Below are 42981 nucleotides of genomic sequence, written 5' to 3'. Positions count from 1 at the left end.
TTACTAACTCGACAAGGTGTCCGGATGTTGCCGAAATGCTGTCCGGATAATTCCGTTATGCTGTCCGGATGTTGCCGTTACGCTGTCCGGATGCTACCGGAATGGGTGTCCGGATGCGGCCGAAATAAAGTCACCACCCTCAGACGGGATAAAAAGATGGTTTTCCAGCACAATTGCGCCCTCACCGACGGAGAAGTCTATAGTCTGAGGTAATTGCCAATCAAGGGCGATTGGTGTGGTAGAGGACAATGCCAGCTTCTTATAAGCATCCTTTCGCTCCTCTTTTAACTTGCGGAAAGCAGTCTGGTGTGCGTCATACAAGTTATTAAACAACTTTTCAGCGAATGATTCGAGTCGTTCCATTGCCTCATTATCGTTCGCCAGAATGATTATTTCAGTCTTCACATCTTCGGCTTCGCGGGTAGCATGGCGAATCCAGTATTCCCTATGCAAACCCTCACCAAGTGTTTTACCTGCTCGCTCGAAGAGATTGTTTAGATCAAAATCCGAAAGTTCTACTATTTCAGCGGCATCATCAGGTGTGCTTGCTGCGCTGCTACCATAATCAATCGTCAACGTTCGAAGTGCCAATCCTGTCACAGCCTTGGCAATAGAATCAAACTTTCCAGAATTTTTCAATTCGCTGATTTCCTTTTCGAACTCATCAAGCACTTTTTTCAGTATGCTTCTACGTGCTTCAGGTGCAATCATATCCTGAGTGAGAGCACGGGCAAGCGCAATCAACCTGCGGAGCGCAGGCTGTTTCCGCGCAGAATCTATTCGATAAGTTATTAAATCTATATCGCTGAACACATCGGCAAATGCTGGGTCACGCTTGAGGGTGATAAGTTCTTTATGCGAGCCTGTCTCTGTGGGTACAATTGCCTCGCTGTCACGCAGTGCCTGTTCCACCATTTTGACAGTTTCTGCATCAAAAAATGGAAGGAAGAGGCCTACGCTGTTCAGTTCGGCGTCAGATTCCACGCGACGGGCAAGCGGAGTACGAATCATTCTTCCAAGCAATTGAGCTATATAGGTAAAGTCGCTTGCATGACGGAACGACATCATTGTTTCAGCTCGTGGACAGTCCCATCCTGTGGAGAGGTTCATCTTGAAGAACACAACTATCGCATTTTCGTCATCCTCAATGCGGGATGCATCCACGCTATGAATATCCAAGTCGCGTACCTTGATGTTTTCATGCTTGTCGAACGTATGCACAACCTCGCCAGGACGTAGTTTACGACCAAGTAAATCCTCAAGTACAGCAATACAGGAATCCAAATCAGTTTGTGTAATCAACCGGTCGTTACCATCTTCCACTTGAACTACTAGAATAGGACGGACTGGATTTTTAATTTCCTCGCGGTCGCAGTAAGCCTCCCAACGCTCGCATTTCTTCTTCCAATTAGCCGCTGCTTCTTTGAACATCGTCATATCGGCATTTATCGCTATTTCAGGGAAGTGAATAATAATTCTATCCTTCAGTAAGCCGGACTCCCGCACATCTTCCGGGGGAACGGCTACTTTTTGTATTGTAGAAGTAGTATCCGACACAAGTTTCTGGAACCGCTGTGGTGTAGCTGTCACACCAATGATAAGCGGCATAACAGATAGCCCATCCTCCTTACTACCCATGATGAACTTTTGCATGATGGACTGTGCCTTCTTCTCCGCTTGTGGAGTGGCTGTGCCTCTATGTGCTTCATCTATAACAACATAAAATGATTTCGGCTGAAGCTTCGCGGTATTTGTAAGTGTCTCCCAAATTGTATATTGGCGAAGGTCGGACTTCTGCGTTAGTAATTTGTCCGAACCAAGTTTCTGAGTGTTGAGAAAGTAGATGCCACCGGGAGCGAAATACTCCGCATCGAAATTTGAGTCGATAACGTGGATATCCCTTGTACGAAACTTATCAGACTTGCTCTCAATTTTTAAGCGAGTCTGCTCGTTAAGCTCAGGCATATCTGAAAGCCAAACGAAAACAGAATCCGGTTCCGCCACACCGTAAGCATGACCGAAGATGATGTCCTCGAACAGGGCGGTCATAATAATTGTCTTACCAGCGCCAGTGGGAGCAGTGAAAGATATAACCTGCGGGTCTTTCTCACTCCAAAGTGTATGTGCTTTCTTTATCTTCTCGTGCAAATCGGCAAGAGCCGTATCTTGGAACGGAAATAGTGTTGCTCTCATAGATTATTCCTCCTACTCCCAATTACGAAATTATCGATATAATCACGGTACAATTGGTAGGTGTGCTCTATCCCAATGCCATCTGACATTTCTCTGAACGCTTCCTCTGAATTAGTTACAAAGTATACCGTGTTAATGTTTTTATCTTCATTCAAAGCCTCAGCGAATTTGCCATAACAATCCTCATCCAGAAGAACCGCAAATGAGTTCTGTGGCAGAACCAGCATATCTGGCAATTCTAAGCCGTTTAGTTCTGGGCGCTCTCCAACCGCACCCGCTTTAAGCCACAAAAGCGGCAGTATCTCACAGAACTGCTGTCCAAGTGACACGCTATTCTTATCCAAAAACCCAAGTTTAAAATATTCTACGTTGGCGGCAAAACCCTCGCTCATCGGTGCATTGTTAGTGAGGTAATTGCCTTGAATAGGATTTCCGTTGATATCAACGCCTTTAATGCTGCAAATTGTTCGCGGCCATGTTACATAGCGAGCAATGCCGTACTTTTCCCATTCTACATCTCCAGGGTGTAAATGCTGTTTTGTGAGAGCCTTGGCTTCGTCCTCCGAAACTTCATTGTTGGTAACCAAAATGCAACGTCGACTACCACCATCTATCGAATTCAAAAGATTAACAGCATGTAATGTTGTACCAGAACCCGCAAAAAAGTCTAATATAAGAGCGTTTTTATTCTTGCTTACAACACTCAAGGCATCTTGCACTGCATACAACGACTTTGGATAGGGGAATTTTCTATCCACTAATATTTTTGCCAACAGTTTTGACCCGTGCCATCCGGCGTTGTGAGATGTTTTGTTCCATACTGTTTTTGGCGCTCTTAACGATCCTCCATATTTTTCAACAAGTTTCGCGGCTCCGGATTCATCGATGCTCTCGATAACTACTTCTCCTATTTCAATTCGTTTTTCTGTTCCTTCGTTTACTGTTAAAACAGACCAGCCGTTTTCCTTCCTAGAAGTCTTTCCAAGACGTAGAAGCCCTTTACTTACTCTGCGCCGAGCAACTTCAACTCCTGTACGCCAACGAGCCTCACGCCCATCAGCAGTCATTGGCCATATTGCTAACTGCCCTTCGGGAACAGTAATGCTTTCTTTTGGCACACCCAAAGGTATCGGCTCTCCGATGGATTCGATTTTTCCTTTGCTTGAATCGATAAATATCGGGTAAAACAGATTTTTAGAATTCTCTCGCAAATTTCCTTTTCCTGTTCTAACAAACTGAAACCACAGTTGACCCTTTGTGGCAGATTGCCCTTCATTAAGCATATCGTCTTCAGATTTAACGACCTCTGCATCGCCTAAAAATACGAAAAAGAGATACTCATCAGCACGTGAAAACAGCCCGTCACGTGTTGAGCCTTGGCTGCTAATAACGCTTGTAACCATTTGAATTCTTGCTTCAGGGAATAGCTCTTCTAACAGGCATCCAAGATGTAGGTATTCTTTTTCGTCGATGGTGCAAATCAACACAGAACTATCAGGGTTTAGAACCCTTTTCGCTATTATGAGCCGCTTTTTCATCATCGACAACCACTTGCTGTGTCGCCAAGCATCCGATGAATCCACATAATCGTTGTTGTACTTCCAATCCCTTGCTCCAGTATTATAGGGCGGGTCTATATATATGCAATCTACTTTACCCTCATATAAGTATTCCAAAAGCTGCAGGGCATGGTAGTTATCAGCTTCAATAATCGTATGCCACAAGTTATCGTCCTGCGCGTTCGCTATCTTGTCAATGGGTTCAAGCGTGGGGAAAATCGGCTCCCCAAACTGAGCCACGGAAACAATCTCGCTAAGAGGTATTAATTCAACCTCAAGCGTGATCTTATCTTCACACACGGCGACTTCGCCGTCAATTTTCTTTACAGTATAAATTTCGCTCATCTTGCCCGTTTTGCGGGCAACAGTTGATCCACGTCTAACGGGTACGCCGTAGAGCGGTGTGCATTCGGGGACATGTTCCTCGAACACCAGACCAAACTTTTTATTTTTACTTATGCGGTTCACTTCCTCAGTTAACCGCTCGCGCAACGTCGGATCTGTGATTTGACGCAACAGGTCATTTATAGCCGCCATATCATATCATCTCCTTTATTCTTTATCGGGTTTTTGCTCTACTTTAATTTCAACGGCGGTTTCCATCGCAGGTGTCTGCCGACTCCAAGAAGTGCCAAACAGTTCATTACCTACGGATAAGTGCAGCACAGCAGCTTCATCAAGCATTCTTTGAGTATTAGGTGTATAGGAGTCGGCTTTGTCAAATGCGATGAATACTTGCTTGCCTTTCTCACCGCTTTTTTGATACAGCCGGAGTATTTGCTCAAAATCGGAATCCTCAATACGCTTGACAATGCTCGAATCATGAATCAGAGCAGGAAGCGGGGTAAGGGCAAGCATACTTAGGTCGTAAATCACAAGGCCCTTAAAAGCTGTTCCCTCGCTCTTGTCGTCTTTCGTTTCGAACTCGAACGTTTTATCTGGCTTCAGTGTCAGTTCGGGAGCAGATCTGCCTCCACCGGTTATGATATCGTTGAGCCGCTTCATTTCTGCATTAACGTCATCCTGTGCGCCAGCAAGGGCATCATCTTGCCGCTTGCGAAGGCTCGTCAGTAAATGCTCAATTTCCTTGCGTTTTTCTAACTGAGTCATCTCATTTCGCAAGGCTTCGTTATCTTCGGTAAGCTTTTCTATTTCACGCGATACACGAGCGTACTGTGTGAGAATAGATTGTGAGAGTGACTTAGCAACTCCCGAATCAGCAATCTGCTTCTCGTAGGATGCAATATCAGCGTCGATGTATTCTATCTGCGGGGTTAACCGCGCTATTTCCTCTTCAATATCTGCGCGAAGGAAGCCGTTAATTTTTGCATGGAATTTCTCTACATCCGCAAAAGCGTCAATATTAGCCTCAGGAAAAAAGCGGAGTAAAGCCGAGAAGTCCTTCCTCAGCACTCCGTCGCTGTCGGGCATATTGTTTCGCACAGCGTGAAGCTGCGATGTCAGGTGGCTCTTCTGCCGATTTAATTTGCCTAATTGTCTTTTTATTTCTATAAGTCGTTCTACCTGCTGAGGGTCAATACCCAAAGCACGCAGGTCGGCTTCTTCATTTTGTCTGCACAGTTTTTCCCGTCGCTTTTCCAGCCCATCGATTTTTTCATTATTCGTGGCAATGTCCATCGATATGTCCGATATCGAACGCTGAGCTTGCTTACTCGGCTTTATGTCATAGCTTTCCTCAGCGGTTTTAAGATTCTGAATATCTTCGAATCTACCTAAAAGTTTCATAAGATATTCGACTGCTGTAACCATTGATTCACGCTCGCCTTGCAAGGGCTTATGTTCATTGTGGTTTCCGTGACCGTAAATACGAAAGAAACGATCAACAATCTCACCGAAACTGATACCTTGCAATAGTATTTTATATTCATGGCGCAGTAGCTCACGGTATTTGGGAACAGACAGTTCCTCAATGACATGGAACTTGCTGTCACAACGGTTCACCACTGACGGGCGGTTTGTACTTCGAGAAAAGAAGTACTTCGTGCCGTCAAACTCGAACTCGAAGTTAATCGTATGATGATCGATGTGCGCTATAACGTCCTTAGCGGATTTGGCATAGTTGTCACCACCGAAAGCAAAGTCCAATATCAGCAGGAATGTAGACTTACCAATAGCATTGCTTCCGCCAGAACTGCCGAGAACGACATTAAGTCCGGTACTAAATTCCCCTGGCTGCGTTTTGAATTTGTCACACGTTATCCGCTTTAACATAGTGAAGAACCTCCGTACCTTCTGGTATCTCTATTTGCCCGAGTTTATAAAGGCAGTCAAGGGCATCAAGGAAGATGCTTATCTCTGATACCTTCGTTCTTGTTGCTTCGAGCAACTCATGCGGGGTCATATCCCGCTCCTCTAATTTCTCTAAGATAGGCGTAAAGAGTGCAATGACGCTATCAGAGAATGAGTTAACTTTGCTTGGCATTTTCATTGAACAAATCACACCTTTTCACTAAATATCCAACGATAATCTCACAGGCGTCTTTATACTTCTGACCCATTTGTGAGTACAACTTATCAACCAGCAGATTCGCTATATATTCCTGCGGGTCGGTTATGTCCGCGTTTTTCATGACTCCGCCTTCAACCATCATGGAGGCAGACCGCATTAAACCACCAAACATATTCGTATCAAATCCAATTTCTTGTTCGAGTCGAGCGCATATAACCTTAACTGTCTTATACAAGCGAGCCATGCTTGCGTTAATCTTGTCCTTCAGGTACGGCTCATGTATCTTTCGCTCAATTTCGACCAAATCGGTAACACTGGTTCCTTCTAATCCCTTGGCGTTCTTCGTTTTATGAACTTCACGTAGAACGGCTTCAATTTCCTCGGGGAACTTAATCCCGGATATTCTGTCAAGAAATGCCTGAATGTTTGCACAGCGACGCTTATCTTCAAGCAACTCATCTATTTCGATCTCCGACATCACTGAAACAAGTGGTGCGCATTCATCTGTACACAGGACTACCGCATTTTCGTAGCACTCTGATTCATTCGGAGATTGCTTCAAATAAACAATTTCGCAGTTCCCAACAGGAACCTTCCCACGCTTCGGGATGCCCAATTTTTTGCCGCACTTCAGACAATTCCCGTTAGCCTCGGACAACAGAGTCACGAGCAGGGAGTCATCCTGTTTTGAAGGCAAAGCTAACTGGTTTATTCTGTCAACTACAAACCCCGCCACGTTTTCTGCAAACTCTTCACCATATTTGCCACTTTCCTTAACAGCAGAAACCAAAGATCCTCGTTTTGCCTCGTCATCCTCAAGCAGTGTTATCTCACCTATGCGGGGAGTAAACGACAGTATGTACTCATCGGTAATAGATTTAATGGTAGCCTTTCCGGTCCTATTTGTTGTGTTGGTAACGGTGTACAAAAACACTCCCGCTAAGAACGTATGAAAGCAAAAGTCACCTTTTGGCACTAACTCACTCTTTGTTATTCCGCTGACCAATTCAACCTTTGTGTCACCATCAATACCCTGCATCTTATTGCCAACCTTAACCGGCGGATCGTTGGCGATAATGTCTTTCAGGGCAAGGATAATCTGCTTAGACATATTCCTGTCCAGCATAGGGAGAATGTTATTTCTAAAGTAGGATGCCACTTCTTCTAGCCCGGCGGTACGAGCCGGGTCACTAACATCTTTCGATAGGTTCTGTTCGCACCTTAATAATTTTGAAGATACGTCCTCTCTGACTCTATCTGCATTTTCCTGTCCATCATATGTGAATTCAAAATTGGGGGCAACAGAATGAAGCAGTGCTTCGCACAACTCCTTGTTGTCAACATTAACCGCCTTGCACGAAACAAGTACAGCCATGTATGAGCCAAAACATAACCTCACCTAAAACCCCTCCTGTTCAAGTCAAACCAATTTTTTATTCGGCTTCTTTATCGATGTAGTCGACAATATCTCCGATGTTGCAATTGAGTGCTTTACATATCCTCGCCAAAACATCCATGCTAACCGGAAGCTCCTTGCCTAATTTAGCCATCGTGGAAGTAGTCAAGCCCGTCGCTTCCATCAAATCCTTCTTCATCATTTTTTTATCAATCAGTAGCTTCCATAGTTTGTTATAACTGAATGCCATATTATCGCCTCCATGAACCTGTTCAGAAATAGTTCACTCTAAGTATTATAGCACGTCCAAATGCAAACGACAATCTTAAGTTTACTTTTGCTGATATTAGCTTTGCATTCTCTTACTTATTACCAATCGGAGGAAAGCATCAAAAATTAGCTACCCACACTCTATTAGGTAGCTACTCCCGCTCCTCTAAGCATGTCCAAGAAATTAGTATGATGTTATTGCACGAAGCGATAACATCATTTTGCTTTATGCGAACTATCACCCCATAGGACATCCCCTGATCAAGGATGATTCCAGACCTATCGGGTGAACAACTAAATAACTGCCACCAGCCACTGGAATAGCTGGTCGCCAATTCTGAAGCGGGAGTAATCCCATTCGGACGGTCGACTATTGCCTTTTTGGGCTGGTGCACGTCATGTGAGCTCTCGCTTCGGTTTCAAGCCGAAGGAGGGCTTACATTATGACAAAGAAAGACAAAAAAACTTATCTCATCCCCATGGAGGTAACAAGAGAGACAATCGAAGCGTACGGTATCAAGAAGGAAGATGTGGTACCAGCAAAAATCGGGAATAAAATAGTATCAGCTATCATGATTCCTACAGATGACGAAGAACTTTATCTTACGTACATGCGTCCCATTTGGGCAGAAATGAAACGTGAAGAACGCAGCCGCCGTTGCATAGTTAGCGATGGCAAGGGAAAACTCAAGCGCTGCGAAATGGACTGTAAGGCCTGCAAGAAGATGAAGGACGGAGCTCCGCTTTCGCTTGAATCTTTCTTCGAGGAAACAGAGCTTGAATTCGAGGACCCAGCTGCTATACAGTGTGAAACAATCCTAACGGCTATGCTCTTTGAAGACCTTCTTGACAGTCTTCGCAACAAGGCTCCTGAGTTGGCACCAATATTTGAAATGCTTTATGACGGAAAATCACAACGTACAATCGCAAACCTTATTAATAAGCCTCAGTCATCGGTTAACGATATGATCAAGCGTATGAGAACAATTCTACAACAACATATCAGCCGAGATGATTTAGGAAGATAACATAGTAGAAGGCAGTAGTTTTGTAATAGGACTACTGCCTTTTACTTCATTCATTTAACAACAGTTCCCTAGTTTCAACCCTATCCAAAAACAGTAGTTCCCTTGTCTCGCGGGATAAAAAGCAGTTCTATAGCCTCAACCCAACAATGCTCTCAAACCCGGGCTGCTTTTGAACGATAAAAAAAACAAGGTTTCCAGCAATCGATTATCCCAACCGAAAGTCTGAAAACCTTTGATTTCAAGCCCTTTAGAGCCTATTTATTTATCTTTACGTGACATCAGACATACTGTCTCCACGTGCGGCGTCCACGGAAACATTTCCACCGGTTGCACCTCTTCAATACGGTATCCTTTACCTGCCAGGCAACCCAAATCCCGGGCTAACGTCCCGGGATCACACGATACATATACAACCCGCGGGGTTTCCATCTCCTCCACCGCTTCCAGGGCGGCAATACCACAGCCCCGGCGGGGCGGGTCCAGCACCACGACACCAGGATGAAGCCCTTGAGAGGCCATTGCAGGTAGAAGTTTTTCCACTTCACCGCGTCTAAACTCCACGTTTTTAATTCCGTTTAATACTGCGTTTTCCCTGGCATCTTCCACTGCTTCGGGCACCACTTCCAGACCGTACACCATTCCGGCATGCCCGGCCAAGAAAAGAGCAATTGTTCCGGCGCCGCTGTATGCGTCCACAACTATCTCCCCACCGTTCAATCCGGCGTATTCGAGTGCTTTATGATATAGCACCGGTGTCTGGCGGGGATTCACCTGATAGAATGAAGCGGGTGAAATGCGAAATGCCAGGTTTTCAATATAATCAGTGATATATTTCTGACCGGTTAGAAGCCTATTTTCAAGTCCTAACTCTATTCCCTCCGGACCTTGATGAATGTTTCTAATCAAAGATGACAAAGCCGGCAGTTGTTCTGACAAATCGGCGGCAATATCTTTTTCTTCGGGCCACTCCCCCGGTCCCGTGACAAAAACAGCCATGCACTCACCGGTAGCGCTGGCTTTTCGTAAAATAACCTGTCTGAGCAAACCCCGGCGCTGGCGGTGATTATATACTTGTACCCGGTGTTTATTTAAAATTGTTTCAATAACTGCAGCCGCCTTATTTATATCTTTATCCACCAGCAGGCACTCTGGACCACTCCTGGCTACCCCTTCTTCGCCTGAATTATAAACCAAGCGATGAGTGCCTTTTTCATAAAAACCCAGCGACACTTTACCCTGCCTTTCTTCCACATGATAGCTGGCTTTATTTCGGTAATGCCAGGGGTATTTCATACCGATGGTTTCTTTGACCTCAACCTCCGGCAGATGGCCAATACGGGTCAGGCTGTCTTTCACCATCCTGGTTTTCCGACTTAGCTGCTCTTCATAATCCATCTGTTGGAGTCTGCATCCCCCGCAGATGGTAAAAGCGGGACAAACCGGATCACGTCTCCACAGTGACCCGGTACAGATCAATTTTAATCTGCCGCGGGCAAAATTCTTTTTCACTTCCGATATTTCCGCTAAAACCTTGTCACCTGGAACGGTTAGCGGCACAAATACAGGTATGCCTAAATAGCGCCCGACACCGTCGCCGTCGTGAGTCAGGCCGGTAATCCCAACTTCAACGTTTTCCCCTTTTTTTAAAAAAAGTTTAGCGGTCAAATTTACCTCCGATAATAAACCCGGTTTTTTGAAAACAGTATTCCCTTTTTGTTCATAATGGCAACCTTTCCAGCGCATATTACAATTTAAGCGCTACGGTTGTCAATGGTTTATGGCCGCCATTTACTAACGTAAACATAGAAGGTGATTTTATTATGTCTGTTTGTCCCGCGTGCAATAGTCTTGCCGCAATAAATAAGAATTGTCCCCTGTGCGGTTGCCCGATGTATGACGCCGGTGCTATTCAGGATTTTTACGATAACTACAGCGCTTTTCTTGAGCAGGAAATCTATGAGGACGGTTACAGATCATATAGCCATGATTTTTGTGTACACCTGTTCGCATGTCCGAACTGCCATTTCGATATTAATATAAAATTCCGGCGTTTGAACAAGAGTTTGCTTTTCTAGTTCATCTTAATTTATTTACATAATATAGATCAAAAAAAGGAATGAATGTTCCAAAGGCGAATAATTACAATTATGAAAAGTTCATTATCGTTCAAATAACAGGAACAGGAGGTAATCATTTTGAGCGTTAAAATTGCCATAATCGGCGGTACCGGGGTTTATAATCCGGACATTATGACTGATATCCGTGATGAAACTGTTGCCACTCCGTATGGAGATGTCCAGCTTAAAATAGGCAGCTACCGGAACAGACCGGTAGCTTTTATGAACCGCCACGGAGAAGGGCACTCTGTTCCGCCGCATCTTGTTAATTACCGTGCCAATATAGCGGCGTTGAAGAAACTTGGGGTTAAATATGTGCTGGCTACCGCGGCGGTAGGCTCACTAAATCCGTCCATGCAGCCAGGCCACTTTATCTTCGTGGATCAGTTTTTAGACTTCACCAAATCCCGGCAAACGACCTTTTTTGATGGTGGCAGCGCCGGTGTGGCCCATATTGACATGACCAATCCGTATTGCCCTGAATTAAGAGATATCCTGTCCAGGGCGGCCCGCGGGCAGGGGTTGATTTCCCACCCTTACGGTACTTATATATGTACAGAAGGTCCTCGTTTTGAAACAACCGCTGAGATTAAAATGTACCGCTTGTTCGGTGGCGATCTGGTCGGTATGACCGGATTTCCTGAGGTTTCGCTGGCCAGGGAAGCGGAAATGTGTTACGCAACCATCGCCATGGTAACCAACTATGCCGCCGGCATATCACCTACCAACCTTACTCATCAGGAAGTTTTGGACATGATGGTGATGAACAGCGAAAATATCAGAAAGCTTTTGATGCAGGCTGTAGTCTGGATTGATCCGGAGCGCGCCTGTGTCTGTCATCATGCGATAGATCCGTTGCGTTAAGACCAATGTCCTGTCAGAGTTAATTTACACCAAGGAGATTGCTTTATTGGAAACTATGCGCTGGCTTGAAGAAGGTTGTTTGGAACTGCTGGACCAAACCAAACTGCCATTAAAAGTAACTTATTTAAAGTGCCGGGATTACCTTGACGTAGCCGCTGCCATCAAGAGACTGGCAGTGCGTGGAGCGCCGGCCATAGGCACGGCGGCCGCTTACGGGTTAACCCTGGGGGCAATGAATCTGAAAACGCGACAAAAAGAAGAATTCTTATCTGGAGTTAAGGCAATCGCCAGTGAGTTGTCGGCCACCCGGCCTACGGCGGTTAATTTACGTTGGGCTTTGGACAGAATGATTAAGAAACTGCATATAGATGATAATGAAGATGTAAACTCATTGCGGACGGTGCTGCTGGAAGAAGCCAACCTGATTTATCAAGAGGATATTGAGACTAACCGCAAGATCGGCAAACATGGCCAGGCTTTAATACCAAATGGATCGCGCGTTCTTACTCACTGCAACGCCGGCGCGCTGGCCACCGCCGGTTACGGGACCGCGCTTGGCGTAATCAGGGCGGCCCGGGAAGCTGGCAAAAACATCAGTGTTATTGCTGACGAGACCAGGCCCCTTCTGCAGGGCGCCAGGCTGACAGCCTGGGAAATGCTTCGCGAGCATATTCCTGTGACTCTGATTACGGACAACATGGCCGGTTACCTTATGGCCACCCAAAAAGTAGATTTGATTATCGTGGGAGCCGACCGCATCACGGCCAATGGTGACGTGGCCAACAAGATCGGCACTTACAGTCTGGCGGTTCTGGCTAAAGCCCATAACCTACCCTTCTATGTAGCCGCGCCATTGTCCACCATAGACATGAGCCTGGCATCCGGTGCGGAAATCCCAATCGAGGAACGCGATCACACCGAGATAACCCACCTGGATGGAAAATCCGTGGCACCGCCGGGTGTAAAGGCCTGGAACCCTGCCTTCGACGTAACCCCTAATCACCTGGTGACAGCCATCATTACTGAAAGAGGCGTTATATACCCGGCTTACCTGGATAATCTTGACAAAATAATAAATCATTGAGAATTGGAGGAAAATGAACAACATGCCTGATTATATTGTGAGAAATATTAACCTCGCTCCAAGCGGCAGGCTGAAAATAGACTGGGTACGGGCGCACATGCCTGTGTTAAACGCCATCAGGGAAGAATTTGAGCGGGATAAACCGTTTGACGGTTTGCGGGTGGCGTTATCTATCCACCTGGAGGCGAAAACAGCGTACCTGGCTGAAGTAGTCCAGGCCGGCGGAGCGAAAGTTGCCATCACCGGTTCGAACCCTCTGTCCACACAAGATGACGTGGCAGCCGCCCTGGCTGCGGCAGGCTTGAATGTTTACGCCTGGTACGACGCCACCGGCCAGGAGTACAAGGAGCATTTGCTGCATGTGCTGGATACCCGGCCTCAGATAGTAATCGACGACGGCGGCGATTTAGTGAACCTGCTGCATACCGAGCGCAAAGATCAGGCTGCCGAGGTCATCGGCGGCTGCGAAGAAACCACAACAGGCGTCAGAAGGCTGGAGGCGCTCGACCGGGAAGGGAAGTTGCTGTTCCCTATGTTGGCGGTAAACAATGCCTTCTGCAAGTTCCTTTTTGACAACCGCTACGGCACCGGCGAATCAGCCTGGTCGGGGATAATGCGCACAACCAATCTGGTGGTGGCGGGAAAGGTTGTCGTGGTGCTGGGCTATGGCTGGTGCGGCAAGGGTATCGCCATGCGCGCAAAAGGTTTGGGAGCGCGGGTGATTGTATGTGAAGTGGACCCGGTCAGGGCAATCGAGGCCTGCATGGATGGTTATCAAGTAATGAACAGTGAACAGGCTGCCTCACAAGGTGATGTTTTCGTCACAGTCACAGGCTGCCGGGATGTCCTGCGCCAGTCTCATTTCAATAAAATGAAAGATGGCGCCATTCTGGCCAACGCCGGTCATTTCGATGTTGAAATAAACAAGCCTGAATTAACCGGATTGGCGGTGGAACGCCGGCTGGCCCGCCAAAACGTCGAGCAGTATACCCTAAAGGACGGACGCAAAATATATCTGCTGGCCGAGGGGCGCTTGGTAAACCTGGCGGCAGGTGACGGCCACCCGGCTGAGATTATGGATATGTCTTTTGCTATTCAAGCGCTGTCAGCCAGGTATATCAAAGAAAGCGCCGGTAAAATGAGCAAAAAGCTGTATCGTGTGCCGGAAGAGATAGACCAGCGAGTAGCTTATCTTAAGTTAAAATCTTTGGGAATTGAAATTGATCACCTGACCGGTGAGCAATCCAAGTATATGAACGACTGGCAAGAGTAAAGAATTACAGGGGGATTCTGATGGCTGACATATTGATTCAAGGAGTTAGTGTTCTCACCATGGAGGGCTCTGAAGATATCATAGAGAATGGTGATATCCTTATCAAAGGCGACCGTATTGCCGCACTGGGGCCGTACGGTTCGGTTTCCACGGAAGAGCAGGCAAAACGAGTTATTGACGGTTCCGGCAAGATTGCCATGCCCGGTTTTGTTAACTGCCACACCCATGCTGCCATGACTATGCTGCGCAGCTATGCCGACGACATGCCCCTGATGGAGTGGCTTTCTGAAAAAATTTGGCCTGTGGAAGATAAGCTGGAACCCGAGGATATTTACTGGGGCACCATGCTCTGCTGCCTGGAAATGATTAAATCGGGCACCACCACTTTCGCGGACATGTATTTTATTATGGATCAAGTGGCTCTTGCCGTGGAAAAAAGCGGCCTGCGCGCCTGCCTCTCCCGTGGTTTGATTGGCAACGGGCCTAATGCCGGATTGGCTTTGGAAGAAAACATTAACTTCTTTAAAGAATGGAACGACGGAGCCGGCGGCAGGATAAAAGTGATGTTTGGTCCGCACGCTCCGTACACCTGCCCGCCTGAATACCTTAAGCAGGTGATTGAACTGGCTGGTAAATACGGAGCCGGTTTGCATATTCATGTGGCCGAAACAAAAAGTGAGGTAGAACAAATTAATGCAAGCTACGGCAGAACCCCTGTCGGGCACCTTGACAGTGTGGGACTTTTCGAACTGCCGGTGCTGGCCGCCCATTGTGTCCACCTTGACAATGCGGACATCGAGATTCTGGCGCGAAATAATGTCGGAGTGGCCCACTGTCCCGAAAGCAATATGAAACTAGCCAGCGGCGCCGCGCCGGTAGCCGGCCTGCTTGAGGCTGGCGTCTGTGTCGGCCTGGGCACTGACGGAGCAGCCAGCAACAACAATTTAGACATGCTGGAAGAAATGCGCAGCGCTGCCATGCTGCAAAAAGTAAATACCGGTGATCCAACAGTGATGCCGGCCTTTACCGCGCTGAGGACAGCCACCGCCAACGGCGCGCGTGTCCTTGGGCTGGCCGGTGAAATCGGCATGTTGAAAACCGGTATGAAAGCGGATTTGATCTTAATAAATAAACACCGCCCGCACTTCTGCCCGCAACACAACTTAATTGCCAACCTAGTTTACGCGGGCCACTCCACCGATGTCGACACAGTGATAGTCGACGGCAAGATTCTCATGGAAAACAGGCGGGTATTGACAATAGATGAAGAAGAAGTTATGCGCGAAGCACAAATAAGGGCAGACCGGCTGGTCGGATAATTACGGAATCACTTTGGTTAAAGGATATTCAATGATATCCTGCGCACCGGCCCGCTTTAACGCGGGAATAAGATCCCGTACTTGCATTTCCTCCAGAATAACTTCCACGGCAACCCAGTCACTGCGAACCAGTTGTGATATAGTGGGCTGTTTCATCGCCGGCAAGACATCAAGAATAGTTTCAAGCATAGCGCCGGGCACATTCATTTTCAGCCCGACTTTGGACCGGGCACGAAGCGCCCCCTGAAGAAGGACGGCTAAGCTCTGCAATTTTTCCCTTTTCCATGGATCTTCCCATGAACTGCGGTTTGCGTGCAGTTTGGTGGTTGATTCAAGAATGGTGGCAATAATTCGTAAATTATTGGCTTTCAGCGAACTCCCCGTCTCGGTTATGTCAGCTATGGCATCAACCAGATGGGGCACTTTTACTTCTGTCGCGCCGTAAGAATACTCGATTAAAGCTTCGACGCCGTTTTCTTTTAAATACTTTTGGGTCACCCGGACTAGTTCTGTGGCAACACGTTTGCCATTAAGATCAGATACGCTTTTAATGTCGCTGTTGTCAGCCACAGCAATGACCAGGCGGATCGGATTTGGTGTATTCTTAGCATACACCATATCGGCAACCTCCACCACATCCGCCTCGTTTTCCATGATCCAGTCCAGCCCGCTTATCCCCGCATCAAGCACTCCTTCGTAAACATAGCGGGGGATCTCCTGCGCCCGCATCAGCACTATTTCCAATTCGGGATCATTTACCGCCGGAAAATAGGAACGGCTGCGGACGGATATATTAAAACCAGCCTGTTTAAAAAGTTGAAAGGTAGCCTCCTGGAGACTGCCTTTTGGTAAACCGAGACGCAGTTTCAAGTTATTATCCTCCTCCGGTATTTGCTTAAAACTGAACCTATATTGTAAAAGTATATCTTCCGTCTACCGGAGTGTCAATACAGACAGTCTGCTCATGGAAGCTGCGGAATCAACAATACCTGTCCGGGAAAGATTAGATCAGGGTTGGTAATGCGATTCGTCTCGACCAATATGCTTACTGTCGTATGGTAAATAGCTGCAATTGCTTCCAGCGTTTCACCGGTTTTGGCCTCATGCAGCAAGAAACCCTCAGGCACCAAACGCCACACTTGCAGGCCGCCGTCCGCGGTTCCCAGCCCGACAAGGCACTCTTCGCTTATAGCAAGATCGTTTACAGGATTGCCTATAAGCACCGTCCAGTCAGGGCTGCTGTTTTCAACCGGAGCCCTGTATCCGAAAAGATAACCTTCCGGAGTACCCGCCAGTAACGTCTCCGCCTCTTCACCCGTCAACTTGCCTGCCGTAAGCGCAGTTATATTGCTGCCCAAGTTATCGGAGTTCAGCACCGTTCTTAACTCCTCGTTAACTTCTATAATCCTGAATATACCGTCTTCGCCACCCCAAACCAGTTCATCCCCCGGAGCAGGCCTTAAATGACCGGCAGTCATCGAACTCACCCTGGCCGGCAGGTTTACTTGCGCGGGTCCTTCCGCAAACCCCGCTTCAGTATAATACAAAGTCAAAAGCCCGGAAGTACCGTCGTTTTTATAAGCGGCTACAATCGCCGGTGTCTCTGCCTCACCCCTCGACAGGACGGCTACTTTTTGAGCCGGTCCCGGCAATACCCTGATGGCCAGCAGCCCTAATTGCTGCGAAGCGGCAGCTTGCCCTAGGGTTTGGTAAAAATACAGCGCTTGCTTGCCTTCAGACGCGGCAATGACAGTCTCACCGGTATCACTGCTCAGAACCGCCGTTGTCAAATCAACAAAACGGGCGCCTGGCTCGGCTTCATACTCCCATATTTTAACAATAGAAATCTGCTCATCAACTGTCCCTTCACCGTAAACAATCACTCTGTCTTCCGTTCCCAAAATAATTTTGTCTATGCCTTGGTACCGTAGTCCCACTGCCAGACTTAAAATTGTTGTACCTACATCTATCACAGCATCAAGATTATAGCTCTGATTCAAAGGAGAGAACAGATATATTTTACTACCGGCAACGGCCACAAGATTAATCCCATTACCGGTTATTCTACCCCACCCGACATGGACGGGACCATCAAGTCCTTTTCTGTAAAATATTACTTCTGCCTGAACTAAAGGCATGCAAAATCATCCTTAATAAAAAATTGTTATAATACCGCTAACCTGCTTTAAAAATCAAGCTGTCTTCCTTACTCTCCACCATCTCATCAATCTTTTTTAAAACAACCGATCCGTTAACGATCTCGATCGATACTTCACAGCCAGCTTTTAAGCCAAGCAGCTTCATTGTTGAACGAGGTATTGTTATCTGGCCGTTCGGAGTCATACCCGTTATTATTGTCATCTTCCATCTCCATCTCCTTGTTGCAAATAATTCATGCCTGCCATATTATTATAGGGTAGCTAAAAATTAATAACTAGGGGGTATTATTGCAGGAATTTGTCAATATCTGACGAATTATCTGCTAATATTCGACAACAGAAAAACATATTTCAATAAATCACCTAAATATTGAATCATTACAATATGGTGTACGACAACGATAATAAAACCCAACAATATAAGGGGTGTGATATAATGACGATTTCTAAAAAGATTAATACACTACTTACAAACGCATCTTTTATCAGGAAGATGTTTGAAGAAGGAGAAAGGTTGCGGAAACAGTTCGGGGATGAGAATGTTTATGATTTTTCTCTAGGAAACCCGGATGTTGAGCCGCCAAAAGCATTTAAGGAAGCATTAAAAAAGATCGCGCTGGAGCCAATAACGGGCATGCACCGCTACATGAGCAATGCGGGCTACCCTGAAACACGCCGGGCTGTTGCTGAAGCGCTGGCGGAACAATGCGGTCTTTCTTTTAAAGAGAATCATATTGTTATGACCTGTGGAGCCGGCGGAGCGTTAAACGTCGTGCTCAAAACCATTCTCGATCCTGGCGACGAGGTTATTATTCTATCGCCCTTCTTTGTGGAGTATAAGTTTTATATAGACAATCACGGTGGAGTTTTCAAGGAAGTTAAGACTACCGATGAATTCGAGCTTGATTTGAACGCCATAAACACAGCGATATCGGCAAATACCAAAGCAATTATCATTAATACTCCCAACAACCCCACTGGCGTGGTTTACGGTGCCGGTTCACTCGCGGATTTGGGAAAATTGCTCGAAACCAAGGAAAAAGAAATTGGACACGCGGTTTTTGTCATATCAGACGAACCTTATGCAAAAATCACTTACGACGGCACCACCGTCCCCAGCGTTTTCAAGTATATCAAGAACAGCGTCGTAGTCACATCCCATAGCAAAGACCTCGCCCTGCCAGGAGAACGGATCGGGTATGCTGCTATCTCTCCCAAAATTGATCAGGCGGACCTGTTAATGGAGGGGCTGGTTTTTTGCAACCGCACTCTCGGATTCGTCAACGCCCCGGCGTTAATGCAGCACCTCGTGGCCGGACTACAGCATGAAAGTGTCAACATCGCCGAATATCAGGAAAAAAGAGATCTCCTGTATGACAATTTAACTGCCATGGGTTTTAAAATGATTAAGCCGCAGGGGGCTTTTTACCTTTTCCCGCAATCCCCGGTAAAAGATGACGTGGAGTTTGTCAGAATCGCTCAAAAACATAATATCCTCGTAGTGCCGGGCAGCGGTTTTGGCACACCAGGGTACTTCCGCATCGCATACTGTGTCAGCAAACAAATCATCTTGAGATCGCTACCAGCGTTCCAGGCTTTGGCCAAGGAACTGGGAATACATCCCTAGCATAATCTTGCTTCGAAATATTTTGATATAAAAAGCAACCTCCTAGGCGGTAAACCAACGGAGGTTGCTTTCGTGTCAAGACTTCTTCCCATCTTTTTCAAGCAGCGATAAGGCACGCTCGGCCAGTTTATACTTTTTAATTTTGCCTGAGCTTGTAAAGGGCAGCTCTGATGAGGATGTGAAAAAAATATGGTGCGGGATTTTAAAGCGAGCCAGTTTACCCTTACAGTATCCGACAATTTCCCGCCTGGTGGATTCTTCACCCGGTTTTAATTCAATAAATGCCACGCCCACTTCACCCATATTCCGGTCAGGGACCCCCAACACATAAACTTGATTGACTTTAGGGTGAGTGCTGATGACTTCTTCAACCTCTTTGGGCGAAACGTTTTCACCGGATATTTTATAGATTTCCTTACTGCGCCCGGTTATTTGGAAAAGACCGTCCGGGTGGATTATTCCCAAATCACCTGTTCGCAGCCAGCCATCCTTGTCGATCAATTCAACGTTTTCCTGCGGCCGCTTGTAATAACCCCTGGTCACCATGTTGCCGCGGCAAACCCACTCCCCCTCTTCGCCTGGCGGCAGTTCCTTACCGGTAAAGGGGTCAACCACTTTATATTGAATATTGCGGTTGCCGAACTCCGGCAAACCGCTACAGTTGGCCATCACGAGCCGCCCCACGCGGGTAGCCATAACCTCCACCGGGTCGCCTGGCGAGGTTATTGTACTGGCCCCGGAAACCTCGGTCATACCGTATCCGGCGCACATTTCCTGCAAATTCAGTTCATCGACAGCCCGCTGCCAGAGAGGCACCGGCGCCGGCGTGGCGCCGCACATCGTGGCATGCAGAGAGCTAAGATCATGTTTTTTTAAATCCGGGTGATTGAGCACAGCGAGGAGAATCGACGGGACACAAAGAAAATCATTGGCACGGCTTTTCTCCATTAATTCCAACGCCTCACGGGGGGTGAACTGCGCATGCGTAACTATCGCTCCGCCAACAAAAGTGACGACAAGTAGACCTAACTCATATGCAAATATATGATAAAGAGGCAGCGGAAAGTAAATCCGGCGGCCGTCTTCAACAGCGCGGGTAAGACACGCCGCGTATGAGCTCCGCAAAAGCATGTCGTGGCTCATCATGGCGCCTTTGGGCAGGCTGGTGGTTCCTGAGGTGTACATAATATCGCAAATATCATCGGGATATTCAGTGGCTTGCCGCACACGCTGCAATTCATCGGGCGATATGCCCTCGCCAAGCCTGTACAAATCGTTAAAACTCATCAGATCGTCATATATACTGTCGTTTGCTGAAAAACATATAACATTGCGCAATCGAGGCAAAGCGGCACAAGAAACGTTAATACCGTCAGGTTGGACGGTCAACTCACTGCATATCCTGCCAATAATATCTACATAGTTGTTTTTACCAAGAGAATCATTAAATATTAACGCCACAACGTCCGAATCTTCCAATAAAAAGGCCAGTTCACGTTCGAGCAGCATTGTGTTAAGCGGCACACAAACAGCCCCGATTTTCGTCAGGGCAAGTTTGCTAATAATAAACTCAGGGTAATTGCCCATTAATAGGGCGACATGTTCACGCGGCCTGATTCCCAGCGCCAGCAATCCCCTTGCCAGCAAATCGGACCGCTCCTGCATCTCCGCATATGTATATTCCTTCTCTAAGGTGAACACCAGGGTCCGGTTTTGATATTTCTTTACCGCCTCATCAAAATGTCCGGCTATAGTGCGGCGCGGCCAGACAGGGTAAGCGTCGAGCAGCGCCTGCACACGGTCCTGAACAGACTTCACTAAACTCCCTCCCTGCACAATAACCCCATACTTTGGTCCCATGCTGATAATTCTATATACCACCCCCCTCACCTAAAGTACGGTATAGTTCGTCCCACAATTCAGGATACTTCTTTGCTAAATTAAACGGCTTGCCCCGTTCATCCACAAAAGCGTGGTTTGTGCTTCCTTCAGCCGCGACGGTGTTGTCTTCTTTCAAAATGCGGTAAGTAAAAGTAATCCTGGTCCGGGTTAATGAAGCTACGCTAGTTTCAAGGAATACTTTTTCCACAGGCCGCAACGATAATCTATAACGGCAGAACGCGTCAATAACCACCAATTCGATGCCATGGTTATGAAAGGTGGCCATATAGGGCAATCCCGCTTTTTCTAAAAAAGCTATACGACCGTCCGTAAACCAATCAAAATACTTCGCGTAATAAGTTATCCCGGCAGCATCGCAGTCACCCCAGCGAACGGTAAACTCCACCCGCACAGTCGCATTGTCTTTGTAATCCTTACCAGAATTCATTGCCACTCTTCCCCCAAACTATATTTATTATTACTATTAAGGTATTCAGAATTCAGCAGTTAGAATCCAGAATATTTCCAGACAATAAACCATTCTCTAATTCTCTCATACTGACTCCTAACTCCTGAGATCAATATATAACGGTAAAGAACCATATTATCATTAACACTTCCACCGCCAGTTTTAAAATGGTTCCTCCCAGAAATCCAATTAAAGTGCCGATCCCGACCTGGAAAGCTTTATTCAGGTCACTTTTACGATATAGTTCCCCTGCTACCGCACCAATAAATGGACCGAAGATTAGTCCAAACGGGCCCAGCAGCAATATACCTAAAATACCGCCGATGACACTTCCCCAAACCGCTGCTTTCGATCCTCCATATCTTTTTACACCCCATACACCGGCTAAGTAATCGATTAAAAAAACTAGTGCCACAACCAACCCTTGACCAGCGAAGAAGAGCCACGACATGTTGTTAAACTTAACAAAAATACCGTATATCAACATCCCCAACCAAATTAATGGCGCTCCGGGTAAAACAGGCATTATGGTACCGATGATCCCGGCAGTAAAAAAAACAACTGCTATCACTATTCCAACCAAAGACATAGTTAAATTATCCTCCCTATAACGCTTACCCTGTTACTATTCATGCTTTCAGAATTCAGTAGTTATAATTTAGGATACTCGGGACAATAAACCGTTCTCTCATTCTGGCTACTGAATACTGACTACTGAATACTAACCCCAAAGTAGTTGCCCACCTTAATATTATACAACAAAATAAGCCACTTTAAGTGGCGTATTTTGTTACAACCCCAATTAGTTCTCTGTTAGCCCGGTTACACAACCGCGTGAATAATCTTAAATAACATCATTCGTTACACTTAAGTTCTTTAATGTACGCCTGCGAATGATTCCTTCCACACGTCCCGCCGTTTTTCTCGCATAGTTTTCCGCGGAAATACAGGTCCTATTGCGCAAATGTTTATTAGCCCTGGATAGAGCTAATAACGCCAGTGTAGCTGCTCCGATTCCGGCTATGGTGCGATAAGAAAGCATTATTTAACCCCCCAAAATTTAATTGACAATTTCTATCATTAATATCTTTACCTGGCTGCTTTAAAATATTCAAATAATATATGAATACATATTGTAACCGGATCATTATATATGATTTAACGTTTATTAGTCTCGTAAGGGAATTTTCTTGACAGTTTACAACAAAATAAATAGAATTAAAAAGAATTCAGTCAAAAAACACTGAAAGCGAGATATTTATGGAAAACAATTTTATCCAACAAATGTTAGTAGATTTTTACAGAGAATTAGATCTGATTTCACTACCGGAAAACGCCGTTACTTTTACTTCAGCCTCCTCTGAATCCTTGAATAATTTACATAAGAATACCAGCCCTCTAATCAATATTTACCCTCCACGAGTAAATACTATTGTTTTTTTTAACATCTTGCGCCAGGTCGCTGGTTTAATCAAAAAAACACATCCTAACACAGTATCGGAGATCGTTCAAATAGAGTCCGCGCTGCCGGTTGATCCTGCCGATCAAGAATCATTTGTAGCAAAAGCGTTTATCCCGGGGATTAACCTGCTGGCAAATCTTCAACAAGACCTTCCAGCCGATACATTCGGTTTATTACTCAATCATACTGTTAAATTATTTATGCGGCAGTACGTGGAAAAGGTGTTGCCCTTATGTGACCTTGAACATTGGTATAAAGGAAACTGCCCGGTATGCGGAGGTCGCCCTAATTTTGCTTTGCTTGAAAAAGAAAGTGGCGGGCGATATTTGTATTGTGGATTTTGTGAAATAAAATGGCGTTTTCAGCGTCTGGGTTGCCCATTCTGTAACAGCAACGAATCTCAATTCATTACTGTTGAAGGAATGGACAAATACAGGCTATATATATGTGAAGAATGCCGTGGTTATATCAAAACCATTGACGAGAAAAAAGCAGGGGAAGAACCGGTTAATTTATTTTGGGAAGATATTAATACAATTGGTCTTGATTTGCTGGCTGTCAGTGAAGGCTACTTCAACAAACAACTCGATCAACCACCGGCAAACCTTTGAGAGACTATGAAAAATAATATTATCCAGCAGGATTTTCAGCTATTTATGTCGTATACACAATATAGACATGGAAAGGAGGTCATTAATAATGCCGCACATTGGAGCACCGGAGTTAATTTTAGTTTTAGCCGTGACTCTTATTATTTTTGGACCCGGTAAACTACCGGAACTGGGCAAGGCTGTGGGCAAAACCATCAAAGAATTTAGACGTTCATCAAATGAGATCATGGATGAGGCGGGATCAGCCAAAGCAATGGCGGAACAAGAAGGACAACAGGCTGTTAAAGCGGTGAAAAGTTAAGAACAGTAACATAAGCGGGGGAAAATAAAGTGGCTAAAAAAACCGACGAAATGCCTATGTTGGAACACTTGGAAGAATTACGTCGGGTTTTAATTATTTCTATTATTAGCACAACTGTACTAGCTGTGGTCGCTTATTTTTTTTGTGACCGGTTTCTGTCGGTATTGCTGGAACCATTGACTAACGTGGGACAGAAAGTTTATTTTACCGGGGTAACTGAAGCTATTTTTGTCAAGATAAAAATGTCTTTTTTTATTGGTTTTCTGGCCTCTTTGCCAGTTATTTTATGGCAGGTCTGGAGTTTTATCATCCCCGCTCTCAAAAAAAATGAGAGGGTATATTTTACCCTCTTTGTTTTAATTTCATTTATTAGTTTTGTCGCTGGTGTAGCTTTTGGGTTTTGGGGCGTATACCGCTTAGGCGTCACTTTTTTGCTGCAATTCGCCGGACCTGAAATGGCTCCGATGCTGACCATCGACAAGTATATTTCTTTTACTATTGGCTTTTTATTACCATTTGGTGTTATTTTTGAGTTTCCTTTAATAAGCTATTTCTTAGCCAAGATGGAGCTAATTAAATACAGATTCTTAGCCAAAAACCGCCGTTACGCAATACTGGCCATCGTGATTCTGGCAGCTGTAATAACTCCAACACCAGATATAATAACTTGCTTGATCGTGAGCGGCCCAATGTACTTGCTTTTTGAATTGAGCGCAATAATTGTGCGCTTAGTTGAGCGGGGTATTGCCCGGAAAAAGCAGCGGCAACAACTTGCTGAGATCATATAAACAAAGCTGTGGTAACTTAAAAATACATAAATTCCTAAATGTATGTTTGTTGCCCCTTGAAAGAGAGGTGGGAGTTGCAACCAATTTTTCTATGGTTAGCCGGTTTGTTTAGTTAGTCTGCTAGTTGTTTTTTAAGAAGGAGAGGTTATTTTTTCAATTTTACGTAAGGGGGGGATTAGGTATTCCAATGGATAAACTTAGTCGCCGTGATTTCTTAAAAATTTTTGGACTAGGTACAGCTGGAACAGCCCTGTTTGAAGGGATAAACGCCGTTCCGGCAATGGCTAGCACTGCTGAAGGCAACCGACCCACTTTTGATCCGGGGCCGCTAAAAATAAGAAAGGCAAAGGAAACGGCTTCTGTTTGCGCTTTTTGCGGCTGTGGTTGCGGTCTTATTGTTTATTCAGAAGGTGACAAGGTAATAAACATTGAAGGTGACCCGGACAACCCAAACAACGAAGGTTCCATGTGTTGTAAAGGTATTGCTCTTGGTGACGCCAATACCATTGTGGACAACAATCGCCGGCGCAAATTAAATGACCGGCGGATCACGGATGTGCTTTACCGCGCTCCGGGAAGTAAGGAATGGGTAAAGAAAGACTGGGATTGGGCTCTCACGGAAATAGCCAAGAGGGTCAAGAAAACCCGTGATGAAAGCTTTGAAGTCAAAGACGAAAACGGGGTCACGGTAAACCGTACCCAGGCAATTGCCCACCTGGGCAGCGCGTCTTGTGACAATGAAGAAAACTACATCATGCATAAGTTCTTGCGCTCGCTGGGGGTCGTCAACCTAGACCACCATGCCCGTCTCTGACACTCCTCCACCGTGGCCGGTCTGGCCAATACGTTCGGCAGGGGAGTAATGACCAACAGTTTCACTGACTACAGAAACACAGATGTGTTTTTAATCATCGGGGCCAACCCCGCTGAAAACCACCCACAGGTCATGCGCTTTATGGGTATGGCTGTGGAAAAAAGAGGCGCCAAAGTCATTGTTGTTGACCCCAGGTTCACGAAAACAGCAACCAAGGCAAACATTCACGCCCCAATACGGCCTGGGACTGATATAGCTTTTCTTTACGGCATGATGAACTATGCTATTGAAAACAACCTTTACTTCCAAGATTATGTAGTGAACTACACTAACGCCTCATTTTTAGTTAACCCCGAGTATAGTTTTGCCGATGGAGTTTTTTCCGGCTTAACGGAAAAAGACGGGAAATTCAGCTACGATACAAGCAAATGGCAATATCAAATGGACGGGGATAACATCAGGAAAGATCCCACTTTACAGGATCCGAACTGCGTCTTCCAAATCCTCAAAAAACATGTTTCTCGCTATGACATAAAAACAGTTTGCAATATTACCGGTACTCCCGAAGATACTTACAAACAGGTTTGTGAGCTTTACTGTTCAACAGGTAAACCTGACAAAGCCGGCAATTTAATTTACGCCATGGGCATAACCCAACATACTTACGGCGGACAAAATGTGCGGGCAACCGCCATGCTACAACTGTTGCTGGGCAACATCGGCATCGCCGGCGGCGGAGTCAACGCGCAGCGGGGCGAATCAAATGTTCAGGGATCTACCGACATGGGCATGCTCTACGGTAACTATCCCGGTTATCTAAACGCTGCTAGCGCGACAACTCACCCGACTCTTAAAGATTACCTGGAAAAGGAAACACCCAAAACAAGTTTCTGGACCAACAGGCCGAAATTCTTTATCAGCATGTTAAAGGCATGGTACGGGGATAAGGCCACTAAAGAAAATGATTTCTGCTACGATTACCTGCCCAAGCATACCGGAAAAGACCACTCGCACATGGCTATTTTCCAGGCAATGTCGGAAGGGAAAATCAAAGGGTTCTTTGCCTGGGGACAAAACCCGGCAGTTGGCGGGCCACTGGCTTCAGCATCCCGCAAGGCTATGGAAAAACTGGACTGGATGGTTGCTGTCGACTTATTTGAAACTGAAACGGCCTCCTTCTGGAAGCGTCCCGGCGCAAACCCCGCCGATATCAATACAGAAGTATTTCTGCTGCCAACAGCTTTTTCTTACGAAAAAGAAGGAACGGTGGCCAACAGTTCGCGCTGGATCCAATGGCGATGGAAAGCTGTGGAACCGCCCGGACAAGCTAAGAGCGACCTATGGATAGCGAATGCTATCAGAAGCGCTGTTTATAAAGAATACCAGTCCGGCGGCAAGTTCCCCGACCCCATCACAAACATGGTCTGGGACTACGATATGCATGGACATGACGAACCGGATATTATGAAGATAGCGAAAGAAATGAACGGTTATGTTGTGGCAAACGGCAACGTCCTTGATTCTTTCGCCAACCTTAAGGATGACGGTTCAACAGCCTGCGGTGTCTGGGTCTTCACAGGCTACATGTATGTTGACCCGGTGTTGAAAGTACCTGCCTGTCAAAGACGCAGCCGGGAAGATAAAACCGGTCTCGGCCTATTCTCCAAATGGTCTTTTGCCTGGCCGGTTAACCGTCGTATTGTGTACAACCGCTGTTCAGCCGACCCGGCAGGAAAGCCCTGGGATCCGAAAAGAATGCTGGTGTCCTGGGACGGCGCCAGCTGGGTCAATAACGACGTGCCTGATTTCGGCATAAAGGACGCCGCTACGGGTGCTGTTATACCACCCGATAAATCGGCGGTCAACTCCTTTATCATGAACACTGAGGGATCGGGGCGGTTGTTCGCTCCTACCGGCATGAAGGACGGGCCTATGCCTGAACACTATGAACCGGTAGAAAGTCCGGTAACAAATATTATGAGTAAGCAACAAAACAACCCGGTCGCCACAAGGTATAAAGGAGACTTTTCCAAGCTGGCGCAAACTGCCAGCCAGGAATTCCCGTATATAGGCACTACCCACCGTATGGTCGAACATTATCAGAGCGGTGCGGTAACCAGGAACTGCCCGATGCTTGCCGAGCTGATGCCGGAAATGTTTGCCACAGTTTCAAAGAATCTGGCAAGCAAGATAGGGGTTAAACCCGGTGATATAGTATCGGTCAGTACGGCCCGCGGTGAAATCAAGTGCAAGGTAAATGTTATGCCTATTCTAAAACCGCTGAAAGTTAACGGTAAAGAAGTGGAAGTTATTGGGTTGCCATGGCACTGGGGTTATCAAGGACTAGCTCCCGGCAGCACGGCGAACGATTTAACCCCCTGTGTCGGTGACGCCAACACAATGATTCCAGAGTATAAAGCTTTTCTCTGCAATATAACAAAGAGCGCTGTTTAATAATACAAATACACTAAGCCTTAATTCTTAGTAGAAACTGGAGGTGTGAGGATGTCAAAGGGTGTATTGGTGGACGTTTCCAGATGCATCGGTTGCCGGAGTTGTATGGTTGCCTGCAAAACGTGGAACGACTTACCGGCCACTAAAACCGAATTTACGAATAACTGGGACGCCCCTGGCAAAACGGACGCATACAACTGGACTGTAGTGAACTACCATTTAATCGAACAGGGCGATCAAGTTAAATGGCGTTTTGTAAAAAGACAATGCATGCACTGTGATGAACCCGCGTGTGAGTCGGCGTGCTTCACCCACTCATTCGTCAAAACCAAAGAAGGCGCGGTAATCTATAAGCCAACCGAATTAAATCAGGATTATTGTGTAGGTTGCCGTTACTGTATGGTTGCCTGCCCGTTTGGAGTACCTTCTTTTCAATGGGATAAATCTCTTCCTTATGTGCAAAAGTGCCGGTTTTGTTATGACCGCATGAAAGAGGAAGGATTAAAACCTGCCTGCGTGACCGCTTGCCCGACTGGCACCTTGAAATATGGTGAAAGAGAAGAGTTGCTTAAAGAGGCATGGCAGAGAATTAACAGTAATCCCAACTATATCAAACGGGTATACGGTGAAAAAGAGTATGGCGGAACATCCTGGCTTTATATTTCTGATGTGCCTTTTGATGAAATCGGCTTAAAAACCACGGCATACGGAAAACCTGTCTCCGAGAAGTCTATTCCATCTTATACCTGGAATGTGCTTAAATGGACGCCATATATCTTTGTCGGTTGGGGCGCCATCCTGACGGCTTTGAATTTCTATACAAAGAGACGCGACGAAGTGCATCATCATGAGGATATGTATGAAGCAGTCAATACTATTGAAGAAAAAAAAGATGAGTAAATCTTTTTAAATGGAGGTGATATTAAAATGCAAAAGAGCTGGAGTTTTAAGCTTACTCCATTCAGGTATTTATTGATTGGTTTAGTCGGTATTGCGATTGTAGTAGCCCTGGCACGTTTAGTATTCGGGCTAGGCGCGGTAACCAACTTAAGTGACGAATGGCCTTGGGGTCTGTGGATCGGATTTGACCTGCTGTGCGGTATCGCCCTGGCGGGCGGCGGCTTCAGCACGGCATTAATTGTTCACGTATTGCACAAAGAAAAGTATCTGCCAATTGCCCGCGCCGCGCTGTTAACCTCGTTGATTGGTTATGTAATTGCCTTGGTGAGTCTATTGATGGATATCGGGAGATGGACAAACTGCTGGCGTCCCTTCTTTTACTGGGGTTTCCACTCGGTGCTGTTTGAAGTGTTTTGGTGCATTTCGCTTTACACCACAGTGCAAGTATTAGAGTTTGGGGATATATTCTTTGAAAGAGTAAAAATCGGCCCTTTGAAGAACATTTTAAGCAAGGCCATGGTTCCTTTAACAATCCTGGGTATTGTATTACCCACTTTGCACCAGTCGTCACTGGGTTCGCTTTATATTGTAACAGTAGACCGGCTTAATCCGTTATGGTGGTCTATGATTATACCGTTCTTCTTTGTCTGGTCTGCCTTCTTCCTGGGACCGGCGATGGTGACTATAGAAGGAACGCTGGCGGCAAGAGCCTATAACAGAAAACCGGAAACGGAGGTATTTTCAAGCCTCACTAAAGTTACCATGTGTATGTTGATTGTCTACTTTATTGTTAAAATGATTGACTTAAACTACCGCGGCGTATATTCCATGGCTTTTAACGGATCTTTCGAAAGCAACATGTTTTTAGTGGAAATGATTGTATTTGTTCTGGTTCCCATCTTTATGTACGCGATACCCGCTATCCGCAACACGCAATGGGGTGTTTTCACCGCATCAGTTTTAGTAGTTGTAGGTGTTGTGTTCAACCGCATGAACGTGGTCTTTACAGGGATGGCTCAAAGCGCGGGCGGCCATTACTTCCCCAGCATCTGGGAATGGCTGATTACTTTAGGCATGTGGAGCGCTTTAGCTTTAGCCTACTTGTTTGTGGTAGAAAACTTCCCGATTTTGGTTAAAGAAGATCATGAGCAAGAAGGTTTATCTTCCGGGAAAAGTGTTTCAACAGGCAGAAGCGTGGAAGCGTAACACAGAATAAGCTAAAAAAACAAGTGGAGCTTTGACCCCACGATGCCCCAAAATTGTAACTCAAATAGTAATCCCGTACCACTTTGATAGTGATGCGGGATTTCTTTTTGAATCTTCATTGGGATTTGAGTGTTTTACCGTTAACCTTTTAACAAGGCCTCTTTTTCCTGAGTAACTTTTGCAACTTGAACATCCTCTTCTTTTACTTCTTCTTTTGCCACTTCTTTTGCCACTTCTGTTACATTTTCTAATTCACTAAAGCTGGTCAGCGAAGCTCTTCGAAATTCATTTATCGTTTTACCCAACGACTTGCCGATTTCAGGTAATTTGCGCGGGCCAAAAACTACCAGTGCGATAACTAAGATTAATAAAATCTCAGACATACCCAAGTTAGGAAACATAACCAACCCCCCTGATGATATTACTTGTGTAACGTGCAGTCTACTTACACCTAATAAATTTCGAGGCTAACAGCAAAAATTCCTGCACGAAAAAGATAAAATTCGGCTCACGGAGGGGTCCATAAACTAATGATACATTTTTAATTATTATTAGCCATATGGTTGAGAGGAACCGCGAAAGCAGGTTTTGACATGGCAAAATAACGTACTATCCCCGCATAAACAGCCCAGGCCACTTTACCTTGATAATCCTGGTCAAGCATTAATTTTTCTTCTTTTGGGTTGGTAATAAAACCAATTTCCACAATTGTACTGGGCATCTTGGTCATCCGGTTGGCAAAGTAATCAACCGGCTTAGCTTCCCTTCCCGGGTTGGCTAGAAACCGGTTTAGTTCATATTGGATAGCCACACCAAGTTTTTTACTTTCTTCCGAACCAGGCTGATAAAAAGTCTGTGCGCCGTCTTCCCGTGGATCCGGGAAACTATTCACATGAATACTGATAAAAACATCCGCGCCCCGGTTATTTGCCAAATCCACCCTGCGGCTTAAATCCTGGATTTTTGCGGTATACAAATCACTAACGCTTGGGTCGCTTAATTCCCTGTCGCTGTCTCTGGTAAGCACAGCTTCCGCGCCGGCTTCACGCAGTATAGCCGCCAGTTTTTTTGATACGCTTAGGACAATATCTTTCTCATGAATTCCGGTAGTACCCGTTGCCCCCGGATCTTCTCCGCCATGCCCGGGGTCAATAACAATAAGCTTATTGGCAACTACCCAAGACAAAGCTGCTATGTTACTTTCTTCATGACGCGAAGCAGCATATTTATAGCCATATAAGAATGTTATAACTAATAACAATATTATAATGACTAACCTTTTTTTTAAGCGGAAACTCCGCACAAATACAGGCAAAATCAGACCCCACCCTTCTTTTTTAGAAAGTATGCCGGACCTGATTCAAATATGTTTACAAACTGAAGGGACAGGCTCCAGCCTGCCCCCAATACGGGTTTCATAATTGTATTGACAATTTGCTGTCTACTTATAAATCTTCAATAACCACGCCCTGATAAAAGATGGCAGCTTAACAAAATATACTCGCAATATGAATCACACTCCTTCTAAAATTAACTGTTAATATACTATTTCAAAACCTGGCTGAATGTGCTAATTTTTTTTAAGCGCCATCCCTAAACCAGTCAGACAATTTTCTTGTGATCATATCAGTGCCGCCGCGGATATGGTTTTTTAATGGAAGCGATCTAAGAAATTGTCTGCCATAACTTTTTTCAAGAATCCTCGCATCTAGGACAACAACACAACCACGGTCGCTGCCGCTGCGAATCAGCCTGCCGAATCCTTGTTTAAAACGAATTACAGCTTGGGGAATACTAAAAGTTTTAAAGCCGTCCCGTTCCCTTCTTGCCAAATCCTCCAGACGGGCTTCTATAACCGGAACTTTAGGCGACCAGAAAGGCAATTTTACCATAACCACACATGTTAAAGCTTCTCCTGGTATGTCCACCCCTTCCCAGAAGCTCGAAGCGCCAAAAAGCACCGCTCTTTCCGAGGATCTAAATTCTTCTAAAATCCTCGTCCTGCTGCCGTCTATTCCGTGACCCAACAAATAAATATCCATTATTTCCAACTTAGGTTTCAGCCTATTGTATGTTTCACGAAGGATCATGTGCGAAGTAAAGAGTACAAGAGTTTTTCCATGAGTTACACTAACTAGTTTGGCAATAACATTTCCAAGTTCCTCTAGATATAGATCAGATGCCACTTCTCCCGGAACAGGCAGGTCACGGTTAATACAAAGAAGCGCTTGGCGTTCATAAATAAACGGCGAATCAAAATGAGCCTCAGCCAGCCGCCCTGCTGGAAGGTAATTCAATCCTACCCGCTCAATAAAATGATCGAAGGTTCCGTTCACTGAAAGAGTCGCTGAAGTAAAAACCACTGTTTTTTTATTCTTATAAAAAAGCTCGTATAACATTTCACCGACATTTATCGGAGCTGCCGACAGGCTGCAGTGTTTTAACAGACCCCCGGCCCAAAACTCAATATCCGCCCAATATACAAACTTTTCATCAGCGCTTTCTAAAATAAAAAATAAATCATCAGTCAATGCTAAACCCAATTGGCTAATCTGCAATAGGTCGCGAGCCTGTTCAGTCCACACTTCTGCGGATATTGACCACAGCTCCATGATTTCCGATAACTTCTGAACGGTTTCCGATAGTGCGCGTAATAGGTTTATTAGCTCCCCACCTATAGATATTGCCGTCCTATATCCATTATCATTAACAGGCAACCGTAAAGTTGAGCGGTAGAATTTATTATTGATGTTACTACCGTTCAATTTGTTCGCGGCAAGTTCACCAAGTGTCTGGAAGAAGAGACGTGCGTTCTCAACCGTTTCCAACCTGATTTGTAACGCTGTTCTTAGCGCTTGTTCCCAATGCTCACGATCACCCGGTGGGATGATTTCCGCTAGCTTATTCAATGCTTTTCCTGTCATGCTAAGCCAGCGGTTCAACATACTTTGGGTAACTTGCCTGCCAAGGTGGTTGGTGGCCGAATCTTCCAGGTGATGGGCCTCATCTATGATTAGCGGTCCGTAAGCCGGTAGCACACGGTTTTCATTTCTGATATCTAAAAACAGCAAGGAATGGTTTGTGATAATCAAGTCTGCTTCTTCAACCGCTTTTCTCGCTTTATTGATAAAACAGTCCATCCGGTAGCGGCATCTCGTTCCAAGACAGCTTTCCGCATCTCCACAGATTGTAAGCCAGTAATCCCCCTCACCGGGAGTGGTGTTCAGTTCAGTCCTGTCCCCGGATTTTGTTGATGCCAACCAGGTCAGAACCCTGGCGAAAAACGCCGCTTCATCCGGCTGATGCAAACTGTTTAAAGCATTAAACCAGCGGCGCAGGCAAATATAATTCTGACGTCCTTTAGCCAAAGACGCGCGAAACCGCTGATTTATCACTCCGGCCAGTACCGGAATGTCCTTTAGCCAGAGTTGCTCCTGGAGATTGATGGTATTAGTGGCCACCAGCACCCTTTCCCTGTTCTTCAGGCTCCATAACACCGCCGGAATCAAGTAAGCTATCGACTTGCCTACCCCGGTTCCCGCCTCAAGCATCAGATATTTCTCTTCGTTAAAAGCCCTGGCAACCTCTCCGACCATTGCTTCCTGCTGAGGGCGGTATTCATAACCGGAAATAGCTTTTAACAGCGGTCCTTCTTTTCCGACAAGCGAGGCAAGGTAAACCGGGTCGAGCAAATGTCTTTCCTGCTCATTTTGCTTGTCCCGATGGTTCGTTTCTTCACTAACCTTGTCATCTTTGCGCCAATAAGGGCTGGCTGATATTTTCTTGTCTGGGAACACTTTCAGCAGTTCCTTAACCATTTCACCAGCAAAACCTTGCCAATTTGAACGTGCCTCAGCCAGGAGTTTAGTCAATTGAGTCAGAACATTTATATCAATCTCCCGAAACTTTTGGATCAATACGGTTAATAGGTGCGCTGTGGCAATAGCGTCATCCAACGCCCTATGGCCGTTCTCAAATTCGATATCCAAAAACCGGCATAGGGCACCTAACCGAAAGCTATTTGAGTCCGGCACAACAAGACGGGCTAGTTCCAGAGTATCATAAGATGGGTTGCGTAACGGCTCGCCTCGCGCGGCGGCCAGAAATCCAAGGTCGAAATCAATATTATGCCCTGCTATTGCGCTGTCTTGAATGAAGTCCAGCGCTTCCGGCAGCACTTCGGACAATACGGGCGCACCGGCTAAATCCTGGTCGTTAAGACCGGTCAACCTTTTTATTTTTATGTTGAGTGGTTGGTTGGGGTTGACTAAGGCATGAAACTTTCCTGATATTTGCCCATCTTCCAACCGCACTAAACCAATTTCTATTATTTTATCCGCAAAAGGACTCAGTCCCGTAGTTTCCAAATCACATATGACAAAACTGTTGACCATTACTAGTCTCCTATCAAATTTAAAAAAGCAGGCTTTTAAACCCAAAGCCTGTAACTGTTTGAGTATTCAGGAGTCAGGAGTCAGTATTCAGAATAAATAATATAGCCGTATCAAAGAATCTTCTTAAAAAATGACAACAACAAGCACGAACATGTGCGTCTTCTACCATACCAGTACATATTCAGATACTCTCGCCGGTCTCTCATTCTGACTCCTGAATTCTGACTCCTGACTCCTAAGCAATTACGATTTATCTTTCTATTTTGTTTGTCCATTTCCCTCAAGGTATTTTTCAGCCGCCACTGCGGCGACCGCACCATCTGATACTGCGGTCACTACCTGGCGCAACATCTTTTTGCGCACATCACCTGCCGCATATATACCCGGATATGAAGTACGCATATTTTCATCAGTGACAATATATCCATTTTCATCCAGGTTAACCAACCCTTTGACTATGCCGGATACAGGTATGTTCCCCACATAGATAAATGCGCCGTCGACAGGAAGGAGTTTCTTCGCGTTATCACGGACATCTCTGGTCAACACGGACTTAACTGAATCGGTCCCATGAATTTCATCAACTACGTTATGCCAAACAAACTCAATCTTTGAGTTTTCAAAAGCTTTCTTTTGAACAACTTTCGTAGCTCTTAATTCACCGCGTCGGTGGACAATAAAAACTTTTTCCGCAAACTTGGTCAAGTAAACAGCTTCCTCAACAGCGGCATCTCCGCCACCAACCACGGCAACTCTTTTGCCTCGGAAAAATGGGCCGTCACAAGTAGCGCAATATGAAACGCCCCTTCCGGTAAGTTCAACTTCCCCCTTCACGTTTAAACGCTGAGGCTGAACACCTGTGGCTATAATCACGGCGCCGGCTGTTATATCCCCTTGCCCGGTTACTACAATCAACTTATTGCCGGCTGGTTTCAAGCCTTCCACTTCAGCCGATCTAATCTCCAGGCCGAAACGGCGTGCCTGGCTCTCCATCCTGGCCATCAACTCAAAGCCACCGATACTATCAGCAAAACCCGGATAGTTTTCAATAGATTCCGTGTTCATTACCAGACCACCCGGCATTGCCCTTTCCAACATGACGGCTTCCAGAGCTGCTCTGGAAGCATAAATACCTGCTGACAGGCCGGCAGGTCCGCCGCCAATAATAATCAAGTCTTTCGATTCCAAAAAAACGCCTCCCAGTAAGTTTTCAACCTTTTCAATAATCTTATCCTATCGGCAAGAATCCAGTCAACAAATTTGCATGTATCGTCTGGAAATTTCAAGTATATTTTACTGAAGCACAGGAATTTCCATATAAACAACGAAACTAAATATAACATATTTTAATGGAGGTCTTTGCATGCATAAGGTACTGGGAATTAATTGTTCCTGCCGGCGTTACGGAAACTCAGACGTTCTGTTGCAGGAAGCGTTATTAAGCGCCCGGGAGAGCGGCACGGAAGTTGAATACCTGCGCTTATCCGATTATAATATCAAACAGTGCCGCGGTTGCTTGTCCTGCGTATTTACCGGCAGATGTGTGATAAAAGATGATGATATGCCGTTCCTATGGGACAAAATGAAAACCTCCGACGGGCTTTTGGTATCGGCGCCGACTTATGTTTTTAGTCCGGCAGGCATTGTGAAAATGGTCATTGACAGAGCTTTCATCTGTGCGAAAGACTTAGATGATGTTTTTGGACGCAACAGGGTCGCGGCAATAATTAGTGTGGCCGGCAACAGCGAGTGGAACCCGCTAGGCGTGGAAAACCTAAATGTCTTACCCCTGGCATACGGATACCGTATTGTTGATTATTTGGAGGCATATGCAACCGGCCCTGGAGAAGTTCTCCTTGATGAAAAAAACATAAACGGGGCAAAGCGCTTGGGCGTAACTGTCGCTGCTGAACTGCAGGGAAAGAGCAATAGAAAAAATCCGGAGCCCGGACAATGCCCGGTTTGTTACAGCAAATCATTTCATTTTTCCGGTTCAGGCGAAGTGATGTGCTGCACTTGCGGTATAAATGGGAGAGTTTCACTCAGTGAAGGCAAATGGACATTAACAACAACCCCGGACGACATACAAAACCACTTTTTCTCGTATAAACACCGCCGTGAACACCTGGACAACTGGATAATTCCATCAAAAGACAAATTCCTCGCAAACAGGGAAGCTATCAAGGAACGATTGCGCAAGTACAAGGAAGTCGTATGGTAGTAACGACTAAAATTATTAGTGCCTTTAGTTTATATAGACAAGAGCAATATTAAAATGGTATAATTAGGAAAATAGTGATTAAATGAGGAGGCATCCTAAATGGATGACAACGGTAATCAAGTTATAATAGATGAAGGTGGTTCCGGCACGATTAAAATTTCTGAGGATGTTGTAAAAATAATTGCCGGCTTGGCCGCCACGGAAGTAGAAGGTGTATCCGGAATGAGTGGGGGCCTTGCCGGAGGTATTGCTGAAAAGCTGGGCCATAAGAATATGTCTAAAGGTGTGAAAGCTGAAGTAGGCGAAAAGGAAGCTACAATTGATATACATGTAATTGTTGAATATGGATGCCGTATTCAAGAAGTCGCCTACCAAATACAAACAAAAGTTAGAAACGCTGTTGAAAGTATGACAGGCTTAAAAGTTTTAAGTGTTAACGTTAACGTGCAAGGAGTATCTTTTGGACCTGACAATAAAGAGGAAGATGGTAAAATCAAGTAAATTATACCGTTTTTATGCATATAATATTTTATCTGTTTCAATCATAATAGCGCACTCTAAACGTTTCTTTTGCATCGCACAAAACATTTCCTCCGGTTTTATAATGTCTCCGTATGCATAGTAAGAATTTGCATGGCAACCACCTGAGCAGTATAGTTTTGCCCAGCAACCGCGGCATTCTTCTTTAGTTAATATGTTAATCTTTCTAAATCTTTCACGTAGTACATTGTTTTTTATGCCTGTGTCAAGGTTGCCTATCATGAATTCATGCTTCCCAACAAACTGGTGGCAGGGATAAAGGTCTCCCTCTGGTGTAACGGCGAGGTATTCAGTGCCTGCACCGCAAGCTGCAATTCTCTTATACAAACAGGGACCCTTTGATTGTATCATTCCAGAATTCCGGTTCGCACTGGCGGGTTACGGTGCAGGTAACTGTTTCCAACGGTCTTCCTTCAAGACGTCGTTTTATCCTAAGGGCACTCGCCAGGATCCTGGTTTCTTTGTCACCTCCGGTTAGGTATACAGTGACACAACCAGCACAGCCAACCAGTAATACCTTGTCATATTTTTCAACATACCTGGCAATTTCAACAACTGGTTTTTGTTCAGCAACTATCATATTAACCTTCTTTAAATTCTCAAATAACATTATTGTTATCTTTTATAACAAGTTTATCTGTGCAGTAATAATTAGCTATTATAGACGCGATGCTATTGAGTCAAATTTTCAGGGATAAAATTGGCAAAAAGGTTGCGCTCATACTCCTCAATCTTACCATGATCGCAGAGTTTTGAAAAATTGGGGTCTACCGGCAAGCCGCCAATATACGGTATCTGAAATTTCCGGGCAATTTCTTCACCCTGACTAGGTCCAAACAATTGAAATATCTCGCCACAATGAGGACAAACGGCGCCACTCATATTTTCAACCAGGCCAAGGATGGGAATATTCATATATTGGGCCATTTTTATTGCCTTGCTCACAATCATGACGGCAAGATCTTGCGGCGAAGATACAACGATCAGCCCGTTGAGAGGCAGGGATTGCATTACAGTCAAAGGAACGTCGCCAGTGCCGGGCGGCAAGTCAACAAACCTGATCATTTACATCTAAGGCTTCCATAATCGGCTTGCCCTTAACCAGTTCGCTGAAAACGCTGGAAGTAGCAATAGCTGCCGGGCAGCCATGTACTTCATATTTTATGTCTTTTAATTGATCACCGTCGACTTTAATGTATATCTTTACGTAATCGCTGCATGAGGGATTACCCGCCATCCCAATTCCATCAGCATTCTCAATTTTTCCAACATTGCTCGGATTCATAAAATGGCTCATTAATATCTCATTATCATAGACGCTGATTTCCATAATTTTGTACTCCTCCTTGGATTATGGTCATAAGTTCATACGCATTATAGACCTCACCTACATAAATAATCAATATCAATATATAATATTCCTAAGTTTATTTATTGAAATTATTTATGTGTTAATAACCTATATTTAGTTCAATTATATTTTGAATTACATCTATTTACCTAAAGCTAAATTAATTTCTTAAATCATAAAAATACCTTTCAATTATTTTAATAAATATGTCATATTAATTTTATAAATCCTACTTGCAACCACATAATAAACTTATAAATCATATCTATAAGTGACGGTTATTAAAATGTCTACCGGGGATAAAGAGAAGCCAGTGTTAAATATTGGCATACTGTCACAGATATTACTTAAAGTTCACCCTGAAACACTGCGTATATGGGAAAAAATAATATTATCGTGAGACAGTTTATAAGTCTAAGCCTTGCTGGATGGAAGATGAATCATATTGCATAGGGATTCAGGATCAGGTTGACCTTTGAATAATAAGGCCAGGATACATTATACATGCTATCCTGGCTTTTATTTGCATGATTAATATTATTATTCGATTAACTTATTGGAAACAAATTAACTATAAATAAATTTTATCAATGAAATAAAAGGATTATGCGCCGTGTAATTGAATAAATACTTAAATCTTAAACAAGAAAGGGGTGACTTTATGTGGTAATAGTAGTTATTAATTAAAGTAATTTTAATTTACTATGAAAGAAAGGAGTTTTATTGGTTGAATAATAAAGTTTCTATAATTATTACCGGTGCAATCGTCGGGGCGCTAGCTATATTGCTGGTTAAGTTGGGAAATCCTCAAAATATGGGTATATGTATAGCATGTTTCTTGCGCGATATCACTGGCGCTCTTGGATTACAACAGGTTAACACAGTTCAATACATTCGGCCTGAAATTTTAGGCTTGGTTATAGGCGCCTTCGCAACGTCCGTTATTTCAAAAGATTTTCGTGTTTGGGGCGGCTCAAGCACGTTTACCAGGTTTATCTTAGGTTTCTTTGTCATGTTTGGTATGCTCGTTTTTTTAGGATGTCCATTGAGAATGATTCTAAGAATGTCGGCTGGTGACTTAAACGCCCTGGTGGGTTTACTTGGTCTGGTTGCTGGGGTGTCTTTGGGTACAGTTTTTCTAAGAAAAGGTTTTACACTTGGCCAGGCAGTTATTCAGAATAAGTCAAATGGTTATATGTTTCCCGCAGTTATTTTAATTTTGCTTATTCTATTGCTGGCAGCGCCTGCGTTTATCTATTTTAGTCAACAAGGGCCGGGCTCAATGCACGCACCCTTGGCTATATCACTCGGCGCTGGGATCATTATCGGTGTGCTTGCCCAGCGCACCAGGCTATGTTTAATTGGCGGAATCAGGGATTTGATATTGTTCAAGGAACTTTATATGCTCTATGGTTTTATAGCAATCTTTGTTGTAGCCCTAGTCGGCAACATCTTAATGGGAAATTTTCATTTAGGTCTTGCAGGTCAGCCAATAGCTCATAATGATGGCTTATGGAACTTTCTTGGTATGGCTTTGGGTGGTTTTGGCTGTGTCCTATTGGGAGGCTGTCCGCTTCGTCAGCTAATCGCAGCATCGGAGGGTAACACTGACTCTGCCGTAACGATCACCGGGTTGCTATTAGGTGCCGCATTCGCTCACAACTTTGGCTTAGCCGCCGGTACCAAAGGAGTTCCTGTACCTGGACAGGTTGCAGTTGTAATAGGTCTTATTGTGGTTGGAGCAATTGCTTTCTTTAATGTTTATTTTAATATTAAAACACAAAAATCATCCCGACGGGAGGTGCCTTTTAATGACGGAAATAAAGGATGCGAGGGGTCTAGCTTGTCCTGAGCCCGTATTAATGGTAAAAAATGAAATTGATAAGCTGGGCGGCAGAGGAACAATCAAGGTATTAGTGAATACAGTTGCCGCTAAAGAAAATATCTCAAGATTGGCAAAAAATCAACAATGGTCTATAACTATTATAGAAGAAGGGGAAGATTGGTTGATAACACTAAGCAAATAGGAAATGTTCATTAACCTCCGGGCGTGTAACAGGTTGTTGCTATGTATTCCTCCGGGAAAACCCAAATTTATGGATAGCTTAACTAAAAGTGAGCGCAGTAAATAAGTCATCGGTAAGGCCTTACTGAAAGCATGGATTAAAGTCGGTTGCATTAAGCAAAGCTCCTAATATGCAACCACCTTTTTATAATTCACTTGTTATTTTTGTTTTTTCTTCAACTTCTAATTCAATATTTTTATTAGCCTATTAGATACTCCTACAGAGTGCCATCGATTTTAAGTTTAATCGTTAAGCATATCAAAAATTACTGTTCCACTTTTCCCGGAAAACAATTTCATTGATTTTTTTCCTTGGGCGGGGGCTCGACTCCTGATCAGGGTAGCCAAGGGGGGTCATGGCGACTACCCGCCAGCCAACCGGTATTGCCAAAGCAGACTTTACAATGTTTTCATCAAACACACCAATCCAGCATGTTCCCAACCCCTCGGCAGAAGCGGCGAGAACCAAGTGCTCCATGGCAATGCCAGAGTCCACTAAATAGTAATAACGATCTCCCATTACACCCGATGACTGCGGATCAGCGCAGAGAACTATTGCCACTGGAGCTGTGGCAATAGCTTTTTTCCCCGGGTTGGCGTCTGGTATCGCTGTCAATATTCCGTTTTTACTTTCTTCACTGCATACTACGATAAAACGCCAGCACTGAAGATTCTTCCACGAAGGAGCCAAGCGGGCCGCCTCCAAAACACGCTTCACCAAACCTTCACCGACCGCATCGGGCTTATATAACTGCGAATACTCCTTCTCGCTTTTATCAATTCGTAAATATCCATTTGGAACCTCCCATAAAAATAAGCATCATTATAAAATAAATTCAGGATATCACTTTAGTTAGGCAATATCCTGAATATGATATTATCTTACATTTATTATCAATAATTGTCCACTATCATTTCTGCCTTTTTCAGCCAATTATTAAGAACAAACTCACCTTCAAGCGATTCTTTGGATGGCAAGATGCTTGCTCATCGCTTCCTGGAATAAATGAATATACTCAACCCCAGATCTTGCCCAGGAAAAATCCAGTTCCATCGCGTTTATTACCAGCCTTTGCCAATCATCTGAGTGTTCCCGGTATAGTTTAAGCGCCCTGTTTAGTGCATCCAAAAGCATCATACCCGAATACTCGGTAAAGCCAAAACCATTGCCCGAACCGTTAGCAGGGTTATAATCACTCACCGTGTCGGCTAGACCGCCTGTAAAACGTACAATGGGAATCGTTCCATACCTGAGGCTGATCAACTGTCCAAGACCACACGGTTCAAATCGCGAAGGCATCAGGAACATATCCGCCCCGGCATAAATACGCTGAGCCAATATAGCGTTGAACCCGATAGATAAACCCATCTTTTCCGGGTAGCGGGATTTAATTGTTTCAAACAATTTTTCATAATAAGGTTCGCCGCTGCCCAATACTACAAACTGGATATCATCAATCATTACCTTGTCGATTATTTCTGCTATTAAATCTAATCCCTTTTGATCCACCAGGCGGGAAATCAGCCCGATAACCGGAACATCCCTGACAGGAAGGCCCAGTTCCCTTTGCATGGCAAACTTGTTTTCTTTTTTATTCGCTATACTGTACTGGTCGTAATTGCGGTGAATCCGCGGATCTGTCCGCGGGTTAAATTCATGGTAATTAATGCCGTTAACAATACCATAAAGGTCCGCGGAACGTTTCCGCAGCAGGCCATCCATACGCTCGCCAAACTCAGGACGCTGAATCTCCGCCGCGTAAGTCCGGCTGACGGTATTAATCACATCTGAGTACACAATTCCCGCTTTCATAAAACTGACCGTACCGTAAAACTCCAGCCGTTCCGGGTGAAAATACTCCTCGCCCAATCCCAGGATTTGCAGCGCATCTTTTGAGAAATTGCCCTGGTACTGCAGATTATGGATTGTAAATACTGTAGCTATACGGTTGTAAAACGTGTTACGCAGATAATGTGTTTTTAAAAACAAGGGGATTGGCCCGCTCTGCCAGTCATTGCAGTGAATAACATCAGGCTGCCATTCCAGTTTCGGCAGCATCTCCAGCAAAGCCCTGCAGAAAAAGGCGAACCGCTCCGCTTCATCATCAAACATATACATGCGATCACGGTAGAAGTAATGATAATTATCCACCATATATACTGGT

41 protein-coding genes (1 of these 41 running past the window's edge) are annotated in these 42981 nt (G+C 45.0%); 17 read left to right on the top strand and 24 right to left on the bottom strand.

Going from position 1 to position 42981, the window contains the following annotated elements; all coding sequences use genetic code 11:
* Positions 1-93 precede the first annotated feature (93 nt).
* Genes L7E55_RS03125 through L7E55_RS03100 form a run of 6 tightly spaced genes read right to left on the bottom strand, consistent with a single transcriptional unit; the run spans position 94 to position 7868 of the window.
* Positions 94-2193, bottom strand: coding sequence for a DEAD/DEAH box helicase (locus tag L7E55_RS03125; protein WP_277442579.1), 2100 nt, complete (start codon positions 2191-2193; stop codon positions 94-96).
* Positions 2190-4289: a site-specific DNA-methyltransferase gene (locus L7E55_RS03120; protein ID WP_277442578.1), complete on the bottom strand. Its 2100-nt coding sequence runs from the start codon at positions 4287-4289 to the stop codon at positions 2190-2192. Before L7E55_RS03120 ends, L7E55_RS03125 begins: the two co-directional genes overlap by 4 nt.
* A 15-nt stretch (positions 4290-4304) precedes the next feature.
* Positions 4305-5984: a DUF2326 domain-containing protein gene (locus tag L7E55_RS03115; RefSeq protein WP_277442577.1), complete on the bottom strand. Its 1680-nt coding sequence runs from the start codon at positions 5982-5984 to the stop codon at positions 4305-4307.
* Positions 5962-6201 carry an ABC-three component system middle component 7 gene (locus L7E55_RS03110; RefSeq protein WP_277442576.1) on the bottom strand — a complete coding sequence of 80 codons (240 nt, stop codon included), beginning with the start codon at positions 6199-6201 and terminating at the stop codon, positions 5962-5964. The genes L7E55_RS03115 and L7E55_RS03110 overlap by 23 nt, the downstream gene beginning before the upstream one ends.
* A complete protein-coding gene (locus L7E55_RS03105; RefSeq protein ID WP_277442575.1) occupies positions 6179-7621 on the bottom strand; it encodes an ABC-three component system protein in 1443 nt (480 codons plus the stop codon). Before L7E55_RS03105 ends, L7E55_RS03110 begins: the two co-directional genes overlap by 23 nt.
* A gap of 34 nt (positions 7622-7655) precedes the next feature.
* The gene (locus L7E55_RS03100; RefSeq protein WP_277442574.1) at positions 7656-7868 is read right to left on the bottom strand and encodes a helix-turn-helix domain-containing protein; all 213 of its coding nucleotides are present in this window, start codon (positions 7866-7868) and stop codon (positions 7656-7658) included.
* A 463-nt stretch (positions 7869-8331) separates the two neighbouring features.
* On the opposite strand from L7E55_RS03100, the gene L7E55_RS03095 reads away from it, so the two are divergent.
* Complete coding sequence (locus L7E55_RS03095; protein WP_257531235.1) at positions 8332-8916, top strand: sigma-70 family RNA polymerase sigma factor; 585 nt, start codon at positions 8332-8334, stop codon at positions 8914-8916.
* 258 nt (positions 8917-9174) lie between these two features.
* On the opposite strand, the gene rlmD is transcribed toward L7E55_RS03095, so the two are convergent.
* Positions 9175-10581 carry a 23S rRNA (uracil(1939)-C(5))-methyltransferase RlmD gene (gene rlmD / locus L7E55_RS03090; protein ID WP_277442573.1) on the bottom strand — a complete coding sequence of 469 codons (1407 nt, stop codon included), beginning with the start codon at positions 10579-10581 and terminating at the stop codon, positions 9175-9177.
* A gap of 155 nt (positions 10582-10736) precedes the next feature.
* On the opposite strand from rlmD, the gene L7E55_RS03085 reads away from it, so the two are divergent.
* The 5 genes from L7E55_RS03085 to L7E55_RS03065 all read left to right on the top strand — a co-directional run bounded on the left by L7E55_RS03085 (position 10737) and on the right by L7E55_RS03065 (position 15573).
* Positions 10737-10991 carry a hypothetical protein gene (locus L7E55_RS03085; protein ID WP_277442572.1) on the top strand — a complete coding sequence of 85 codons (255 nt, stop codon included), beginning with the start codon at positions 10737-10739 and terminating at the stop codon, positions 10989-10991.
* A gap of 120 nt (positions 10992-11111) precedes the next feature.
* The gene (gene mtnP, locus L7E55_RS03080; protein ID WP_277442571.1) at positions 11112-11897 is read left to right on the top strand and encodes an S-methyl-5'-thioadenosine phosphorylase; all 786 of its coding nucleotides are present in this window, start codon (positions 11112-11114) and stop codon (positions 11895-11897) included.
* A 46-nt stretch (positions 11898-11943) separates the two neighbouring features.
* Positions 11944-12981, top strand: a complete 1038-nt coding sequence (gene mtnA, locus L7E55_RS03075; protein ID WP_420851997.1) for an S-methyl-5-thioribose-1-phosphate isomerase — start codon at positions 11944-11946, stop codon at positions 12979-12981.
* A gap of 22 nt (positions 12982-13003) precedes the next feature.
* A complete protein-coding gene (locus L7E55_RS03070; protein ID WP_277442570.1) occupies positions 13004-14254 on the top strand; it encodes an adenosylhomocysteinase in 1251 nt (416 codons plus the stop codon).
* A 20-nt stretch (positions 14255-14274) separates the two neighbouring features.
* On the top strand, positions 14275-15573 hold the full coding sequence (locus L7E55_RS03065; protein WP_277442569.1) for an amidohydrolase: 1299 nt from the start codon (positions 14275-14277) through the stop codon (positions 15571-15573).
* On the opposite strand, the gene hisG is transcribed toward L7E55_RS03065, so the two are convergent.
* The 3 genes from hisG to L7E55_RS03050 all read right to left on the bottom strand — a co-directional run bounded on the left by hisG (position 15574) and on the right by L7E55_RS03050 (position 17934).
* A complete protein-coding gene (gene hisG, locus L7E55_RS03060; RefSeq protein ID WP_277442566.1) occupies positions 15574-16443 on the bottom strand; it encodes an ATP phosphoribosyltransferase in 870 nt (289 codons plus the stop codon). It abuts the gene before it with no gap.
* A 92-nt stretch (positions 16444-16535) separates the two neighbouring features.
* Complete coding sequence (locus L7E55_RS03055) at positions 16536-17711, bottom strand: LysM peptidoglycan-binding domain-containing protein (RefSeq protein ID WP_277442565.1); 1176 nt, start codon at positions 17709-17711, stop codon at positions 16536-16538.
* Between the two features lie 37 nt (positions 17712-17748).
* Complete coding sequence (locus tag L7E55_RS03050; RefSeq protein ID WP_277442563.1) at positions 17749-17934, bottom strand: AbrB/MazE/SpoVT family DNA-binding domain-containing protein; 186 nt, start codon at positions 17932-17934, stop codon at positions 17749-17751.
* A gap of 234 nt (positions 17935-18168) precedes the next feature.
* On the opposite strand from L7E55_RS03050, the gene L7E55_RS03045 reads away from it, so the two are divergent.
* On the top strand, positions 18169-19359 hold the full coding sequence (locus L7E55_RS03045; RefSeq protein ID WP_277442561.1) for a pyridoxal phosphate-dependent aminotransferase: 1191 nt from the start codon (positions 18169-18171) through the stop codon (positions 19357-19359).
* Between the two features lie 75 nt (positions 19360-19434).
* On the opposite strand, the gene L7E55_RS03040 is transcribed toward L7E55_RS03045, so the two are convergent.
* From L7E55_RS03040 to L7E55_RS03025, 4 genes are all read right to left on the bottom strand, one after another.
* A complete protein-coding gene (locus tag L7E55_RS03040; protein ID WP_277442558.1) occupies positions 19435-21177 on the bottom strand; it encodes an AMP-binding protein in 1743 nt (580 codons plus the stop codon).
* A gap of 52 nt (positions 21178-21229) precedes the next feature.
* Positions 21230-21688: an acyl-CoA thioesterase gene (locus tag L7E55_RS03035; protein ID WP_277442556.1), complete on the bottom strand. Its 459-nt coding sequence runs from the start codon at positions 21686-21688 to the stop codon at positions 21230-21232.
* Between the two features lie 130 nt (positions 21689-21818).
* Entirely contained in the window at positions 21819-22298 is a 480-nt protein-coding gene (locus L7E55_RS03030) for a DUF456 domain-containing protein (RefSeq protein WP_277442555.1), read from the bottom strand.
* A gap of 255 nt (positions 22299-22553) precedes the next feature.
* A complete protein-coding gene (locus tag L7E55_RS03025; RefSeq protein WP_277442553.1) occupies positions 22554-22751 on the bottom strand; it encodes a hypothetical protein in 198 nt (65 codons plus the stop codon).
* 218 nt (positions 22752-22969) lie between these two features.
* On the opposite strand from L7E55_RS03025, the gene L7E55_RS03020 reads away from it, so the two are divergent.
* The 6 genes from L7E55_RS03020 (at position 22970) to nrfD (ending at position 30245) form a co-directional block, all read left to right on the top strand.
* Positions 22970-23782, top strand: coding sequence for a formate dehydrogenase accessory protein FdhE (locus tag L7E55_RS03020; RefSeq protein ID WP_277442552.1), 813 nt, complete (start codon positions 22970-22972; stop codon positions 23780-23782).
* A gap of 88 nt (positions 23783-23870) precedes the next feature.
* Positions 23871-24083, top strand: a complete 213-nt coding sequence (locus L7E55_RS03015; RefSeq protein WP_420851996.1) for a twin-arginine translocase TatA/TatE family subunit — start codon at positions 23871-23873, stop codon at positions 24081-24083.
* A gap of 29 nt (positions 24084-24112) precedes the next feature.
* Positions 24113-24871 (top strand): twin-arginine translocase subunit TatC, encoded by a 759-nt coding sequence (gene tatC / locus L7E55_RS03010; RefSeq protein ID WP_277442550.1) that lies wholly within the window; start codon positions 24113-24115, stop codon positions 24869-24871.
* 187 nt (positions 24872-25058) lie between these two features.
* Positions 25059-28139 (top strand): formate dehydrogenase-N subunit alpha, encoded by a 3081-nt coding sequence (gene fdnG, locus L7E55_RS03005; RefSeq protein ID WP_277442549.1) that lies wholly within the window; start codon positions 25059-25061, stop codon positions 28137-28139.
* Positions 28140-28190: 51 nt separating this feature from the next.
* Positions 28191-29039 (top strand): 4Fe-4S dicluster domain-containing protein, encoded by an 849-nt coding sequence (locus L7E55_RS03000; protein ID WP_277442547.1) that lies wholly within the window; start codon positions 28191-28193, stop codon positions 29037-29039.
* Positions 29040-29066: 27 nt separating this feature from the next.
* Positions 29067-30245 carry an NrfD/PsrC family molybdoenzyme membrane anchor subunit gene (nrfD, locus tag L7E55_RS02995; RefSeq protein ID WP_277442545.1) on the top strand — a complete coding sequence of 393 codons (1179 nt, stop codon included), beginning with the start codon at positions 29067-29069 and terminating at the stop codon, positions 30243-30245.
* A gap of 140 nt (positions 30246-30385) precedes the next feature.
* On the opposite strand, the gene L7E55_RS02990 is transcribed toward nrfD, so the two are convergent.
* The 4 genes from L7E55_RS02990 to trxB form a co-directional block, all read right to left on the bottom strand.
* Complete coding sequence (locus L7E55_RS02990; RefSeq protein ID WP_277442544.1) at positions 30386-30646, bottom strand: twin-arginine translocase TatA/TatE family subunit; 261 nt, start codon at positions 30644-30646, stop codon at positions 30386-30388.
* Positions 30647-30786: 140 nt separating this feature from the next.
* The gene (locus L7E55_RS02985) at positions 30787-31560 is read right to left on the bottom strand and encodes an N-acetylmuramoyl-L-alanine amidase (protein WP_277442542.1); all 774 of its coding nucleotides are present in this window, start codon (positions 31558-31560) and stop codon (positions 30787-30789) included.
* 265 nt (positions 31561-31825) lie between these two features.
* Positions 31826-34639: a helicase C-terminal domain-containing protein gene (locus L7E55_RS02980; protein ID WP_277442540.1), complete on the bottom strand. Its 2814-nt coding sequence runs from the start codon at positions 34637-34639 to the stop codon at positions 31826-31828.
* Between the two features lie 258 nt (positions 34640-34897).
* On the bottom strand, positions 34898-35827 hold the full coding sequence (trxB, locus tag L7E55_RS02975; protein WP_277442539.1) for a thioredoxin-disulfide reductase: 930 nt from the start codon (positions 35825-35827) through the stop codon (positions 34898-34900).
* A 175-nt stretch (positions 35828-36002) separates the two neighbouring features.
* On the opposite strand from trxB, the gene L7E55_RS02970 reads away from it, so the two are divergent.
* Together L7E55_RS02970 and L7E55_RS02965 are read left to right on the top strand one after the other, a co-directional pair.
* Complete coding sequence (locus tag L7E55_RS02970) at positions 36003-36860, top strand: flavodoxin family protein (RefSeq protein ID WP_277442538.1); 858 nt, start codon at positions 36003-36005, stop codon at positions 36858-36860.
* A gap of 99 nt (positions 36861-36959) precedes the next feature.
* On the top strand, positions 36960-37361 hold the full coding sequence (locus tag L7E55_RS02965) for an Asp23/Gls24 family envelope stress response protein (RefSeq protein WP_277442537.1): 402 nt from the start codon (positions 36960-36962) through the stop codon (positions 37359-37361).
* 12 nt (positions 37362-37373) lie between these two features.
* Here L7E55_RS02965 and L7E55_RS02960 read toward each other — a convergent pair whose 3' ends face one another.
* The 4 genes from L7E55_RS02960 to L7E55_RS02945 all read right to left on the bottom strand — a co-directional run bounded on the left by L7E55_RS02960 (position 37374) and on the right by L7E55_RS02945 (position 38730).
* Positions 37374-37727: an SPASM domain-containing protein gene (locus L7E55_RS02960; protein ID WP_277442536.1), complete on the bottom strand. Its 354-nt coding sequence runs from the start codon at positions 37725-37727 to the stop codon at positions 37374-37376.
* The gene (locus L7E55_RS02955; protein ID WP_338091151.1) at positions 37720-37980 is read right to left on the bottom strand and encodes a hypothetical protein; all 261 of its coding nucleotides are present in this window, start codon (positions 37978-37980) and stop codon (positions 37720-37722) included. The genes L7E55_RS02960 and L7E55_RS02955 overlap by 8 nt, the downstream gene beginning before the upstream one ends.
* A gap of 92 nt (positions 37981-38072) precedes the next feature.
* A complete protein-coding gene (locus tag L7E55_RS02950; protein ID WP_277442534.1) occupies positions 38073-38465 on the bottom strand; it encodes a P-loop NTPase in 393 nt (130 codons plus the stop codon).
* Positions 38449-38730, bottom strand: coding sequence for an iron-sulfur cluster assembly scaffold protein (locus L7E55_RS02945; protein WP_277442533.1), 282 nt, complete (start codon positions 38728-38730; stop codon positions 38449-38451). The genes L7E55_RS02950 and L7E55_RS02945 overlap by 17 nt, the downstream gene beginning before the upstream one ends.
* A 748-nt stretch (positions 38731-39478) precedes the next feature.
* On the opposite strand from L7E55_RS02945, the gene yedE reads away from it, so the two are divergent.
* Both yedE and L7E55_RS02935 read left to right on the top strand, forming a co-directional pair.
* On the top strand, positions 39479-40603 hold the full coding sequence (gene yedE, locus L7E55_RS02940; protein ID WP_277442531.1) for a YedE family putative selenium transporter: 1125 nt from the start codon (positions 39479-39481) through the stop codon (positions 40601-40603).
* The gene (locus L7E55_RS02935; RefSeq protein ID WP_277442530.1) at positions 40563-40778 is read left to right on the top strand and encodes a sulfurtransferase TusA family protein; all 216 of its coding nucleotides are present in this window, start codon (positions 40563-40565) and stop codon (positions 40776-40778) included. Before yedE ends, L7E55_RS02935 begins: the two co-directional genes overlap by 41 nt.
* A gap of 297 nt (positions 40779-41075) precedes the next feature.
* Here L7E55_RS02935 and L7E55_RS02930 read toward each other — a convergent pair whose 3' ends face one another.
* Positions 41076-41534 (bottom strand): nitroreductase family protein, encoded by a 459-nt coding sequence (locus L7E55_RS02930; protein ID WP_277442529.1) that lies wholly within the window; start codon positions 41532-41534, stop codon positions 41076-41078.
* Positions 41535-41771: 237 nt separating this feature from the next.
* Positions 41772-42981, bottom strand: partial view of a glycogen synthase GlgA gene (gene glgA, locus L7E55_RS02925; RefSeq protein WP_277442528.1) — the 3' portion only. Its footprint extends 284 nt past the window's final position; only the last 1210 of its 1494 coding nucleotides appear in the window; its start codon lies beyond the right edge, outside the window; the stop codon is at positions 41772-41774.

Source organism: Pelotomaculum isophthalicicum JI (assembly GCF_029478095.1).
GTDB classification, from domain to species: Bacteria; Bacillota; Desulfotomaculia; order Desulfotomaculales; family Pelotomaculaceae; genus Pelotomaculum_D; species Pelotomaculum_D isophthalicicum.
Note: the sequence above shows the minus strand (reverse complement) of the source record. Positions and strands in the feature narration are given on the sequence as shown.

Coding starts and splice junctions, on each gene's coding strand:
- L7E55_RS03125 (WP_277442579.1), bottom strand. CDS start 2,193: ATGAGAGCAACACTATTTCCGTTCCAAGATACGGCTCTTGCCGATTTG.
- L7E55_RS03120 (WP_277442578.1), bottom strand. CDS start 4,289: ATGGCGGCTATAAATGACCTGTTGCGTCAAATCACAGATCCGACGTTG.
- L7E55_RS03115 (WP_277442577.1), bottom strand. CDS start 5,984: ATGTTAAAGCGGATAACGTGTGACAAATTCAAAACGCAGCCAGGGGAA.
- L7E55_RS03110 (WP_277442576.1), bottom strand. CDS start 6,201: ATGAAAATGCCAAGCAAAGTTAACTCATTCTCTGATAGCGTCATTGCA.
- L7E55_RS03100 (WP_277442574.1), bottom strand. CDS start 7,868: ATGGCATTCAGTTATAACAAACTATGGAAGCTACTGATTGATAAAAAA.
- L7E55_RS03095 (WP_257531235.1), top strand. CDS start 8,332: ATGACAAAGAAAGACAAAAAAACTTATCTCATCCCCATGGAGGTAACA.
- L7E55_RS03085 (WP_277442572.1), top strand. CDS start 10,737: ATGTCTGTTTGTCCCGCGTGCAATAGTCTTGCCGCAATAAATAAGAAT.
- L7E55_RS03070 (WP_277442570.1), top strand. CDS start 13,004: ATGCCTGATTATATTGTGAGAAATATTAACCTCGCTCCAAGCGGCAGG.
- L7E55_RS03065 (WP_277442569.1), top strand. CDS start 14,275: ATGGCTGACATATTGATTCAAGGAGTTAGTGTTCTCACCATGGAGGGC.
- L7E55_RS03055 (WP_277442565.1), bottom strand. CDS start 17,711: ATGCCTTTAGTTCAGGCAGAAGTAATATTTTACAGAAAAGGACTTGAT.
- L7E55_RS03050 (WP_277442563.1), bottom strand. CDS start 17,934: ATGACAATAATAACGGGTATGACTCCGAACGGCCAGATAACAATACCT.
- L7E55_RS03045 (WP_277442561.1), top strand. CDS start 18,169: ATGACGATTTCTAAAAAGATTAATACACTACTTACAAACGCATCTTTT.
- L7E55_RS03035 (WP_277442556.1), bottom strand. CDS start 21,688: ATGAATTCTGGTAAGGATTACAAAGACAATGCGACTGTGCGGGTGGAG.
- L7E55_RS03030 (WP_277442555.1), bottom strand. CDS start 22,298: ATGTCTTTGGTTGGAATAGTGATAGCAGTTGTTTTTTTTACTGCCGGG.
- L7E55_RS03025 (WP_277442553.1), bottom strand. CDS start 22,751: ATGCTTTCTTATCGCACCATAGCCGGAATCGGAGCAGCTACACTGGCG.
- L7E55_RS03020 (WP_277442552.1), top strand. CDS start 22,970: ATGGAAAACAATTTTATCCAACAAATGTTAGTAGATTTTTACAGAGAA.
- L7E55_RS03015 (WP_420851996.1), top strand. CDS start 23,871: ATGCCGCACATTGGAGCACCGGAGTTAATTTTAGTTTTAGCCGTGACT.
- L7E55_RS03000 (WP_277442547.1), top strand. CDS start 28,191: ATGTCAAAGGGTGTATTGGTGGACGTTTCCAGATGCATCGGTTGCCGG.
- nrfD (WP_277442545.1), top strand. CDS start 29,067: ATGCAAAAGAGCTGGAGTTTTAAGCTTACTCCATTCAGGTATTTATTG.
- L7E55_RS02990 (WP_277442544.1), bottom strand. CDS start 30,646: ATGTTTCCTAACTTGGGTATGTCTGAGATTTTATTAATCTTAGTTATC.
- L7E55_RS02980 (WP_277442540.1), bottom strand. CDS start 34,639: ATGGTCAACAGTTTTGTCATATGTGATTTGGAAACTACGGGACTGAGT.
- L7E55_RS02970 (WP_277442538.1), top strand. CDS start 36,003: ATGCATAAGGTACTGGGAATTAATTGTTCCTGCCGGCGTTACGGAAAC.
- L7E55_RS02965 (WP_277442537.1), top strand. CDS start 36,960: ATGGATGACAACGGTAATCAAGTTATAATAGATGAAGGTGGTTCCGGC.
- L7E55_RS02955 (WP_338091151.1), bottom strand. CDS start 37,980: ATGATAGTTGCTGAACAAAAACCAGTTGTTGAAATTGCCAGGTATGTT.
- L7E55_RS02950 (WP_277442534.1), bottom strand. CDS start 38,465: ATGATCAGGTTTGTTGACTTGCCGCCCGGCACTGGCGACGTTCCTTTG.
- L7E55_RS02945 (WP_277442533.1), bottom strand. CDS start 38,730: ATGGAAATCAGCGTCTATGATAATGAGATATTAATGAGCCATTTTATG.
- L7E55_RS02935 (WP_277442530.1), top strand. CDS start 40,563: ATGACGGAAATAAAGGATGCGAGGGGTCTAGCTTGTCCTGAGCCCGTA.